Below are 57671 nucleotides of genomic sequence, written 5' to 3'. Positions count from 1 at the left end.
CTGAACACCGGGAAGATCTCGGTGACAATGCCGAAGAACGGCAGCGCGACGATATACACCTCGGGATGTCCGAAGAACCAGAACAGGTGCTGCCACAGCACGATGCCGCCGGTGCCGGAATCGTAGATATGCCCGCCGAGGTGGCGGTCGTAGGCCAGCGCCATCAGAGCCGCAGTCAGAATCGGGAAGGCAAGCAGGATCAGGATGCTGGTGACCAGGATATTCCAGGTGAAGATCGGCATCCGGAACATGGTCATACCGGGGGCGCGCAGGCAGACCACCGTGGTGATCATATTGACGCCGCCGAGAATGGTGCCGACACCGGAGACCGCCAGCCCCAGGATCCACAGATCCGCGCCCGCTCCCGGCGCGTGCTCGATGGTGCTCAGCGGGGTGTAGCCGGTCCACCCGAAGTCGGCGGCGCCGCCGGGCGTGACGAATCCCGCCGTGGCGATGGTCGCGCCGAACAGGTACAGCCAGTAACTGAGGGCATTGAGTCGGGGGAACGCCACATCCGGCGCACCGATCTGCAGCGGCAGCACGCAGTTGGCGAAGCCGAACAGGATCGGCGTCGCGTAGAACAGCAGCATGATCGTGCCGTGCATGGTGAACAGCTGGTTGAACTGCTCGGTCGACAGGAACTGCATACCGGGGCGGGCCAGCTCACCGCGCATCAGCAGCGCGATGAGACCACCGATGAAGAAGTAGGTCATCGCGCTGGTCAGATACATGACCCCGAGCACCTTCGGATCGGTGGTCGTGAGCATTTTCCAGAAATAGGAGCCCTTCGGCCCGACCCGCTGCGGATAGGGCCGAACAACTTCGAGTTCAGTCGTAACCACGGCCGTCGCCACCTTCCGATCGCCGATCAGCCTTGTCCGGATTATGCGCCTCTTCTATTTCCGACATGCGCGCTTTGCGCCATTGCCGCCGACATGTCTGCTTCCACGGTATGACTCCGGCTGCGACCACGGTGGGATGTGCTCCGGGTACGCGCGCCGCCCCGGAGGCTGCGGTTGCCGCGACCGATGCGCGCGCTGATGCGGGCCAGCGATCTGAAACCGGCCAGTCCAGCCGGACCGCCGCCGTCCGGCTGTGACGCCTGCGATGTGAGGTGCGTCGCACCCGTGGCGGGCCCGGGAACTAGCATCGGGCCGCGGCCGACCGGTGTGCGAGGGCCGGCACGTCCATTGCCCGTCACAGCTCTTGGCATCGAGGATTGGTGGAAAACGTGCAGGTGAAGCGCTCGGACCAGCTCGTGTGGCTGATCGCGGCGCTCGCCGCCGGCGCGCTCGTGCTGCTCTCTGTGCTCGCGGCCGGTGATATGCCGTACCGGTCGGCGGGCATTGCGTATCCCGGGTTCCTGGATGTCCTGCTCTATGTCGTGCTGCGGGTAGTCGCCGCGCTGGCGGGCGCGTTCACACTTGGCGCGTTGATCTACGCGCTGTGCTGCACCGTTGTCACCGCGCGTGGTCGGGTCGACGTGGACGGCTACGCCGGGGTCCGGGTGGCGGAGCGGGCGAGTCTGGTTTGGCTCGGCTCGGCGCTGGTCCTGATTCCGGTGAGCGCGGCGAATGTAGGCGGGTTGTCGATGAGTGCCGCGCTGGAGCGGGGTGCGGTCGGCGCGCTGTTCGATGCGAGCGAGAAGCCGAAGGCGTGGATCGTGGTCGTGGTGCTGGCCGGTGTCGTCGCGCTGGTTACGCGGCTGACGTTGGCGTGGACCGGATTGGTCGTGCCGACCGTGCTGGCGCTGATCGCGGTGCTGCCGCCGGCAATGGTCGGCAATGCGGGGGAGGGGCCGAATCACGACTTCGCCACCGGCGCGATGATCATCTTCCAACCGGCGGTCTCAGTGCTGCCGGGTCTGGCGTGGTGTGTGGCGGCACAGGTCCGGCGCAACCGTTCCCAGGCTGCGGTCCGGCGGTACGCGCTCATCGGGCAGTTGTGTCTTGCCGCGGCCACGCTCAGCGGGTTGGTGCTCGGTGCCATCCTGTTGCCGTGGTCGGCGCTGTTCAGCACCAGCTACGGTCGGCTCGCTCTAGTGGTCGTCGTGTCGGCCGTCGCGATCGGGACCATGCTGAGAAGGTTTGCCGCCGAGAATGTTTCGAGCGTCCTGATCTCCGGAACCGGCGCGCTTTCCGTAGTCGCGACGGCCGCCCTGGTGTCGATGGCCGTCCAACCGGCTCCGGCGTTCGCCGACCGCTCATTCACCGCGCAGGAGGTGTTCCTCGGCTTCGATCTGCCGGGGCAGGCCGATGTGTGGCGACTGATGACCATGTGGCGCTTCGATATCGTCCTCGGTACCGCCGGTATCGCCGGTATCGCGCTGTACGCCGCCGGGGTGCTGCGGCTGCGGCGGCGCGGAGATACCTGGTCGCCATGGCGCACGCTGTCATGGACGAGCGGCTGTGTGGCCCTGCTGATTTCGACGTCATCGGGCATCGGCACATACGGCTATGCCATGTTCAGCCTGCACATGATCACGCATATGGCGCTCAATATGTTCGTACCGGTGCTGCTGGTACTCGGCGCACCGGTGACCCTGCTGCTGCGTACCGTCCCCGCCGCACCCAAGGACGCGGTTCCCGGTGTGCGTGAATGGGTTCTGTGGATTCTGCATTCGCGCCCGACCGCGATACTGGCCCACCCCGGCACCGCGATCACGGCCTTCGTGCTCTCGCTCTACGGCCTGTACTTCACACCGCTGTTCCAGAACCTGATCCGTTATCACTGGGGGCACGTCTTGATGAACGTGCACTTCCTGATCATCGGCTATCTGTTCTACTGGGCCATTATCGGCATCGACCCGGGCCCGCGTCGCCTGCCACATCTGGGTCGGCTCGGTATGTTGTTCGCCATCATGCCTTTTCACGCCTTCTTCGGCGTCGCGGTGATGTCGATGAACACCATCATCGGCGAGCGTTTCTACGAACAACTCCAGTTGACCTGGCATATGGACCTGATGGCTGATCAGCGAGTCGGCGGCGGCATTGCCTGGGTCTCCGGCGAAATCCCGATCCTGCTGGTGGTCGGTGCGCTGCTGACGCAGTGGGTGGCCCAGGATCGCCGCACCGCGGTGCGCACCGACCGCAAGGACGACGAGTACGCAGACTCCGACCTCGTCGCCTACAACGCCATGCTGGAGCAGTTGGCGCAGTCACGCCGCTGATTCAGCGCGGGAACCGCACCCGCCGCAGCCGCAGACTGTTGGAGACCACGAAGAACGACGAGAATGCCATGGTCGCACCGGCGATCAATGGATTCAGCAGGCCGAGCACCGCCACCGGGATGGCGACCACGTTATAACCGAAGGCCCACACCAGATTTCCCCTGATGGTGCGCAAGGTGGCATGTGCGAGTTCGATGGCATCGGCAACGGCGGCGAGATCGTCGCGGACCAGGATGATATCGGCGGCCGCGATCGCGACATCGGTACCCGCCCCGATGGCCATGCCGAGGTCGGCGGTGGCCAGCGCGGCGCCGTCATTGATGCCGTCGCCGACCATGACGATGCGGCGGCCCTGTTCCTGCATGCGGGCGATCAGTTCGACCTTGCCCTCCGGAAGCAGTTCGGCGACCACCTCAGCGATGCCGATCTCATCCGCGACCGACTGTGCGGCATATGCGTTGTCACCGGTGAACATCATGACGCGCAGGCCGAGCGCATGCAGCCGGGCGATGGCATCGGCGGCGGTGTCCTTCACGGTATCGGCGACCGCGATCACCGCGCTGGCCGCACCGTCGACTACCACGAGCACCACGGTGCGTCCCGCGCGTTCCTGTTGGCGCACAGCACGACTCAGCGTCTGCGGGACATCGATACCGCGATCCTTCAGCAGGCGCAGGCGACCGACCATGATTTCACGACCCGCCACTACACCTCGTGCACCCAAACCCGGTAGTGCCGTGAAGGATTCGACCTCCGGTAGTTCGTCGAGTACCGTCCTGGCGTGCCGGGTGATGGCTGCGGCCACGGCGTGTTCAGAGGCTGCCTCCACCGCGCCCGCCAGTCGTAACACCTCGTCATCGGTCGCCGAATCCGTCACGGTCACCGCGACGACGCTCATCACACCGTTGGTGACTGTGCCGGTCTTGTCCAACACCACCGTGTCCACATCGTGGGTGGCCTCGAGCGCACGATGCCCCTTGATGAAAATGCCCAGCTGGGCTCCGCGCCCGGAGGCCACCATCAGCGCCGTCGGAATCGCCAGCCCCAACGCGCACGGACACGCGACCACCAGCACCGCGAGGGCGGCCGAGGCGGCCCGGTCCACACCGGAACCGAGCAGCCACCAGAGCGCGAAAGTACCTGCCGCCACGGCGAAGACGAAGGGCACGAAGACAGCGGAGACCCGGTCGGCCACGCGCTGCATGCGCGCCTTCCCGGTCTGCGCCTGCTCGACCAACCGGATCATGCCCGACAGCTTCGTATCCGCGCCCACCGCGGCCGCCTCCACGATCAGCCGACCGGTGAGCGCGGTGGTGCCGCCGATGACCGACATACCCTCGGTAACCTCGACCGGTATTGATTCGCCGGTCATGGCGCTGGCATCCACACTCGACTCGCCGGAAACCACCAGGCCGTCGGTGGCGATGGTCTCACCGGGGCGCACCACGAACCGCTGTCCCTCGACGAGTTCGCCGATGGGGACCCGCATTTCGCGATTGTCGCGGGTCAGCACCGTGACCTCGCGCGCGCCGAGCGCGGCCAGCGCACGCAGCGCGCTGCCCGCCGAACGCTTGGCCTTCGCCTCGAAATACCGTCCGGCGAGCACGAATGTGGTGATACCCGCCGCGGCTTCGAGGTAGATCGAATCACCGGACCAGAACGCGTCCCATACGCCGTTCGGGATTTCGGTCCGATTCGCGTGCAGGAACATGGTATCCAGCGACCACAGCGTCGCGGTCGTCACACCGACGGACACCAGCGTGTCCATGCTCGCCGTGAAATTCTTCGCACCCGCCAGTGCCTTTCGATGCAATGGCGCGGCCGCCCACAGCACGACGGGCAGCGCCAGCACGGTCAGGATGATCTGCCAGCCGGTGATCCGGGTGGCGGGGACCATCGCGAACATCACCGACAAATCAGCGAGGGGGAAGAACAGCAGTAGCGCGACGACCAAGCGGTGGAACAGATCCCGGACCGCCGCCTCCTCGGGGGCGCAGGAGATGGGTCCGGTGCTATCGCTCGGCTCCGCACCGTAACCGGCCGCCACTACTTCAGCGCAGAGCTGGTCGGCCGAAATGCCCTCGGCCGCATCGACAGTGGCGATGCCGGTCGCATAGTTCACCGAAGCGAGTACGCCGTCGACCTTATTGAGCTTGCGTTCCACTCGGTTCGCGCAAGCGGCACAGGTCATTCCGGATACCGCGAGCGAAATGCGGGTGGTTTCGCGTTCTGCAACGGTGGCGAGATCGAGCCCACCCGTCGTCCGACCGCTACCTCGCATGGAATCGCCGCGCAATGCTGTATTCATTCAATTCCGTTCGGTCAGGCGGCAGGATCGTGGGTCGAGCGCAGATGGCCGGTGCGGCGGCCGAATCGTGCACCGGGCGGCAGCACGGGTTCAGCGAGGGCGGGATTGCTCGTGCGGGTCGGCGGTGAGGTTTCCGTTCGGCGGGTGCGATGTACCACCACGACCAACACCAGCGCGGCGACCAGAATGCCGTGCGAGAGCACCCGAGAGATCGGCACGACCCCCGAATACAGATCACAGATGACGAAGGCCGTGAGCGTTGTCACCAGCACGCCGAGCACCGGCAGCACACCGGAGGTGGCGTACGGTCGCAGCGCGCAGTAGATGAATCCGATGCCGATTGCCAGGCTCCATGCCGTGGACTCGTTCATCAGGTGCTCGGCCATTTCAGCGCCGTGGTGATGGGTCATACCGAAGTCGAATCCGGCGAACTGGCCGATCGCCAGCGCGCACTGCACGACCCCGAGTAGTCCGAGCAGTAGCCTGGTCCACTTCACCTCGGAAAGTGATGTCCGCCACCTCGATCCGCGCGGCCGCTCCAGATCGGCGGCAGCGAATATGGCATCGGTGAGGTCGGGTGCGTACGCCGAGCCGCCGCGCAGCAGGCGCGAGGTTTCCACGGCGGCCGCGTACCAGGAACAGCACTGCGCGCACTGTTCGAGGTGTTCGTCGACGCGCGCCGCGGGCACGGTTTCGCGTTCGCCATCGATCCGGGCCGACAGCGCGGTCCGGCATACCTTGCACTCCACGTCCAGATTGTCGTCCGCCAGCACCACAAAGTTCCCGCGGCGCGCACAGGTTATTGTCGAGCTCATGCCGACGCCCGCCGAGGATGACGAGACGACTCAGCTGGCACTTGCTGCGGCGCATGGGGATCGACGAGCTCTGGAAGCTTTTATCCGGGCCACCCAGAAGGATGTCTGGCGGTTGCTGGCCCACCTCACCGAGCTGTCGCGTGCCGATGATCTGACCCAGGAGACCTATCTGCGCGCGTTGGGCAGCATCAAGCGCTTCGAGGGTCGTTCCAGCGCCCGGACCTGGTTGCTGTCGATCGCGCGCCGCGTCGTCGTCGACCAGGTGCGGATGGCCGTGGCCCGACCGCGCATCGCCCCGGGCGTCGACTGGGTGGCCGCGGCGGACCGTCAGGTGGCGCGGCGGGATGGGCTCGCCGACACCGTGGAGCTGAAGCTGTTACTCGAGGATCTGTCCGCGGAGCGCCGGGAGGCGCTGGTACTGACGCAGGTGCTCGGTTTGTCGTATGCCGAGGCAGCAGCGGTGTGCGGGTGTCCGGTGGGCACGGTGCGGTCCCGAGTCGCACGTGCCCGCGAAGACCTCATCGCCGCAACGCGTTTCGGAGGTAGGCGTCGCGCCAACGGTTGACTTCGGTCAACTCGTTGTTGATCCGTCCCGCGACTGCCAGAGCCGTCCAGCCGCGCCGCCGCCTCGTTGTGCCGCCGCAATTCCGGCGGGATGCATGAGCGCGGTGCAGCCGTCGCGGCTCCCCGAGTAACGAATCCCGAGCGTCGAGCCGCGCCGCCGCCTCGGTGTGGCGCCACTATTTCGGTGCGTGAGCGCGGTGCAGCCGTCGCGGCCGCATCGAGTAACGAGCCCCAGCGTCGACGCCACTGTTTATCGGGCGGCCAAAGGCTTTGCTGCGTAGTGCAATCGGACAACGCCGTCATCGTGTTGCTCGGCAGTGGCATTGACACCGAAGACTTTCCGTAGCAGCTCGGGCGTCATGACCTCGAGCACCGCACCCGCCGCGACGACCTTGCCATGATCGAGCACGACCAGCTGGTCACAGCAGCGCACCGCCAGATCCAATTCGTGCAGTACCGCCAGCGTGGTGATACCGGTCGAGCGGACCAGGTCGAGCAGTTCGAATCGGGCGCGCACGTCGAGATGGTTGGTCAGTTCGTCGAGGACCAGCAGGCGCGGCTGCTGTGCGAGCGCTCTGGCCAACAGCACCCGCTGACGCTCACCACCCGATAGCGAGCCGATCGGGCGTTCGGCGTAGTCGGTGACACCGGTGCGTGCCATGGCGTCCGCCACTGCCGCATGATCGGCGGCGGAGTCCCGGCTGAACAGTGCGTGATGCGGATTGCGGCCCAGGCCGATCAGCTCCGCGACTGTCAATTCCGGCGCGCCCGAACTATTTTGCAGCACCGCCGCCGTGGTGCGTGCCGCCGCACGCACCGACATCGCACTGATATCGGCGCCATCGATCAGCACCATGCCTCGCTCCGGTCGCAGCGAGCGATAGATGGCGCGCAACAGCGTCGTCTTACCGCTTCCATTCGGTCCCACCACCCCGACGAACGACCCCGGCGGAGCATGCAACGTCACCGCATCCAGCACCTGTGCGCTTGCGAGAGCGATAGTGACCTCAACCACCGACAACTCGGCGATCCGGCCGCCCTGTGCCGCAACCGGGCACCCAGTGTGGGCGGGTTGCCCGGTCATGCGGGACCTCCCTCGCGGCGGAGTAGCCAAAGGAAGAACGGCGCGCCGAAGGCGGCGGTGAAGATGCCGAGCGGGAGTTCGTGCGGGGCGTCGATGGTTCGCGACAGCAGGTCGACCAGGACCAGGTATGCCGCGCCGAGCAGTGCCGCCAGCGGTAGCACCCTACGGTGGTCCACACCGAAGGCCAGACGTGTCAGATGCGGAATCATCAAGCCCACGAAGCCGATTCCGCCCGCCACAGCGATGAGCACGCCGGTCAGCAGGGAGGCAAGCACCAGCAGGATGATCCGGGTGGTGCGGACGTCGACGCCGAGCGCGGTGGCCTGTTCGTCGCCGGTGCCGAGCACATTGAGGCGACGGCCGAAGGCCAGCACGACGGTCACGACCACGAGGACTACCAGCGTGACCGGTCCGAGTCGGGTCCAACTCGCCCCGGAGACGCTGCCCATGGTCCAGAACATCACCGCGCGAAGCTCATTCGGGGTGGCACGCAATTGGAGATAGTTCGTCGCCGCCAGCAGCAGATAGCCGACGGCGACACCGGCCAGCACCAGACGGGTCGGTGCCAGCGTGCCGCGTCGCTGTCCGACTGCGAAAACCACTGCGGCGGTGCCGATTGCGCCGACAAAGGCGGCGCCTGAGACGCCGATACCGCCGAGTGCCGCACCCGCGGTGACGATCACGGTCACCGCGCCGAGCGAGGCACCCGATGACAATCCGAGCACATACGGGTCGGCGAGCGGATTGTGCACCAGCGCTTGCAGAATCACGCCCGAGATCGCCAAGCCGCAGCCGCAGAGCGCGGCGAGGATTACCCGGGGGAGGCGATAGTTCCAGACGATCTGGTCGACCGTGAACCCGACATCCGGTGTGTTACCGGATAAGTGGGCGAGAATGACGCGGAACGTATCGGCAATCGAGACCGTCACCGATCCCACACCGATGGATACCAGCATGACCACGAACAGGATTGCCACCGAAACGGCAATCGCGATGGGCAGCGGTGTCGTCGCTGATAACCGCTGTCTTCGAAGCGTGTTGGTCATGAGAATTGTTCGGGGTGTACGAGTCTGGCGATCTTGTCTACCGCGACGTCATTGCTCGGCCCGAGGTAGATCGAATCCGAGAGCACCGTGTAGTTGGTGTTCTTACTCGCATTCCACTGCGGGAACTGCTCGAGGATCCGCTTGGCCGCGCCATCGATGTCGGGATTGCGGTAGTCGACCACGATGAGCCCGTCGATCGGGGCGACGGCGAGCTGTTCCTTGCTGATCGTCACGAAAGTGGTTCCGTCCGTGTGGTTGAACGGATTCATCGCACCGGCCTTGTCGATTACGTCGTTCCAGATACCGCCCGCCGCGATGGCCGAAAAGTCGCCCCCGTCGCCCATACCCATACCCGGGAAAATGAGCAGGACATTCTTCTTCGGCTGCCCGGCCACCCGCGCGGATGTCTCGGCGATCTTGCGCTCGGCGTCGTCGATGAGCTTCTGGGCGCGGCCGGGCACATCGAAGATCGTGCCGAAGTCGCGGAGCATCGCATAGCTGTCCTCGATGGTCGGAGTACCGGTGACTGCACCGGTCGAACCGCAATTGGCCCGGGGCACATAGGTATTGGCACCGGCACCCGACAGCTCCGCGCGAGTCGCGAAACCCTGATCGGCGGAGAAGCCGCCACCCCCGGTGGAGATGACGAGATCTGGATGCTGTGTGAGCATGGCCTCGCGGGGGATGTCCTGCAGGTTGTTCGGCGTTATCCCACCGGTCGGCAGAGCCGCGATGGCATCGCCGCGGCCGGGCACATCGGAGGAGCCGTAGGACTGCGCATTGGCGATGACGCGGTCCGCGACGCCCAGGGCGACCAGCGACGAAACCTCGCCGATGGAACCGCCGTTCATCACCACGACCCGGTTCGGTGCCTCGGTGAAGGTGTAGCTCTTGCCGCAGTTCTCCACGGTGACGGGATATTTCGTGATGCCCTCGGTCGCGGCAGCGGGTGCGGTGGTCGCCGATTCGGTGACCGTGGTCGAACATCCGGCGACGGCGAGGGTGCCGACGGCCAGGGCCAGCACCGCGCTACGTTTCATGGGCGGGATCTTTCGATGCGATCGCCGGTGTCGGTAGGGCGCATCCGCACCGCTGTGTGCTGCATGCACACTTAGTCGTACGGCCCCACGCCCTGGTTCCCGGAGATTTTTCGCATCCGTTACCGTGCGGCGCACAGGATCCCTGTACAGACCCGGCCGACCCTGCTTGACTGGTGAGACAGGTCCGACCGGACCGCAGGAGCCAGCGCATGTCGACCCATTTCGCTTATCCGGCAGGTAGACCCGCTGACCGTGACAAAACCGGACACGGTGAGCGCGTTGATATTTCGACCGTGTCCGGAGCTCGGATCATCCAATTCACCGTGAGCCGTCCGCGTGGTGATGTCACGCTGGTGGTCGTCGCAGGCGAGGTCGATTTGTCGACCGCGCCGCGACTACGGGACAAGCTATTGCGCGCCTTCGGTTCTCAGGGCTCGATCATGGTCGTCGACCTGTCCCCGGTCACCTTCTTCGCCGCCGCCGGACTGACGACCCTGGTCGAGGCCCAGTCGGCGGCGGAAAAGGCCGACCGCCGAATGGTTTTGATCACCACGGTGCGCTGTGTCGATCGGGCCATCGAGCTCACCGGACTCACCACGAACTTCTGCCGCGTCGGTTCCTTGGCCGCGGCACTCGCGGACCCTACACCGGGATGTGCTGCCCCGGTGTAGGGTCCGTGTGCTTTCAGCTGCGCCGCGCCTCCACGCGGGCACGTGCGTTGGCGATCCGTTCCTGCGCGAGAGCCGCACGCTCCTGAGCCTTATCGAGACGGCGCAGCGCCCTGTCGACCCGCGGCTGCGCCTTCTTGGCCTGCCGCTCCGCCTTCACGGTTAAACGCGCACCGCGCTTCTGTGCTTTCTCCGAAAGTTCGGCGCCACGTTTGCGTGCGGTCGAGGCGAGTTCGGGCCCGCGTTCCTTGGCGAGCTCGGCGAGCTCGATGCCGCGGTGCTGGGCCTTCTCCGCCAAGCGCGTACTACGCTTCTGGGTTTTCTCCGAGAGTTCGGCGCCGCGCTCGCGCGCGGTCGAAGCGAATTCCGGTCCGCGTTCCTTGGCGAGCTCGGCGAGCTCGGCCCCGCGGTGCTGAGCCATTTCGGCGAGATGCGCACCGCGCTCACGCGCCGTCGATGCGAGTTCGGGCCCGCGTTCCTTGGCGAGCTCGGCGAGTTCGGCCGCCTTTTCCGCCCACTTCGCACCGCGTTCTCTGGCCGACTCGGCCCATTCCGGACCGTGCTCCTTGACGGTATCCGCGATATCGGAGCCCCGCTCCTGCGCGACACCCGCGACCCGCGTCGCCGCGACATCGCCGAGTTCACGGGCCCGCACAGCGGCATCGACTGCATGCCGTCGCAGTGCCTCGCCGGTCGCCGAATCCGTTGCGGTGAACGGCAATGCGGCCGAAACCGCCGCCGTGGCATTGCTCGCGGCGCGTCGACCACGCCAGCCGAGCGACGGCCTGCCCTCGGTATCCGCGCTGGCGATCATCAGACCGCCGAGCAGACTCACATCCTTGAGGAAGGCGTTGCGCTTGGCCGCCTTGCGCTCCGGATCCTTTTCCGCCCAGAAATCCTGTTCGGTGACCGTCGCGGGAATCACCGTCGCGGCCAAGGTGAGCGAGGCCAGGCGCGGGAACTTACCGAGGGCAAGCAGCACACCGGCCGAGACCTGGGTGATCGCATTGATCCGCACGACCGTCCCCGGATCCGCTGGCAATTTCGCGGCGAACTTGTCGGGCAGCGATTGCTGACCCTGCTGGACCAGGGTCGATGCCGCTTGGGTGCGCGGCTCGGGGTGGACCAGTGCGTCGACCCCATCGGCGACGAACGCGGTCGCCAGCAGTGGTCGGGCAAATCGGCGTAGCAACATGACGTCCCTTTCCTCGATGGCTGAGGTTCGGGTAACCGCGTTCGGCGCTCTCAAACAACAAGATCAACACCTGAATCCGGGGTTGACCGGGTGTTCTGTAAGGCCGAACGGCCGTACCTCTGGACTGAACAGAAAGGTAGTGATGATGTTCGTTACGGTTCTCTGGATCCTCCACCATAGGCAGGTGGTCGCATTCCGTGAGCTTAATTCGAGTGTGTGGATGCAGTGTCTCGTCGAGTCGGGCTCCCGCGCGGGCGGACAGCATGCGGTTCTGCGCGTCCCCAGATGGTGCAGGTCGACAGAGTCCGGGGCCGGGGGTGAAAACATCGAGGTCAGCGTGGGTCGGGAAGTCCCGTACCAGGTCATTCAGCGTCTGCAACTACCCCAATGCGCCGTGAGCCGTGGTGAATGGTGCAGTTTGCTTCGCCGCCCGCTCTCGCCGAGCTGATCGGCGACGATCCGCGAGATGACGCCATCCGGAAGCGCCAACCGGCGGGCCTCCGGTGCCAGCGGGAGTCTGGTGTCGACCATGCCAGGGCGGACTGGCCGCCCGCGCGCATGGTGTTCCAGGTCAGGGGATGCACAACACCAGGGCGCACGTCCGGATGCGCCATCGCGTAGCGCAGCGAGGTGGCAGCACCCTGAGCGTGCATGCGGCGGCGAAGCGAGCTGTCTGGGGGCGGTCGGTATGGCGAGGTCAGGTACTCGCCCGGAGGAAGCGGCCCGTCCGGCGGGTGCCGAGCACCGGTGCCGACACGCCCGCCCCGAAGACATACTCCCCGCCGACGAGCACCGCGACTACCGTGGCGTCACTACGATTGACCATGCGCGACAGGTTGTCGAATACGGCGATCGGTGCTTCGGCGTAGGCCTCGATGGTCTCGTCCAGTTGTGCGGGATCGATGACGACCAGATCGGCGCGGTCCCCGAGACGCAGGTGGCCCGCGTCGATGCCGTACCAGTCGGCGAGTTCACCGGTGATCCGATGCACCGCGCGTTCGAGGGACAGGAACGGACGCCCCGCGCGCTCGGCGTCGTAGACCCGGCGCAGAAACCGCAGCCCGAAGTTGTAGAAGGCCATACTCCGCAGATGCGCGCCCGCATCCGAGAAGCCCAGCTGCACCCCGGGGTCGGCGGCGAATTTGTCGAGCACCTGTGGTCGGTGATTGGAAATCGTTGTGCGCCAACGCACTTTGTCCCCGTATTCGACGACCAGATCCAGAAACGCGTCCACCGGATGCAAGCCACCGCGATCCTGCCCGACCTGACCGAAGGTCTTGCCGATCACCGAAGCATCCGGACACTCGACGATTTCGGCGTCGAAGAAATCGCGATGCCATACCCGCGGCCCGAACTTCTTGTCGTAATCCTTACGGAATCGGCGTCGATAGCCTTCGTCCCGCAGTAGCTCCCGGCGCTGCTCCAACTGGTGGGACAGATGCAATGCCGCTGCGCCCGAACCGAATTCCTCGAATACCGGCAAATCGATACCGTCGGAGTAGACCTCGAACGGCACCGGCAGATGCTGCCAGCGGAAGTCACCGCCGAGCCGATTGAGCAGCCGTGCGATCAACGGAAAGATCTGGGCGACAGTGGGAATGGCCTTGATATCGGCCGCCGACAGCAGGCTGACCTTCAGTGGTTTGCGGAAGATGCCGAGGCTGCTCGCCGCCATCGCGACCAGACTTTGCGGCCGGGCCACATCCGGCCCGCCCTGCAACGCCCGGCCGCGACGCCGCAGGATCGCATTCAGCCTGCGGCGTTCGCCGGTGGTCGCATAGGTCGAGGGCAGGGTGCGCGATCGGCAGACCTCACCGTCGAGCTTGTCGAATAGCAGCTGTTGGGAGGACATGCCGACGAAGCCCGCGTCCAGTGCCTCCTCGAGTTTCACTGCCATGGAGTCCAATTCGGCATCCGTGGGCCGAATCTCCTTGCGGGTGGCGCGATCCAATCCCATCTCAGCGGCGCGGATATCGGAATGTCCGATGAAGGCGGCGAGGTTGGGCCCGAGCGGCAGCGCCTCCAGCGCCTCGACATATTCGTGCGCCGAAGTCCAAGACTTGGTTTCGGTCATTGCCGCGATCACATGTTTGCGCGGAATGGCCTCCACCCGGCCGAACAGATCACCGGCGTCCGATGCGTCGACATGCACCGTCGACAATGAGCACGACCCGAGCAGCACGGTGGTAATGCCGTGCCGGATGGATTCGGCCAGCGCCGGACTCTGCAGCACCTCGACGTCGTAGTGGGTATGGATATCGATCATGCCGGGAATCACCCATTTCCCGGTGGCATCGATGACGTGCGGGCAGTCGGTCTCATCGAGCGGTTCGGCCGAAACTGCGGCTATAGAACCTTCCCGGATTCCGAGGTGACGGATGGCCGAGGGCGAACCGGTGCCGTCGAACCAACGTCCGCCTTTGATGATCGTGTCGTACATAACTTCACTCCGCGGCGGAAAGGGCGTCGGCAATCCCGGCCCGCACGACCTTGCCGGTCGCATTGCGGGTCAGGGGAGTCGTGGTGATCCGCCACCGTGCGGGGACCTTGTAGTACGCGATGCGCTGCCTCGCGAATTCCGTCAGTTCCTGTTCGGTTGTGGCGGAGGCATTCTCGACGACAACCAGTGCCGCGACCAGCTGGCCGAGATCGTCATCGGGCATCCCGACGACGGCGGATTCGCGCACCGCGGGATGTTCGTCCAGACACTGCTCGACCTCGGTCGGGTACACATTCTCGCCACCGCGCAGGATGAGATCCGAACGCCTGCCGGACAATCGGAGTCGGCCTTGCTCGAGGACTCCGATATCGCCGGTGCGCAACCAGCGCTCTGGCGTGATGGCGGCGGCCGTGGCGGCCTCATCCGCCCAGTAGCCGAGCATGACGTAGGGGCTGCGCACCCAGATCTCACCCTCGACGCCCTCGCCGACGGGTTCGCCGAGCGCATCGCGGATCTGCAGGTCGACTCCGATCACGGGACGGCCCACGGTGTCCGGAAAGGCGGCGAGTTCGGCCGGTGCGGCAATGGTCGCCGCGGTACTGCATTCGGTCATACCGTAGCTGGTCACCAGCGCGGTCTTGGCGACTGGAAGTTGTTCGCGCAGTTGCTGTTGCAATGCGGCCGAGGACGGAGCCGAATTCAGCGAGAAGGCGGCCAGCGAGGTCAGATCGTACTTCGACAGGTCCACTTCGAGCAGGCGACTCGCCATGGTCGGCATCGCCCCCCAGTTGCTGATCCGCTCTTGTTCGATCAGCCGCAGTATCCGGTCGGCGTCGAACGCGCCCTGATAGATGACGGCGGTATCGCCGGTCGCCATGCGCGGCAGCACCAGATTGTGCAGGCTGGCGATGTGGAACAGCGGGGAGGTGAGCAGGAATCGGCGGCCCTTCGGACTGCCGTCGTCGATGCCGCCCTGGAAGGCGGCGGCGAGCGCGTCGTTGAACCGGTGATAGTCGATGACCGCCACCAGGTTTCGCTGCGAATGCACCGCGCCCTTGGGGCGGCCGCTGGTGCCGCTGGTGTAGAGGATTACCGCGGGATCGTCTTCGTCTACGGGGGTGTTCGGTAGCTCGCCGTCGCCGTACTCGGCGATCAGCGCGGGTAGGTCGTGCTCCATGGTGAGCACGGGAACCCGGATATCCAGCTGCGCCACCTGGCCTGCGCGTTTCGCATCGACGATCAGGACCTTCGGGCTGGTGTGCTCCAAGCCGTAGGCGATTTCGCGCGGCATCCACCAGGCGTTGTAGCCGACGGCGATCGCGCCCAGCGTCTGCGCGGCCCAGAAAGTCACCACCCACTCGGTAGTGTTGGCCGCGAGAATGCCGATTCGGTCACCCTTTCCGACGCCGTATCGCTCCCGCAGCGCACGAGCCAGCGCGCCGACAGTGGCCACGTGCTCGGCATAGGACATCCGTCGGTCCTCGGTGACCAGGTAGTCGCGATCACCCAGGGCGACCGATGCCGCGAGCACTTCGCGCAATGCGCGCACCCGGTCCTTGATCACCGGAATAGGCGCGCCGAGTACATTTTCGACCGTCATCTCGAACGGCCCACCGGGACCGGTCAGCCGCGCAACGGCCTGTGCGGCCATTGCCTGTGGGTCGAAAGGCTTTGTCATAGGAGGCACTTCCTCGTGGGTCAGGGCACCAGTACGGCGCGGCCGGTAATGAGTCCGCGCTCCAGTCGGTCGAGGGCGGCGCGGCCGTCCGCCAGCTCGAAGCGTTCGGTTTCGACGGTCAGCCGGCCCGACTGGGCCAGGGCTACGGAGTTGATCAGATCGGATTTGGTGCCGCCGTAGCACTTTCGAATCGAAGCGCCCCATGGCCAGCCCGGTCCGCCCGCTGGTCCGGCCGTGACTTCCGGTGCACCACCGCCGAGCCCGATCATGCGATACGCGCCATTGGGGGCGACCGATTCCACTGCCAACCTGGCGGTCGCATCGACACCGACGAAGTCGAAAACGGCATCGGCACCACGGCCATCGGTGCGGTCCAGGATTTCGCGCGCGGTATCGGCACCGGAGAGCAGGCCATCGGCCGCACCGCAGCGGGCGGCCAGGGCCAGTTTGTCCTCGCTCACGTCAACGGCGATCACGTGCGTCGCGCTGGTCGCGGTAAGGATCTGCACCGCGACATGGCCGAGTCCGCCGATGCCGATGACCACCGCGACCGAACCGGGGTACAACTGCTCTCGCGCGCCGTTGATGGCGTGGTAGCTGGACAGCGCCGCATCGGCCAGCGGCGCGGCCTGCAGGAAATCCATCTCGCCGATCGGCACGAAAGAGCTGGCGGGTATGCGGATGTACTCCGCCATCCCGCCGTCTGGACCGAGTCCCGGACACGGCGGCATGGCGGTACGTCCGGCGGCGAGGCACACATTTTCATTGCCGCTCACACACTCTCGGCAGACACCGCACGACCAGCACAGGTAGACGATGCCGCGTTCGCCGACCACCCGACTGTCGACCGCACTGCCGACCGCCTCGATGGTGCCCGCCACCTCGTGCCCGAGCGTCAGCGGATCCTCGCGCAATTTGAACGGAATATGCAGCACATGCAGATCGGAATGACAGATACCCGCCGCACCGACCCGCAGCAGCAGATCAGTCGGACCGATCACGGGCACCGCGACCTCACGCAGTTCGAGTACACCCGGTTCGGTGAGCTGTAATGCCCGCATCATGCGCGCACCACCGAAAACACCGCGCGCAGATAGGCATTCGCACGATCGGAGCCGATGAGTCCCGGCGCCATCTTGTTCATGGTGTAGGCGAAGGTGACTCGATGATCGAGATCGTTGACCACGATGGCGCCGCCGAATCCGGCCCACCAGCAGACCTTCCCGTCGGGCACCTCCGGCGCGGTCTGCGACTGGGGGAGTCCGTAACCGAGCCCGAAGCGCAGCGGCAGTAGCAGGGCCAGATCCGCACCGTCGGACTGCTGTTCGAAGATGAGATCGATTGTCTTCTCCGACAACAACCTTCGGCCGTGCAGCGCTCCACCGCAGGCGACCAGCGACTGCACCGCGGCCACTGAATGCGCATTGCCGTGCCCGTTCACCGCCCCGATTTCGGCCTCCCGCCATGCGGCGCTATTGGCCTCCGGAATATCGAGCAGCGGACTGGTGAGCGTCTTGACCAGGATGCTGTCCTGATCGAGCGCGGCCATATCGAATTGCAGCAGCGGCGGCGGGACGAGCGGTGCGATGCGGTGATGGTTTTCGGGTGCGGTGCCGATATGGAAATCGGCATTCAGCGGTCCGGCGAGTTCCTCGGCGAAGAACTGGCCGAGGGTGCGGCCCGTAATTCGACGGACCACCTCCCCGACCAGATGTCCATAGTTCAGTGCGTGATAGCCCGATGCCGTGCCCGGCTCCCACCACGGCGGCTGTGTCGCGAGCCGCGCGCTCGCCGCCTCGGTGTCGTAGATATCGGCCAGCTCGATCGGCCGCTCCCAACCCGAGACCCCGGAGGTGTGACCGAGTAGATGGCGAATCTCGATATCGCCCTTGCCATTCGCGGCGAATTCCGGCCAGTAGTGCGCGACCTTCTGTTGCACATCGAGCTCGCCCCGGTCCACCAGCAGCAGCGCGGACAGCGCGGTCATGGTTTTGCTGATGGAGAAGACATTGACCAGGGTGTCCTCGGTCCATGGCGCGGTCCGCTCGAGATCGCGGTGTCCACCCCAGATATCGACAACCGGTTCGCCGTCGACGGTCACGCAGATCGATGCACCGAGTTCCGCACCCGAGGCGATCTGTGCGGCTAATTCCGTTCGCACACCGGCGAATTCATCCGTACCGAATCCTGATGTCGTCATCGGCCGCCCTCACGCATTCTCGAGCGCTCTGGCGGGCACCGGCAACGCATTGCCGGCGGCGGCAGCCCGCTTCACGCCCCTTGCCATTTCCCGGTTCATATCGCGCACATAGGGCTCGAACTCGACTTGGATCGTGTGCCGAGGCGAGTTGTAATACCGTCCGGTGCGGCGCTGTTCGGCCGCCGTGATCTCGGCATTCATCTCCTTCTCCGACGGCGGCAGGTACTTGCCGGTCAAATAGGCCGCGACCAACTTGCTCTGCTGTTCGGCGAAATTCACCAGCGTCGGCAACGGTTGGGCCAGACCGAGATAGAACAGATTGTCCACACCCGGCTTCATCATCTGCTTGAACAGCGGGATGCGATTCTGTTCGTCCGGTACCAGCTTCGGATCGGAGAAGAACGGAAAGCTGATGTGATAGCCGGTGGCACAGACGATTACGTCCACCTCCTCGGCGCTGCCGTCGGCGAAGCGCACCTGCGGACCCTCCAGTGCGGTAATGGCCGGTTTGAAGGCGATATCGCCGCAGCCCGCGCGATGCAGGAACTCCTCGCTGGCCGACGGATGCGCCTCGAACGGCTTGTGATCCGGTTTCGGCAGACCGTAGAACTCCATATCGCCGCGGAACTTGCGTACGAAACGCTGCTTGAGCTTCAGGCTGACCTTGCGTGGAATCCATGGCGGCACACTCTGTTTATCGCCGACCTTGCCGTTGACATACTTCGGCAGCACCCAAACCCCGCGGCGTGCCGAAACGGTCAGCTTCTCGGCGACGAACCGCTGCGATAGTTCCGAGGCGATATCGAGCCCGGAGTTGCCCATGCCGACCACCACGATCTTCTTACCGCGCATATCCACCGGATCGAACGGGTCGTTGTAGGCGTGGCTGTGGATCAGCACACCGTCGAATTCGCCCGGATAGTCCGGAGTGCGCGGATCCCAGTGGTGGCCGTTGCAGACGATCAGCGCGTCGTAGGCCCGGGTGCGGCCATCGCTCGCGGTGACCAGCCAGCTGCCGTCCTGCTGGCGCTCGGCCGCGGTGACCTTGGTATTGAACAGGATCTTGTCGCGGAAGCCGAAATGGTCGACGTAGTCCTTGAAGTACTGGAAGAGCTGCGAGTGGTGCGGGAAGTCAGGCCATTCCTCGGGCGCCGGGTAATCCTCGAAGGCGAGCCGGAACTTGCTGGTGTCGATATGCAGCGACTGGTAGCAGGCCGACATCCCATTGGGATTCTTGAAATACCAATTGCCGCCCACTTCATCGCTCGCCTCGAAGACCTCGAAGGGAATGTCGAAGTCCTGCAGGCGTTTTGCGGCGGTGATTCCGGAGGGGCCCGCGCCGATGACGCATACCCGGGGCAGATTGCTGTGAGTCAATTCCGTAGTCCTCGTCCGAAGGATTGCCGTCACGTGGGCGGCACCGGATCCGATGCGGCGAACCATCCCGCGCCGCCTGCGGCACGTGGAGTGACGTAGGCAACAAATTAGCACTGGCTAGACGTACTGTCTAGTGAATGACATGATGTCTATCATGCCGACCAAGTCGAATCCGCCCGGACTGAGCCTGCGCGACGAACAGAAGCTGCAGACCCGCGCCAGACTGATGGACGGCGCCAAGGCGCTGTTCACCGAACGCGGTTATGCGGCGGTGCGGGTCGACGACATCGCCGCCGCCGTCGGCTGTAGCCGCGCCACCTTCTACCTGCACTTCAGTAGCAAGCTCGAGATCCTGCGTGCGATTGCCGAACAGAGCACCGCGCCGACCGCACTGCACTTCTATGAGGATCTGGACCGGGTGCTCGACACCGGCTCCCGCGCGGAATTCGTGGACTGGGTGACCCGCGCCATCGCCTGGTTCCACGAATACAAGGACCTGCTGCCCGCCTGGGACGAGGCCACCGCACTGGAGCCGGAATTCCGCGAAATCGCCCGCCGCGGCATCCTGGCCCTGCCCAACGCCATGACTTCCTACCTCGCCCGCTGGCCCGAAAGCCGCCGCGACGAGGCTCGCCTACGCGTGGAACTCCTTGTTGCCCAACTGGAACGTTTCTTCACCCGCTGGGCCATGCAGGGCACCATCGATGTCTCCACCGACCAGGCCGCCGAAGTCCTCACCGACATCTGGTTCCCGGCTTTGCAAGCCCCCGCCTAGCGGCGGCCGCGGAAGGTGCGGCGAAGGTCCTGAGTCCAGAGGTCAGGGATTTCCCAGGGGATGAAGTGGCCGCCCTGGTCGTGGGCGGTCAGGTTGACGTGGTTGTACCAGGGGCCGCGATCGCTGGCGCGGAAGTGCTCGACGCGGTCGGCGGTGGTGACGCCGGGCGGATTCTCGTAGCCGACGAAGGTGATGCCGGTGGGCGCCTCGATGACGGGGTGGCGCTCGTGCGACGGGGTCCAGGGATAGCGGTTGTTATTGGCGTAGGTGCGGATCGAGGTGCCGATGGAATTGGTGGCCCAGAAGATCATGGCGTGGGTGAGCAGATCGTCCTTGGTGAAGACGGTTTCGATATCGCCGTCGTCGTCACTCCATGCCATCCAGCGCTGGAGTATCCAGGCGAGCATGCCCGCGGGTGAATCGGACAGGCCGAAGGCCAAGGTGCTCGGTTCGAGGACGTGCGCCGTGAGGTGGACGCCGAAACGGTGCTCCAACTCGATGATTCGGGCATAGACCTCATCGGGCAGCCCGTCCGGAATGGGACGCCCGCCGCTGATATCCCAGGCTCGGTCGCCCTCGAACAGCGTCAGCTTCTGGCCCGAGCCGATATGGATCGCGTACAGCTCGTCGGCGTATTTGTGGCCGAGTTGACCGGTGACCAACGCGCCCACATCGCACCCCGCGGCGGCATATTTGGTGTAGCCGAGGGTTTCGGTCATGAGCGTGTGCCACAGGTCGGCGACCTTCCAGAAGTTCATATCCGGGTGCTTCGGCAGTGGGCTGGAGAATCCGAAACCGGGAAAAGACGGCACGATCACATCGAAGGCATCGGCGGGATCGCCACCGTACGCACCGGGGTCGGCGAGCGGATCGATGACCTTGGCCCAGTGCCAGAAGGTCCACGGCCAGCCGTGGGTGAGGATCAGCGGTATCGGATTCGGGCCGACTCCGGGTCTGCGCAGGAAATGCACCGGAACGCCATCGACGTCGACGAGGTAGTTGTCATAGGCGTTGATCGCGGCTTCGGCCTTGCGCCAGTCGTATTCGTGCTGCCAGTACTCGACGAGTTCCTGCAGGTAGCGGCGGTCTACGCCGTAGTAGCGGTCGTCATTGCCCGCATCGTCGGGCCAGCGTGTCAGTGCGAGTCGCCGCTGCAGATCCGCGAGCACCGCATCGGGTACGTGAATTGGTGTCGGCCGGAGCGGGAACGGGTCGGCGTGGCTCAAAGCTCTCTCCTGTAACCGCTTCGCGAATCTCGGATGCCTCGACCGTAACACCAGCGAATCGCGAGCCCTGAGTCATGCCTCCGGAGGCGAATCCTCCTCGCTGGCAGGCGCATCCTTGGTCGGCACCGGGACCGGCCGCAACAACACCCAGACCAGGAAGGCGATCGCCACCGCCCCCATCCCGAGCCCAGCCCAGATATTCACATTCACTCCACCGGTCTTGGCCTCCTCGGCCGCGGTGTTGTGCACCAGCCCCGTCACGACCAGAACGACGGCGTAACTGCCGAGCAGCGCGCCGACAATGGTGCGGATATCGAAAAGCATCGACTGGCCTCCTTATCCGACGATGATATTCAGCGCGATGACCAGGACCAGCGCGATCCCCGCCAGCAGCACCGGCCGTTGATACCAGGGCAGATCCGCCTCGTCCGGATCGTGCCGCAGTTCCTTCGGCGTCTGCGAATACACCAGCCCGACCAGTTCGGCATCCGGCTTCGACCGCGTCACCTGGGTAACCGCGACGCTGACCACGATATCCACAACGAACGCCACACCGGCCGCGACGAAACTCGAACCCTGACCGGATAATTCGAAGACATCGGTCTTGTGCAGGATGAAAACCACAATGGCCGAGGTGGTTCCGAAGACCAGCCCCATCCAACCCGCCGTTGGCGTCATCCGCTTCCAGAACATACCGAGAATGAAGGTCGCGAACAGCGGTGCGTTGAAGAAGCTGAACAGCGTCTGCAGATAATCCATCATATTGCTGAAATTGCCTGCGATGAACGCGGTTCCGATTGCCGCGACGGTCGCGCCGACCGTCGCGAGGCGACCGACGTTCAGGTAATACCCGTCCGGCCGATCCCGCCGCACGTACTGCTGCCACAGGTCATAGCTGAATACCGTATTGAAGGCGGAGATATTGGCCGCCATGCCCGCCATGAACGCCGCGAGCAATCCGGCGAGCCCGACACCGAGCAGCCCGTTGGGCAGTACATCCTTCATCAGATACAGCAGCGCCTGGTTATAGGTGGCATCGCCGGAGTAGTTCGAACCCGCCGTCTCCGCCGCCTTGTACTCGCTCATCTGCGGTACCAGCACTGCGCTGATCATGCCGGGAATCACCACGATCAACGGAATGAACATCTTCGGATACGCGCCGATGATCGGGGTGCGTCGCGCGGCCGAAATGGAATGCGTCGCCAGTGCGCGCTGCACCTCGACGAAGTTGGTGGTCCAGTAGCCGAAGGAGAGGACGAATCCGAGCCCGAAGACGATGCCGACCACCGAAAGGAAGTCATTGGAGAACCCGCTGAGCGCATTGCCCGGCCAGGAGTCCCACTGTGCGCCACCGCCGGGGGATGCGCTCACCTTCTCGCGCAGTCCATCCCAGCCTCCGGCCTTGTGCAGACCGACCAGCGTCAGCGGCAGCAGCGCGGCGACGATCACGAAGAACTGCAATACCTCGTTGTAGATCGCCGCGGACAATCCGCCGAGGGTGATGTAGGACAGCACGATCGCCGCGGCGACGATCACCGACACCCATAGCGGCCAACCCAGCAGCACATTCAGAATCGACCCGAGCAGATACAGATTCACCCCGGCAATAAGCACCTGCGCGATCGCGAAGCTCAACGCGTTCACCAGATGTGCGCCGGTACCGAAGCGCCGTCGCATGAATTCCGGCACACTGCGCACCTTGGAGCCGTAGTAGAACGGCATCATCACCACGCCGAGGAACAGCATGGCCGGCACCGCGCCGATCCAGAAGTAGTGGAAGGTGGGGAAGCCGTATTCGGCGCCATTGGCCGACATGCCCATGATCTCGACCGCGCCCAGATTGGCGGAGATGAACGCGAGACCTGTCACCCAGGCGGGCAGCGATCGTCCGGACAGGAAGAAGTCGATACTCGACGAGACCCGCTGCCTGGCCAGCAGACCGATGCCGATTACGAAGACGAAATACAGCGCTACCAGCGCATAGTCGACGGGCTGCGCGTCCAGGCGCAGTGTCGTCTCGGCTTGTACCGAGACGGCATCCAGCGCCGATGAGTAAAGGGTCGAATCGGCAAGCGGCACAGCGTCGTCCCTCCAGGCGATGAAACCGGGCGTCTCGCGTTCTACTGTGCGTGATTGTGCCGTACCCGCGCGGTACATTCACGCACAAAAGTTGGACAGTTGCTCAAACGATGCGGTGCGCACCCGCGCCGGCCACGACGACGAAGGTGCGCGGCGCCTGGAAACCCGATTGCGCGAATCGATCTCGCACCGCGTCCGTGACCGCCGCGGTGTCATCCCGATCGACGAGCGCGATAACGCTGCCGCCGAAGCCACCGCCGACCATGCGCGCGCCGTGCGCCCCGGCGTCGAGCGCGGCGGATACCGCGGCATCCAGTGCCGGTGTCGAAACCTCGAAATCATCACGCAGCGACTCGTGCGCCACGGTCAGGATCGGTCCGATCGCACGCGGATCCGCACCTCCTCGCAACTTTTCGGCAATCGTGAGTACTCGCGCATTCTCGGTCACCACATGCCGCGCTCGCCGCCGCAGTACCGCATCGCCGATGCGGTCCACAACCGCCGCCGATTCGATATCGCGCAGTGCGGGCACGTCCAGTGCCGCGGCGGCGGCCTCGCATTGAGCGCGCCGCCGTGCGTAACCACCATCGATCAGCGCGTGCGGCTGTCCGGTATCGATCACCAACAGCTCCAGCCCGAACCGATCGAGATCGAATGGAATTTGTTCGTGCGCGACACCGTCGTTCGCGACTAACCGGCGCACATCCAGGAACAACGCATGTCCGGCCGTACACAGAATCGATGCGGACTGATCGAGCAGTCCGGTCGGCACTCCGGCGTAGTCGTTCTCGGCGGCGCGGGCAAGATCGATCAACTCGCGATCGGTGACGGTGGGCGCGAACAGATCTCGCAGCGCGACCGCCACCGCACACGACAGCGCCGCCGAGGACGACAATCCGGCACCGATCGGCACCGCACCGTCCAACTCCAGATCGACGCCGTCACACACATAACCACGGCGCGCGAATTCGGACACAACGCCCAGCGGATACCGCGACCATCCGGGCACCCGATCCCGTTCGGCGGCAAGCTCGCTCACCGCGACCAGCACCGTCGCACCCGGCCGCTGCCGCGAGACCACCCGGACCCGGCCGTCGGTTCGCGCCTCCGCCTGACACTCGACCACCAGCGGCAATGCGATGGGCAGCACGAAACCGTCGTTGTAATCGGTGTGTTCACCGATGATGTTGACCCGACCCGGCGCCACCCACTTCGGCACGAATTCCTCACCTCATCGCATTGCCAGTGCTCACGCATGTCATCCCAGCAACCCTGGGCACCACACCCTACGAGACACGCCACCGGAACATGTCTTTCGGCCCGCGCGGATGCGTGATCGATCGCCTTGACGCACAGTCGAATTTGACGCAATACCGGCCTAAATAATCCGGCCGACGGTTTCGGGAGGGCATTATGATTCAGACATCCCCACGCGGCGGCCTACTCGGGCTGCAGTGGATCGATCGATTACTCCCGCCCATGGGCAGGCCGGACCGCGGCGATCAGCGTGACTCCGGAGCTCCACTGACGATCGAGATCGGCGCGGCGACGGGGACTGGCCCGACGGCTATGTCGGCCTTCGATGCGGCACTGCGTGACCTGGGAGTAGGTGATGCCAACTTGATCCGCCTGTCATCGGTCATTCCACCGCGCGCCGTGCTGGCCCGCACCGGCCGCGTCCGCAAGCCGATCCGCTGGGGTGATCGGCTCTACTGCGTCTACGCCGCGCAGCATGCGAATGCGGCGGGCGAGCGTGCGGGCGCGGGCATCGGCTGGGCACTGCGCGACGACGGTTCCGGCGCCGGACTTTTCGTCGAACACGAGGCCGAGACGGCCGCGCAGGTCGCGACGCTGATTCGCGCGAGTTTGACCGATATGACTCGCAACCGGCCGCAACGTTTCGGTCCGATCCAGCTGTGCACCACCGAGGCCCGTTCCGATGGCACGCCGACCTGCGCGCTTGTGCTGGCGGCGTACCACACGACACCGTGGGGACATCAATGACAGCGTTGCGCAGCGATTCCATGAGGGATGGTGTTCGGCTGACGGGCGGGCCGCCTGAGCTGAAAGTCACTATCGAATCGACCATTCCGGACGACCGGATCGATATGTTCCACCTGCTGTACGAGGAGGCCTTCGGCCCCTTGCGCACCAAGGCCATTGCCAGACAGGTGCTGCACCGATCGGAATTCCGCGAGGAGATGATAGATCCGCGGGTCGCCAAACACGTCGCGCGCACCGCGACCGGCGAACCCATCGGGGTGACGACGCTGACCAAACATCTCGAGACCGTCCCGTGGATCAGTCCGGAGTATTTCGCCGCCCGCTACCCCGAACATGCGGCGCGCGACGCGATCTACTACGCGGGTTTCACCCTTGTTGCGCCAAGTGCCCGACAAGGAGCCGCATTCCATGCCATGATCAAATCAGTTGTCCAGGTATTGGTGGCCGAGCGCGCGGCGGTCGGTTGGGACATCTGCTCGTATAACAACACTCGGTTTTCCTTCGCCGACAGCATTCGAGCGGTGCTCGATGAGCAGGCGGCGAACGTCGAAGTCGCGGTGGAGGATTCGCAGACCTACTACGCGGCGCGGTTCACTGGGGATGGAGCGACCAAGGGGGGCTGATGACCGTCAGCGAAGAGCAGCCGACCACCGTTCGGCACCACCTCGAAATGCGGTGGTGCACAATATTTCTCGCGCTGACCGCAGTCGGTCTGGCGGTACTGCTCTGCATTGATGTCCGGCCGTTGTCGCTGCTGACCATGGCCGCCGTGGTGCTCGGCGCGCTCACCATGATCTATATCGGCCTGCGGCGATATCGTCCCGAGCGGCCGCTGCCGTGGTACCTACTCTCGGCATCGGCCGTGCTGTTCGCCGTGGGTACGGCCACCCGCGAGATCGACAGCCACGGACTGCATCCACTCGACGACCTGTTCACTCTCGCCGGTTATTTCGGCACCGGGGTGGCCGCGGCGCTGTGGTTGCGCCCGCGCCAGGTCCGGCCGAACTACGATCTGCTGCTCGACTCGGCGCTCATCGGTCTCGGCGCACTGCTGGCCTCGTGGACCTTTCTGATCTCACCGATCCTGCAGTCGCACGACACCACCGCGCACACTGTAGTGGCGGCGACCTATCCGGTGCTCGATGCTCTGCTGCTGACCTTGGTAGCGCATTCGATGGCGACCGCGACCCGTTCGGAGACCTCGTTGCGCCTGCTGCACAGCGGGCTGATCGCTGTGCTCATCGGCGATTTCGGGTACAGCCTCGACGCCGTCGACCGCGCACCCGTCGCGCACGAATTGTTGCTGGTACCGCTACTGGTGGCCTATCCGATCGTCGGCGTCGCGGCGCTGCATCCGACCATGGCGAGTCTCGGTGCGCCACGGCACATCCACCCGCACCATTCGCGGCAGCGAGCCAGCTTCATCGCGGTCGCGTTGATCGTGGCCTCGCTGATTCCGGTGGTCGGTTCCAGTCTGGACACCCTCGATCGCGTGGTGGTCTCGTCACTGTGTGCGCTGCTGCTCATCGGCGTGCTGGTGCGCAGCGAACGCGCGATCGTCCGCAGTGCGCGCAGTGAACGGCGGGCGCAGTACCAGGCCGATCACGACATGCTCACCGGATTGCTGAACCGGGCCGCGCTGCTGCGCGGGCTGAATCGCAATCACGAGCACTGGATCGAGCAGCCGCTGTGTCTGCTGTTCATCGATCTCGACGGCTTCAAGATGGTCAATGACAGCTACGGCCACGCGGTCGGCGACGAGCTGATCGCGAATGCGGCATCCCGGATCCGGCACATCATCCGGCGCGACGATGTGGTGGCCCGCTACGGCGGCGACGAATTCGTGGTGCTCGCACCGCTGGACCGACAGGAGGCCGCCATGCTCGCGGAGCGACTACTCGGCGCCTTCGTTCGGCCGTTCGAGCTGAGCGCGGGCGAAATACCGATCACCGCGAGTGTCGGCCTGGCCTGCGGCAGCCCGCGCAGCTCCGACGACACCATTTACGACCTCATCAGGGAAGCGGATTCGGCGATGTACCACGCGAAGGAGTACTCGCTCGGCTACGCATTCCACGACGACCTGCGCCACGGTCCGGAACCGCGACACAACACCGCCGACCCGGGACGCCGGATCTGGCGCCCGAGCGGCCGGTCCCATAACACCAGCGGCAAATCCGCCGCCGTCTAGTCCGAGAGCTCTTCGAGCAGTCGCCGAGCTTCCTCTAACTCGGCCTGTAACTGCTGCACCTTGGACTCCTGGACCACTCGGGCGGCCTCCAGGATCCCGGCAACCACCTCGGCCACCTCCGGATGCAGCACCTTGGCCGCCTGCGCCACCGCGGAGCTGGTCACTGGCAGACCGCGCACGGACTTCTTCTTGCCGCTGACCACATCGACCGACCACTCGCCGTCCGCGGTACCGGTCAGCGTCACCGTGACCTCCGGCGTCTTCGCCTTGCTTCGCGCGGCGGGCGCCTTCGCCGCGGGCTTCGCGGCGCCTGCGGGTGTCGCGGGTTTGGCCGGTTCCGCCGCGGGGGCAGCGGGTTTCGCGGCCGAAGCGGGCGGGGTGGGGCTCGGGGCCGGCCTGGGGGCCGGTGTCGCGGTGCTCGTCAAGGTCGACGGCTGGGTCACAGTGGATTCCTTCCTGGTTGTCGACTTCGGCTGGGCAGAGCTTGTGGTTGCCGCCTTATCCCGTGGCGGCTTGGTCAACGTCACTTCGGTCGGAGAAAAGGACAGTACATCCTTCGATCCGGTCGGCTTGACCCGCAGGAAGTCGCTCTCGGATCGATCACCGATCTCGACCACCTTGCCGGACCGTCCCTCCGGCACGCCCACCGCGGCCGCGGTGAACCACACCATCGGCGGGCGACCGCCAGCGATGTCCGTGGCGATCTGCTGAATCTCAGTGTCCGACAACGGCTGTGGTTTCGTTCGTGGGGACGGCATGGTGGCACTCCGAGCGGTATTCGTGGATGGCTGCGTGCACAGATGATGCCGCACGCCACCGACAGATTCACAGCCACCACCGAATCCGCCCAGGATCAATCAAGATTCCGAATCCCAGCGAACATGTAGCTACGGCATCCCGTCCGACCGGCAGATCTGCGCATTTCGGAGGCATCCCGCTCGCCGGTTCCGCACTCATAAGTGACTTGCTCGGAAGCGAGTAGCGCCAGTTGAAGGCGCGTCCGCACAGCCAGGTGGCTGAACCTCGCGGTAGCCGTTGGGCATTTTTAAGGACCTATCCCAGATATGGCTGGCCGCGTTGCTCCATGTGGTGTTGTAGCCGGAGCCGGACGGTATCGTGCACCGGCACATCCGCAAGCTCGTCCGGGTGGAGAAAGCGAACCTCTGTGGATTCATCACTGATCGCGATACGGCCGCCGACAACGCGGCCGTAGAACGTGATGTTGAACTCTTGGCGCACCTCGCCATCGGCATACGCGATGATGTGCTCAGGATCGGTATAGATACCGAGCAGTCCCGTGATCTCGATATCCAAGCCGGACTCTTCCTTGGTCTCACGAATCACGCACTGCTCCAGCGTTTCCCCAATCTCCATGACGCCACCGGGCAATGACCAATTGCCGGAGTCACTCCGGCGCTGCATGAGAATCGCACCATCGTCATCGACAACCAGCGCCGAGCCGCCTGGGACCAGACTGTTGGCCTTCGGCGCGTTCGGGTCTCGGTAATAATCACGCCGTCTGCTCATTTGGGACTCCTAGCGAGTAATAGGCAACAGTGTCCCAAATCTGTTCGACCTGATCAGCGAACGACGAGAATATGCCGTATGGGGAAAGTTGTCTCAGGTAGAGCGCTGGGTGTTGATATCCTCGGGCGCGTACAAGATATGGGGTGACAATCATTCGATCGTCGAATCGGAATACCGAGTTGTACAGATGCGTCGTGTGCAATCCGATCTGACAACCCGGCGTGGCTGTCAGTTGGCCGAGCATGCTCAGTGCATTGCGGATGCGACCGGGCAGTGTTCCGTGCATCTGTTCCAGGTTGTCTCGCTCTGCGACGTGATCGCAATCAGGGTCCGCGAACCCCAGCCGGACTCGAACACCGCTTCGGCACTTGCCGGCAATGATGTCGGCAGCGTTGGGTAGCAGTTCGAGGACGAACGGATAGGCGTACCCGATGATGTCGATTCGTTCGGTAGCTCCGAGTAGCAACGATGTCCACAAGTCGTTCGGGATATCGGCTCGGTGGGCATACGCGCTGAGCACTTCGGCCGTCGCGGGTGCCCCTGCAGTCAGGTCCGGTCGTGTCTGCGGCCACAGCGTGGTCTCTGATTCGTTCAGTACCTCAGCTACCGCGAGTCTTGTTCGCCGGTGAGGTATTCGTCCGGCGAGCCACCGATTGACTGTCTTCACGTCCACTCCGACCCGTTGGGCAAGCATTGCCGAGTCGAGTTCGGCTCGCAGCATCGCCGATTCGAGGCGTTGGCTCATATCAGAACCATACGGGACAGACATGGGACGTTTCGGTGAGTTGGAAGTGTCCGCGCAAACGTCCTCTGCGCAGTTCAGGTGTCCGCGTGGTGGCCATAGCGTCGTAGCCCGCCGCCCGGAGTTGGTGAGGACTCCCAACTTCGGGCTGGCCTGCCAATCGCTGCGAAGGGGATGAAATGCGAAGGTGGTCAAGGCTGTACGGATTGGCGGGTCGTGACGTGGAGCAAGCGGACACCACTGATGCGCGACCCAATTACCTGCTTACGGTGGCCGAATCTCAGCGGATTATGCAGCAGCACAAGGATTGTCGTGCTGTCATGTGCCCGCACAAGGCGACCGCGCTACGCTGTCTGGTCCAGGCGGGCAAACTCGCGCCCGCAGCGATGAGTCCCCGCGAACGCGCCGCCGCCCGTGGCTTGGCGTTCCCACTGGCCGAACACGATCTCCCAGTGCGTGTCGGCCCGGATCTTCGGACTTTGCTGGATGTTCTAGACGGTCTACTCGATCCCGCCATCGATGACGGAGGGCACGATGGCACTGACTAAGCGCCAGACGAAAGTTGATGCCGCGCGGGCGATTCTGGTGCACTCGCTGTTGTGGGCGTCGAGGTGCCGCGAGTGCCGGTCACTGGTTTCGACGAACGGGAACGCGCGATGAGGCGGACACCCACCGCGATCGGCTACCTGCGCAAGGACATATCCGGGGTCTCGCAGGAATGGGATGAGATTCAGATCCGTAGCAGGGCAAAACGACTCGGCTATGACTTGGCCAAGACGGTCACGTTCGGTGCGGCGACCACCGACCCGGAGGGACGGCTGGTGAACGTGGTCCAGGCTCTCGATATCGATGCGGTGATCGCACCGAGCCTGGCACACTTCGGTGGTCTGGTGCCACAAAGGCTAGTACGGCAATACGAACTGAACACCGTGAACCGTCTCACCAGCCGCCGCGCCGGATAACGTCGACCCATCGACCGACGCCAGAAGGAGATCCTGTGCCTATCGAGCACGAAGCCAAAATACTCGGTATCGACCCCGATACCATCGAGCGGCGCATCCTGGACAAAGGTGGTCGGAAGGTCGGTGAGCAACTCATGCGTCGCTATGTGTAGGACGTCACGCCCGGCTTCGACGGTAAGTGGATCAGGTTGCGCGACAATGGGAATGGAACCACGCTGGCTGTGAAGGAGATCACCAGCGACGCTATCGACGGCACCCACGAAGTAGAGGTGACCGTCGACGACTTCGCCGCCACCAATGCCCTGCTCGAAATGCTGGGCTTCACCGCGAAGTCCTATCAGGAAAACAAGCGGGCCAGCTTCACACTCGACGGCGCGCAGCTTGAGATCGACAGCTGGCCGCGGATTCCGCCGTACCTGGAGATCGAGGCGGCTACGAACGAGGACGTGATCCGCACTGCCGAACTCCTCGGTTATACCGAATCCGACCTCACCGGTGAGAACACGATCAAGATCTATGCACGCCACGGCATCGACCTCACTCCATCCGTGATCTACGTTTCTGAGTGAGTCGTCGGTACCTTGCAGAACCCCTGCGCCGCAACGGGAGTGCAGGGGTTCCGTTACCCGAAGCGCAGCACACGGTAGATCGTCTCGGACTTCGGCGCGGGCCGAGGCACGTCGTTCCACCCGATTTCGGCACCACGCTGCGCAATCGCGGATTTGACCGCGGCGGGATCGACATCGTCCTCGAAGAACGTTACCGACAGTCCATTACCGGTTTCCGGGTCGATGAGGTGGTAGGTGTTCAGCACCCCGGGACAGCCTTCGCGGCATCGATGACCCATTGGCGATCGTCATCAGGCATCGGCTCCCAGCCGGCACTCGGGCCAACAATGCGAACCAGACCTTTCACCGGTGGAACGACAGTGCCAATAAACCCAGCGGGGATCCGGCCACGCAGCGGAAGTGCCGATTTCGACCAGCACGGGCGCTTGCACTGCTGCGTGACAATCGAGTCAACCTCTGCCTCAGCGGATTTGAACCACAGCACTTGTCAATGCGGAACAATCCAGGCGTGACAGATGCCAACAGCAGGTTCGTCGTGGTACCCCTCGCCGAGGTCGTGCTTGCTGGGCAGGGCGTCGATCGACTGAGCAGTACGGAGCGCGATGTAATCGAAGCGTATGCGCTTGGCGGATATGAACGGATTAATCAGGCCATGCGCGGACAGATCCCGATGACGGTCGAACTCGAGCGTCGGATCGAAACGATCCGGTCTGGTCTGCAGAAGTACCCATTGCCGGAAGCCGTGCGAGTGACTAGAGAGACCGACGCAGCGGTCTACGGACTTGTCGACGAGGAGTCGGCACGGGCGCTTATCGACGCAGAGTTTCGCGAGGATGGTTTTCTCTCAACGAGTGGTGTGGCGATCCCGCCTCACTCGACAAGGCATGTGGATCCGGTCATTCTCGACCTGGTCGTACCGGCGGGAACTCCAGTCCTCAGGCTCGGTGAACTCGCTGAGATCGCGGAGGAACGCGAGGTACTTATCATTGACGCGCGGAGCTACTTCGTTGTTGACGTTGCCTTCGATAGCGTGCGTAGTATGTGGCGTATATACGCCGTTGTGATGGAGGGCGAGCTGTGAGTGCACTTACGCGGGATGTGTTGCACCCGGTCAGGGTGAAGTTGTCGCCGAAGCAGGTCCAGGCCCGCCGCCGTCAGGCTGAGGAGATTCTCAACGCGAAGCGGGGGCAACGTGACACCAAGGGTGCCACTAGCAAACGGGACTGAAGCTCTTCTGGGTATCGACGCTACTTGCTAGCCCCTCGCCAGCCCATCCAAGCGCGAATATTCAAGGGGCGCAACGACATCCCGGCCCACAGCACTGACCGTCACAGACCGAACGGCGTACCGGTTCCTCACCAACCACGCTACCTGACTAGCTGGTGAGGCCATTATTCGGTCACGCGATCAGGGCTGTTTCATCCGTCCGTGGCAGCCGGTGGGGTCCGCCCCCCCAGGCTGCCGCGCGGGGGACGGACCGCCTGGTGCGGACTGTCGAAACCGCAATGGTGCCGACGGTCCGCGCTGATCGGTCGAGCGTTGGTCACTTCCCCTGGAAAGGCGAATTCACCGTGGTGAGGTACTGGATCGAGGCACCGATCGCGACCGGTGCGGTCACCAGGATCTGGCCGGCGAGCACACCGAGTGCACCGACCGCGACGATGCCGCCTAGGCAGCCGATGGCTGCGGCGGGGATGAACGGACCGAATAGGCCGACGATGGTGGCCGAGGCGACGGTTGCACCGGCGATACCACCGAGTACGCAGCCGACGGCGCCGCCGCCGATACCGCCGACCAGGGTGCCGATGGTGGCGCCCATGCCGATGGTGCTGGTCATGCGTGACCAGGCGGCCTGTTCGCGATCGTATTCGGTCTTCCAGGGCGCCTTGTCCTCGTACGGCAGTGCGACCGGCTTGTAGCTCGCGCGTGCGATGTCGAGCTGCGGCGTGAGAGTTGCTGTGTTATCGGCGATTTCGGCCGCGACCGGGAATTCGAAATCGTCGACCCGGAAGGTGAGCGGCGTGCCCGCGACGGTTGTTCCGTTGGCGGCCTTGATCTTCAGCACGCCGTCCTCGACGATCAGCGAACCGGAGTCGGTGGTGATGATCGACTGGGTGTCGGTGGCCTGGGCGGTGAAGTTGATCGGGTCGGCTGCCTCGATCGGTTCGGCGGAACTCGCACCGGCGGCAATCCCCACCGCGGTCGTCATGAACGCGGCGGCCAGGGCGAACTTATTGATCTTCATGGGCTTGGTGAATCCTGTCTGTTCGAGGCATGGCGATACAACGGCCGTACCTCTGACGTTCGGTAGGTCGAATTGGTAACTGCCGGAGCCCCTCACGCCCCGGCAGTTTCAATTGGTGCGTCCCGCGCACTTTTGTCCGCGCCGCGCATGACATGGCGGCGTGATGATGTGCGCGGCAAGTGAATCGGTGTGCGGGAACATCCCGCGGCACTAGGCGGTGGCGCGCTTGCCCATGACCAAGCCGACGATGATGTCGACGGCTAGGAAGGCCACCAGGCTCAGCCCGACCAGCGGTACGAACCAGCCGACAACCAGTGCGGCCGCCATGATGGGCACCGCGAGCCATGGCGAGGTCTGGCGCAATGCACCGCGACGTGGTGGGCGTCCGATGGCGAACCGCGAAGCACCGCGGGTCGGCCGCCGCTTCCACCACATCAGGTAGCCGAGCACCAGCACGACGATCAGCCCGATCATCACCGCGAGCAGCAGCAACTGGTTGAGCACCCCGAACATCAGGCCCATGTGGAATTGGATGCCCCAGTTGGTGAGCTTGGCCATGATCGGCCAGTCGGCGTAGGCGAGTTCGGCGGTGACCGTACCGGTCGCGCCGTCGACGGCGACCGCATCGACGGTATAGGTGCCGGGCATGCGCCGTTCCTTCACCGCGAATGCGCCGCCGGGCTCGGCCGGAATGGCGATCTCGCAACCCTGGGTGATGCCATTGGCGCGGGCCGCCGCATAAACCCCGTCGAGCTGCGCGATCCGGGTCGGTACATCGACCGGCGCGGGCGTATGGCCGCCGCCGTGGTGCTCGCCTCCGGCGTGTTCCTGCGTGGCCGCACCCGGCAGTGCGGTGCTCACGGCAGGTGTGGTCCAGCTGAGTTGCTCGCGCAGTTCGGTGATGTTCTCACCCGCATAGGTCGACCAGGTCATCCCGGTCACCGACAGCAGCAGGATCACCGGCATGATCCAAATGCCAACGGCCCCATGCCAATTCATCGAACGACCGCGACCCTTTTGGGAACCGTCCGGTGCCAGCAGCCAGGCGGCCGAGTTGCGGTTGCGGCGTCCGCGCACCCGACGGATCCACAGCACCAGACCGGCCAGCGCCACGACCCACAGCCAGGAGGCGGCGAGTTCGCTGTAGATGCGTCCCGGTTCGCCCAGGTGCAGATCCCGGTGCAGCCTATCGATCCAAGTGCGCATCGGAAGCGCACCCGAACTGCCGTAGACCACATCGCTGCCGACCGGCTGCGCGGTATACGGATTCACGAACACCGCACGCCGTTCGGACTCGCCGAGCGACGGGTCGTCGAACAGCACGCGGGTGGTGTCGTCGGCCTCGGGGGCCGGCGCCACCGCGACCAGCTTCAGATTCGGCTGGGTGGCGACGGCCGCGGTGACCTGTTCGGATAGCGGCCGCATCTCGCCGTTCGCCTCGACCTTCAACAGGTCGTGCGAGGTAATCGATTCCAGGGTCGGGGAGATGGCGTAGAGCGCTCCGGTGACCGCGGCGATCAGGATGAACGGTGCGACGAAGATGCCCGCATAGAAATGCAACCGCATCGCGAGGGGATAGAGGTCGTTGCGCGACCGTATTTCCTTTGCCGGAGCCGACGATTCGGCATCCGGCGGACTGGTGTCCGTAATGCTCATGACTATTCGTTTCTGGAGTTCGGAAGAACCCGGCAGATCGTCGGCCGTTCGTAATCGGAGAATGGTCGTCGGAATCCGCTGTACGCCCGGCAATGCGGCAAAACGCCGAAATTCATGACGGACAGCGGATCCCGGCGTTCGCCGGGCGAGCAAAGCGTCGCGCGAAAACTGGGCGAGTCCGGACTCGGCAGCAATGCTGACCGGCGAACCGTCATCCGAGGAATCGCTTTCACATGGTCATGTGAAATCTCGCCTCGCAAAGGTGTTGCGCGGTAACGACGACGCACAGGCCGGACCCGTGCACCGGGTAAGGAATATCAGTGACCGAACGCCAATGGCGGACCGCGCGTGCGCAGCGATTCCGCGGCGAATACGCGCAGAACAATACGATCGCGATGCGTCAGGCGCAGCGACACCGGCCCGGGTATCGCGGGCGGGTGATACCGCATCGGCAGCACCCGCGAGAGCACCGCGCAACCGATCCGATACGCGGCCTCCGCACCTCGGATAACCACCGCCGCGAGCACGGCCGCGACGAGGTGCGCGGCCACCATACCGGGCGTGAGCTGTGCATCGAGGTGATGCATATGCCCCGAACTCCAGCCCATGGTGACGTGCCCGAGTAGCTGACCTGCGACGAGCACCGAGATCAGTCCGATCGAGGTGTCGCGCAGCGGTGCGAGCCCGGCGACCAGTGCGCCGACAACGGCGCAAGCGGCGGCGAGGAGCACGAGCGTGGTACTGCCCGGTGGCATCCCATCGGACGCCCACCCGTGTGCCGCAACGGATATGGCACCGGAGATCGAGCCGGCACATGCGCCGCGCACCCGCGCGACGGCGCTGCGTTGCCCCGCAGCGGCCGGGCCGAACTCGATACTCACGCGCTGATGATAGCCGACGAATTACCCGTCGGTCCCCACCCGGGCGGCGGCCGAGATCCCTGGGATGTATCGAGTTTCCAGCTGGAGAAATGCAAATGCCGCACACCTCCGGATTTCCCATACCGATTCCGCGGCCGGGAATTCGAAGGTGTGCGGCCCCGAGTGTGACTCAGTTCGCGTCGATTTCCATCTCGATCAACGGCTTGCGCAGCAACTTACCGGTCGCATTGCGCGGCAGCTCATCGAGGAAGATCACCTCGCGCGGCACCTTGTACCGCGCCAGATTCGCCTTGACGTAATCCTTGATCTCCTGCGCATCGCGCTTGGATTCCGGCCCCGGAACGACGAAGGCGCGCAACCGCTTCCCGAATTCACGATCGTCCACGCCGACCACGGCGGCCTCGAAGATATCGTCGCGCCCGGCGATCAGGTTCTCCACCTCGAGCGGGAAGACGTTCTCGCCGCCGGAGACGATCATGTCGTCGTCGCGGCCGTCGATGTAGAGCAGGCCATCGGCGTCGAAATGCCCCACGTCACCGCTGGACATCATGCCGTCCACGATCTCCTTGGTGCGGCCGTCGGTGTAGCCGGTGAAGGCGAAACCGTTGTCCACGAAGATGGTGCCGGTCACATTCGGCTCGGTGATCGGCTTGCGGTTCTCGTCCAGCAACACGATCCGGATGCCGACCGGCGCCTTGCCCGCGGTGGTCGGGGCTTTGCGCAGGTCCTCCGGGGTCGCGACGGTCATGACCGCGCATTCGGTGGAGCCGTACAGGTTGTAGAGGCTGTCGCCGAAGTAGTCGAGGGTGCGGGTGACCACATCGGGTGCGATGGCCGAACCCGCCGCGAAGATCACCTTGATGCTGCGCGGGTCGTACTCGGCCAGCACCTCGTCACCGAGATCGAGTATGCGCTGCAGCATGGTCGGCACCACGACCAGCGAATCCGCTTGGTAGCGCTGGATATTCGCCAGCGTCTTCTCCGGATCGAACCTGCGCTGCTGGAAGATCACCCGGTTGCCGAGGGCAAGCCCCAGGGTGAACTGGGAAAGTCCGGTGCCGTGGAAGATCGGCGCGGCCATGATCATGGTGCCGTTATTGGGCAGCGGCACCCGGTCGACGAACTGGGCCGAGGCGAACGGGCTGACCCGGTCGCGCGGCGCACCTTTCGGCGTACCGGTGGTACCGCTGGTCAGGATGACCATGCCGCCGGGCTTGGCGGGCGCGGGCGGCGGCGCGGTGGAGCGGCCCTTGATCAGCGATTCGATGGTCGAGACCGCCGGGTCGACATTGTCCTTCTCGTCCACCCAGGTGAGCACCCGGGGGATCTCGGACGGGATCGCGCTCATCAGGTCGAGGAATTCGCTGTCGTGCAGTACGGCCTTGACGTTCTCGCGCGCGGCCACATCGGCGAATTGCGGTTTCGCGAAGCCGGTATTCATCAGCACCGTGCGTACGCCGAGCTTGCCGGTCGCGAGCAGGCTCAGCACCATGCCGCGATGGTCGCGCGCGAGCAGCGCGACGACGTCGCCAGGCTTGATTCCCTGGGCTTCGAGCCCGCGAGCCAGGGCGCTGGACTGCTCGTTGAGTTCGCCGAAGCTCACCTCACCGCGCTCGTCGACGATGGCCGCCGCATCCGGTCTGGTCTGCGCCGCGTGCATGACGACACCGGCGAACGGGCCGAATTTGAGCACATTGAATGCGGACCGCGCCGCGTGATCGGGTCGGAGCGGATTGAACAGGCGCCGCTTGACCATGACATTCACGCCCTGGGCGAGATCGCCCGCTTTCCGGACGGAGTCATTCAACGCAGGCAGGGATAGGGACATTCGTCAACGCCTTCCGCGGTCCACCCCACCAGGACCGGGGTGGTGTGGACCGCAACTTCGAGATCCAGTGCTGCCGCTAACAATAGCAAGCATCTGTGACCCGCTGTGTCACGTATCTCAGTTGTCCCGCTCGGTGCCGCTGCGGCCCAGGTCTAAGCCTTGACTTCGTACTCGACGAGCACCCGGCGCAGCAATTTCCCGGTGGTGTTGCGGGGCAGATCGTCGAGGAAGACGACCTCGCGCGGCACCTTGTAGCGGGCCAGATTCTCCTTGACGTAGGCCTTGATCTCCTCGCCGTCGGGGGCGTGACCGTTCTCGGGGACCACGAAGGCGCGCAGACGCTTGCCGAATTCCACATCGTCGACGCCGACGACGGCGGCGTCGAACACGTCCGGCCGCTCCAGCAGCAGGTTCTCCACCTCCTGCGGGAAGACGTTCTCGCCGCCGGAGACGATCATGTCGTCGTCGCGACCGTCCACCATCAGCAGTCCGTGCTCGTCGAAGTGGCCGACATCGCCACTGGACATATAGCCGTCGATGATCTGCTTATGCCTGCCGTCGGTGTAGCCCTCGAACGGCGCACCGCTGCGGACGAAGATGCGCGCGGTGGTGTTGATTGCGTTGACCTGCTTGTCGTTGTCGTCGTAGAGCCGGACTTCGCAGGTGATCGGCGCGCGACCGACGGTGCCCGGCGCGATGGCCAGATCGTCCGGGTTCGCGACGGTGGCCACGGCGCATTCGGTCGAGCCGTACAGGTTGTAGAGGACCGGACCGAAGATCTGCGTGGCCTTGACGCACAACTCCGGTGCGAGCGCCGAACCCGCGACCAGAATGCACTTCAGCGAGGTGGTGTCGTATTCGGCGCGGATCTCCGGTGCCAGCTCGGTCATCCGGTGCAGCATGGTCGGCACCGCGACCAGCATTTCGGCCTTGTGATCGGCCACCATCTTTAGCGTGGCCTCGGCGTCGAAGCGGCGGCGCACCACCACCTTATTGCCCATCGCCGAGGCGACCAGATAGGTACCGAGCCCGGTGCTGTGGAAGATCGGCGACACGATGACCTGAGTTCCCCTGACCGGGAATGGGATTCGGTCCACCATCTGCGCGGTGGCCAGCGGGGTCACCTTGCTGCGCGGTGCGCCCTTCGGCAGGCCGGTGGTGCCACTGGTGAGGATGACGAAACCGCCCGGCTTGGACGGTGCGGGCAGGTCCGCGGTCGAGTTGGCGGCGATGAGATCGTCGAGAGTCTGTGCGCCCTCGGGCAATTCGGTGCCCTGGTCGACCCAGGTGAGGTAGCGCGGCAGGTTCGGCGGCAGTGCGTCGAGCAGGCCCAGGAATTCGCTGTCGTGCAGCACTGCCTTGACCTTCTCGCGCTCGCAGACCTCGGCGAACTGCGGTTTGGCGAAGCCGGTATTCATCAGCGCGACCCGCACGCCGAGCTTGCCCGCTGCGGCCATGGCCAGGATGAGGCCGCGATGGTCGCGGGCCAGCACACCGATCACGGACCCTTCGGTCAGATTCGCCTGTCGCAGCCCGCGCGCGATGGCCGTGGACTGCTCGTCGAGTTGCCGGTAGGTCAGTTCGCCGCGCTCGTCCACCAGCGCTGGCGCATTTGGCACGACTCGGGCCGAATGCCGGATCAAGGTCGCCTGCGGTCCGTAGACCTTCGATTCTTTCACCGTCCGCAAGGTTTCCAGCGGCTTCTTGGGATCGCTGACCCCGCGGGCCCGCAGCACCCCGAATGCCTTCACAACCTCCAGCGCATGCGCCAACTTCATCGTCGACCACCTCTACCAGCAACTCGCGTCGGCACTCGCCCAAGCGATCTCGAACCACCGTTCTGTCTCACCAACCGTATCAGCGCTATGACCCACATCACACCCGAAGCCGGGCGGGCTGGACAAAAACCGAGCCGGCGAAAGGTGAGAGGCTCCCCACCACCAGTTCCGACCTGGTCTTGATCATCTGCGTGCGGTAGCCAGCGCGACGAGTAGCGCGACGACCCGATTCGGGGGGACTTCGAAGTGGCTGCTGCCCACGGTGTGGAGCCAGCCGGTAGCCGCCAGTTGACGGAGGTGGTGGTAGATCTCGCCGGAGGTGCCCACCTCACCGAGGTCTGTGAGTTCGGCGGCGGTTCTGCTGCCCCGAAGTATCTCCCGAAGAATGCGCAGGCGGACCGGACTACCAAGGGCGGCGAGGCATTCGGCGGCATCGTCCCAGTCGTAGCCGACGATGTCATCGGTGCTGAACTGGACTTGCCAGTCGAACTCTTCCGCGCTGGGTAATGAGCCCGAACCGGCGAACATCACCCCGCCATTGCGCTGATCCGCATTCGTGAACTCCTCATGAAGCCGCCGCAGTGCCCACCCTCCCTGCGGGGCGGATCCACTCGCTTGCCCGCCGCCATCCTTGATGAGGTCCTGGGCCGCAAGTCGGCGTTCGAGCTTCGCTAGTCGGTCCTCCACGCTCACGAGCGCAAATTTACGGAGTTACGTAATTGCTGGCAATGGTTAGCTGATGTGATGCAAAAGCCCGGCACGAAAATCCGTGCCGGGCTCGCGTGCCGGATGGTCAGTTGTAGATCGATCCGAAGGACGGGACCGAGATGGTTGCGAGTTTGTACTGGAAACCGTCCGGGTTGGCGTCGCTGACCGGGACGGGCCAGCGGTGCAACAGAGTGCCGTAGACCGCACCGACGATGAGGCCGCCACCGGTGTCGACCGGACGGGTGCGGATCGTGGTGTCGACCGTGGCGTCGTTGTGCTCGGAGAGCACCTCGGTGCCGCTGCGGCCGTTGGACAGATTGATCCACAGGACCTGCAGCTTGGCCCCCGTCTGATCCGGTGCGATCGTGCCCGGTCCGCCGAAGAATCCGAATCGCAACCCGTCGTAACCGAGGGCGACGCCGGACCCATAGACACCCGGCCCGTCACCGCGTCCGATATCGGATTGCGCCGGGATCTGGAACGGCTGTGCGGGCACTGCCACCTGGGTGGCGACCTGCCCGGATGCCAGCAGCCGGTCCACTGCCTGTTCGGCGGCGGGATTGCCGATGGCGGCCTTCCGCAATTGCTGCGTGGCCGTACTCCAGTCGATCGTCGCCGGCTCGGCCGCGGCATGACCCGCGAAGACGGCGACGAATGCGGTGGTTGCCGCGATTGCGGCGGTGAAGCGACGTATCAAACCCAGCCTGTGCATAACCAGTCTCCTGTTGGGGTTCTTGGTACTGCTCGATGGAATTCGTCCGCGGAATCTCAGCTCGCCAAGATACCTTCCGTTACTTCACCGTTTACGGCGGGTGCCTCGAACCCGCCGTGGCCGTGATCGCGGGGCCGAGGTGCGTCGGCGTCGTAGCACGCTGCACAGCCGAGAAAATAAAGAAAACCGGTGCGCATCGTTCGCACCGGTTTCCTATGCAGCACTTGCTATTTCGGCATCACTTCAGCTCGGCGCTGGTCTTGCCGAGGATGCGGCGGGCCACGATGAGCTGCTGGATCTGCTGGGTGCCTTCGAAGATGTCGAGGATCTTGGAGTCACGGCCCCACTTTTCGAGCAGGGTGCGCTGCGAGTAGCCGATGGTGCCCGCGAGTTCGACGGCCTTGAGGGTGATGTCGGTGCCCGTGCGGCCCGCCTTGGCCTTGGACATCGAGGCTTCCAAGGAGTTCGGCTTCTTGTTATCGGCCATCCACGCGGCACGCAGCGACAGCAGGTACGCGGCCTCGTAATCGGCCTCCATACGCAGGAATTCGGCGGCGGCCGCGGGCTGGTTGTTGGCCGGGATGTCGTAGGACGGCTCGATGCCCGCATCCTTCAGGATGGCGCGCAACTCCTCGAGCGCCGCCCGCGCGACACCGACCGCCATCGCGGCCACTAGGGGGCGGGTGTTGTCGAAGGTCTGCATGACCCCGGCAAAACCCTTCTCCACGTTGACTTCCGGACTGCCGAGGATGTTGTCCTTCGGAATCCGGCAGTCCTGCAACAGCAGTACGGCGGTATCGGATGCCTTGATGCCGAGCTTGTGCTCGAGGCGGGCCACCGAAAGTCCGGGAGCGTCGCGCGGCACGACGAACGACTTGATCGCCGCGCGGCCCAAGCTGCGGTCCACCGAGGCCCAGACCACGATGTGGGTGGAGCGCTGACCCGCGGTCACGAAGATCTTCTCGCCGTTGAGCACCCACTCGTCGCCGTCGAGTACGGCGGTGGTGGTGACGGCGGCCGAGTCGGAACCGAAGGACGGTTCGGTGATGGCCATCGAGGCCCACACCTTGCCGAAGCGCTTCAGCTGCTCATCGGTGGCGACGGCCGCGATGGCCGCATTGCCCAGACCCTGGTAGGGGATCGACAGCATCAGGCCGACGTCGCCCCAGGAGGTCTCGAGCGCGTTCAGCAGCGCGGACATATTGCCGCCGTTGGAGTTTCCGAGCAGCTCGGTGGCGTGCTCGTCCGAATCGGAACGGCCACCGGCCGCGCCGCCGATCTTCTGGGTGCCGGAGTCGGCGAGACCCTCGACCATGGCGGCCATGGTGTCCAGCTCGACCGGGTACTCGTGTTCGCCGAGGTCGTACTTGCGCGAGATCGGCCGGAAGATTTCCTGGGCGACCTGGTGGGCCTGGTTGGCGCTGGCCCGCAGCTTCTTGGGGAGTTCGAGATTGATCATGGTGATGTCTCCTGGAAGTAAGGAACCAGCCGGTCAGACGAGCACGACACCTTCGGCGATGCCGATCGCCCGCAGATCGCGGTACCAGCGCTCGACCGGGTGTTCCTTGGTGAAGCCGTGGCCGCCGAGCAACTGCACGCCATCGAGGCCGATCTGCATGCCCTTGTCGGTGGCGAGCTTGCGCGCCAGTGCCGCCTCGCGGGCGTAGGAAAGGCCCTGCTCCGCGCGTGCGGCACCCCGCAGGGTCACCAGGCGCAGGCCGTCCAGTTCGATTGCCATATTCGCGACCATGAACGCGACCGCCTGACGGTGCGAGATCGGCTCGCCGAATGCCTCGCGCTCGTTCACATACGGAATCACGTAGTCGAGCACGGCCTGTCCGGTACCGATGGCCAGCGAGGCCCAGCCGAGGCGGGCCAGGCGCACCGCATCGGCGTATTCCTCGGCGCGGGCCGTGGCATCGCCGTCGCCGAGGATGGCGTCGGTGCCGACCGCGACATCGTTGAGCAGTAGGCGACCGAGACCGGCGGCGCGCAGACCCATGCTCGGATCAGCCTCGATGACCAGCCCCTGGCTGTCCGACGGCACGATGAACAGGGCGGGGCGGCCGTCGAGTTCGGCGGCCACGATGAATAGTTCGGCATCACCGGCGGCCGGGACCAGGCTCTTCACACCGTTGAGGCGGTAACCGCTGGGGGAGCGGGTGGCCTTTGTCTGCAGGGCGAACGGGTCGAACAGCGCCCGCGGCTCGCTGATCACGACCGAGGCCTGTGGCACATTCTCGCCGGTGAAAGCGGGCAGGTAGGTCTGCTGCTGTGCGTCGGTACCCCACTGGGACAGGGCGACCGCGACACCGCTCGGCGCCAGAATCGGCAGGGCCAGACCCATGTCGCCGTGCGCGAGCGCCTCGGCGACCAGCGAGTTGGTGACCGCGCCGCGCTCGGCGGCCGCGCCTTCCAACTCCTCGGGCACATTGATCAGGGTGATGCCGAGTTCGGCGGCGCGCTCGAGCAGGTCGCGCGGGGCCTTGGCGGCGTTGTCGGCCTCGTAGGCGGCCGGGCGCAGGATCTCGGCGGCGAATTCCTTTACCGTCTCGACGATCATCTGCTGCTCGTCGCTCGGGGTCAGATCGAAGAAGTCCTTGTGCTTGGACTCGTTGTCCGCCAGGCGTTTCGGGGCACCGCCGCCGGCGACCTTGCCGAATGCGCGAGTGGCGGCACCGAGGGTGCGGAAACCGGTCTTGGTGCCTTCGTAGGTGACCCGCTCGATCGGCTTGCGCAGGTTGTACTTCTCGGCGAGCTCCGACCCGGTAATGGTCGTCATCACCCGCATGGCCGCGCCCATCCAGTCCCGCTTGGGGTGGGTCAGGCCGACCGCGGACGTGTCTGGACGTCGCGTCGTTGCGCTGTCTCGAGTGCTCATCATCACCTGTTTTTCTCGGGTGGGTGGGTGAGGTCTTTTCCCAGCTATCTTACTCCTGAGTAAGGCTATCTTACTCCAGAGTAAGAAGTGCGTCGAGGGGCAGCATACGCCGCCGAACTGTGTCAGGCTGGACAAGTGCCCAAAGTCGTGGGACGACCGCTGTGCGTCGTCGCTGTGCTGTTCGCCGCGCTACTCACCGCATTCGCCCCGCGCTACGGCTATCACCGAGACGAGCTGTACTTTTTGGCGGCGGGCAGACATCCGGATTGGGGCTACCCGGACCAGCCGCCATTGACTCCGCTACTGGCCCGCGCGATGTCGGCAATCGATGCCGATTCGTTACTGCTGCTACGGCTTCCGTCGGTCTTGGCCGCGACATTCGTCGTTGTCGCAGCGGGCTTGATGGCGCGCGAGCTCGGCGGCGGGCGCGGGGCGCAGGTGTTGGCGTCGGTTGCCGTCGCGAGTTCGGCGATGGTGATGGGGATCGGTCATCTGCTGAGTACCGCGTCGTTCGATATGGCGGCATGGGTGTTGGTTTGTCTGCTGGTGCTGGTGTTGTTGCGAGGCGCGGAGGGGGGTGCTGAGCGACTCGGGCAGAGAGCCCAGGCGGACGGGTGCGCGGGCGGGGGTGTTCCTGCGGCGCCGAATGGGTGCTCGGGTGTCGGTAGGTGGTGGCTCGGGGTGGGGCTGGTTGTGGGGATCGGGTTGCAGAACAAGGCGCTGTTGATCTTTCCGGTGGTGGCGCTGACGCTTGCGCTCGTTCTCGTCGGCCCGCGAAAGATATTCGGCACCAAGTACTTTCCGATGGCAGTCGGGTTGGCGTTCGTGATCTGGCTACCATATCTGTTGTGGCAGTGGTGCAATGGCTGGCCGCAGTGGGAGATGAGTCGGGCGATCGCGGGCGGGTCCTCCGGAACATCGGATTCGCCGGTGATGTTCATGCTGTCGCAATTCGGGCTGATGGGCCCATTGCTGCTGCCGCTGTGGGCATTCGGGCTCTGGCGACTGTGGCGAGATCCGCGTCGGCGCGCGTTTCCGGTCGCGTATGCGGTGCTTTTCGCGGTTTTCCTGGTCAGCGGCGGGAAGGCGTACTACCTGGGCGGGATGTATCCGATTCTGTTGGCCGCCGGTGCGGTGCCGGTCGCCGCTCGGCTGGGGGATCGGCGAGCCCGTTGGGCGGCAGTCGGTTCGGTGATCGCGGTGAATGCAATCGTCTCGGCGGTGCTGTTCCTACCGGTGTTACCCGTCGCGGCCTTGAGGGATTCGCCGGTCCTCGCGATCAACTACGACGCGGGCGAAACCATCGGCTGGCCGCAATTCGTGCACCGAATCGCCGAGGTGCGCGCCACGCTCGGACCCGATACCGCGATCCTTACCGACAACTATGGCGAGGCGGGGGCGATCGAACGGTTCGGTGGCGAATACGGATTGCCGACTCCGCACAGCGGTCACAACTCCTACTGGTGGTGGGGCCCGCCCAGCGACACAGCCTCCGCGGTGATCGTCGTCGGCCTCGATCGTGACCACCTGACTGGGTACTTCGCCGAAGTCCAACCCGCCGGTTACATCGACAACGGTCTCGGCATCGACAACGACGAACAGGGCCAACCGCTGTTCATCTGCCGCAAACCGCGAGCGCCAATGTCCGAAATGTGGCCTGCGGCGAAACATCTGACCTGAGCGGTCCCGTTGCGGCCATCCACGAGTCCGACCGCAACGAAGAACGATCGACGCCTATCTACAAAGGTGCCGCCCACAGTGCTCGGCCGTTTTTCCGTCGAGGCTGAATCCTGCTGTACGAGTAAGGAGATGTCATGGTTCTGCGCATTGTCGATCAGTTCGTCTCCGGGGTCCTCAATATGATCGCGACGCTGTTCATTCCGTGAGTCGAGTCGCCCGGGGCGGACTGTCCGTCCCGGGCAACATTCCAGCGCGGCTGTTAGGTTGTGCCGCATGGCAAGACGGCCGCGGAGTCGGCGATTGAGGGCAACGCTGCTGACCGCGGCGATTACGGCGGGCATCTTGTCTGGGGGGACGGCCGAGGCGCAGACGCCGTCCGGATCATGTGCGGATGGGTGGGACGTCTCGACGATCGTCAGCGGGGTCGGCAATCTGGAGAATCTCGATACCGACGGGTCCGGCGGTTTCTATGTCACCGGAATCCTCGACGGGTACCTGGCTCATATCGATGCCGCGGGCAAGTTCGAGAAGCTGGTGACCGGTCTGGATCACCCTGCGGGCGTGCGGGTTGTCGGACGGTCCGTGTACTTCGTCACCGGCGATGGTTTGGCGGAGTCGCCGGGCACCTTGCAGCGCTATGACATCGACACCCATGCGGTGACGATTCTGCTCACCGAGCTGAACGGTCCGAACGGACTGCTCGAATTGCCCGACGGCGACCTGGTATTCGCCACCATCGGCATCACCGGCCCGCCGACCGGCATCTCGCGGTATCGGCCGTCGACGGGGGAGTACACCGAGACCTGGTCCAACCTGCCATGGACCAACGGGCTGGCGCTCGCCCCCGACGGCAACTCGATCTACACCGACAATATGACCCTGCGCGTCTTCCGGGTTCAACTCGATGATCCCGATAACGCGACGGTCGTCGCCGGTGCTCCCGATCTGGTTGCGCTGCTCGACGATATGGAAGCGACCCGCGCGGGCCAACTCTTCGTCGCCGACCACATCCAAGGCGCGGTCTTTCAGATCGACCCGGCCACCGGCGCGGGCTGCACGATCATCACCGGCCTGATCAAACCCGGCCCGATACGCAATCCACCGGACGGCGCCACTTCCGTGCGGATCGCTCGCGACGGTAATGGGTGGGCGCTGTTCGTCACAAGCATGGACGGAACCCTGCGTCGACTACGTCCACCCGCAGGCATCGACCTGACCCCCGCCGATTCCAGGCGATAGGAAAGCGACTGCGCCCGAACGTGACTCGCTAGCACCCGCAGAGACGATCGCGGCCACCCCCGACCGATGCCGCCGACATCGCCAACCCGCGTGATCGCCTCGCGCACTGGATGATCGACAACCGCATCGGCCAGTAGCTGCCCGACGAATGATTCATCCGGCGCGCCAGCAGCCGCTGAGAATGCACTGGTGGTGGGGCCACTCGTTTGCCGCCCCCAATACATTCTCGAAGCTCAGTTCAAGCGGGTGAGGACAGCGTCGTGGAGTAGCGAGTTGGTGGCTATGGCGTCGCCGTTGTGGGGGCCGGGGGTGCCGGAGAGGGAGGTGAAGCGGCCGCCTGCTTCGCGGACGAGAATGTCGAGGGCGGCCAGGTCCCACAGGGAGACTTCGGGTTCGGTGGCGATATCGACCGCGCCCTCGGCGAGCAGGCAGTAGGTGAAGAAGTCGCCGTAGCCGCGGACCCGCCACACCGCGTCGGTGAGGTCGAGGAACTTCTCCCGCAGACCGCGTTCGCGCCAGCCCGACAGGCTGGAGAAGGCGAGGCTCGCCGAGCCGAGCTCACTGACCGCGGAGACCGAAATCGGTTTCGGCGCATCGGAATCGATGCTGGCCCAGGCGCCGGAACCGGCCGACGCCCACCACCGCCGCGCCAATGCGGGGGCGCTGACCACACCGACCACCGGAACGCCGTCTTCGAGCAGCGAGATCAACGTCGCCCAAATCGGCACCCGCCGCACGAAGTTCTTGGTGCCATCGATCGGATCGATCACCCACTGCCGCCCGCTGAACTCGACGTCACCGCCGAACTCCTCACCGAGCACCGAATCCCCGGGGCGCTCCTGCCCGAGGACCTGGCGTATCGCCTTCTCCACCGCCAGATCCGCATCCGACACCGGCGTCAGATCCGGCTTCGAATCGACCCGCAAATCCAACGCCCCGAACCGCGCACGGGTAATCCCATCGGCCTGATCGGCCAACCGCAGGGCGAGTTCGAGATCGGAGGAGTAATCAGTCACCCTCGAACCCTATCGCCCACACCCTGCCCCGCCAGACGCATCCCCGCTGCCGCAAAAGCAGTGCCCACGGCGCACTGTTCGAGATACCACAAGCTATGCGGCAGCGGAGACGGAGCGGGCGGCGGCGAGGGCATTTGCCCACCAGTGGAGTTGGTCGAGCATGGCCTGCGCGGCGGACGCGGGTTCCGTCGGCTCGCGGAGCTTGCCTTCGGCATCGAAGAGCAGGTAGTAGCGGGGGAAGCTGACGTAATTGCGAACGGTGTGAGCATTGAGTTCGTTGAAGACCTGACGCAGGTGCTCGATGGCGAGCAGGCCCCCGCTCCCACCGCTGTAGCCGACGAAACCGATTGCCTTGCTGTCCCATTGGGTGAAGTGCCAGTCGATGGCAGCCTTCAGCGCGGCCGGGTAGCTGCGGTTGTAGTCCGGAGTGAGGATGACGAAAGCGTCCGCTTCACCGAGCCGCCTAGTGAGGTCGGACATCCCGGCCGGGCGTTCCGGATCGGGGTTCATCGCCGGGGAAACGGCGGGCAGTGCCAATGGCAGGTCGGCCTCGGCAAGATCGATCAGGTCGATCTCGAATTGTCCGTGCCGGGCGGCCTCCTCGACGAACCAGTTGGCCACGGTCGGCGCGAAGCGTCCCTCCCGGACGCTGCCGATGATCACCGCGAGCTTCAAGGACATGGTGTTCTCCTTCGATCGGAAATTGTTCGAGTCCCAATTTGCTGCCCGTCGGCAACACCAGGAAGGCCGCACGAAGAGTGGTAGTGGCAGGGACACCCTCGGCGCCGGTCGCGCTTGTACCGTCGAGGAGTGAGCGACAACGAGTTGGGCCTTTTTCTGCGCACCCGCCGCGAGGCGGTGACACCGGCCGAGGTCGGCCTGCCCACCGGACCGCGTCGTCGAACCCCCGGCCTGCGTCGCGCTGAACTGGCAACCCTGGCGGGCGTGAGCGTGGAATACATCACACGCCTCGAGCAGGGTCGTGACCGCCGCCCCTCACCGCCGGTGCTGTCCGCACTCGCCGACGCCCTCGCCTTGACGCCGAGCGAACGCATCCACCTGCACCGTCTCACCAAGGGCGCTGATCCGGGATTCAGCTGCATGGGCGGTGCACAACCGCCGCGTGAGGTGCGTCCCGCGGTCCGCGCCATCCTCGATCGCCTGGAACCCGCGCCCGCGCTGGTCGTCAACCGACTGCGCGAGGTGCTCGCCTGGACCGAGGGATACCAACGCCTGATGGCGCCGATCGGACTGCTCCACAACGAACACCGCGCCAATCTCGCTCTGTTCGCCTTCACCGACCCGCGGGCCCGCACCGCCTATCCGGACTGGGACCACCTCGCCGACGAACTGGTCGCCGCATTGAAACAGGGTCCGTTCCGCAGCGACCCACACATCGCCGCTTTGGCCGACGAACTCACCGTAGCCGCAGGTGCCGAGTTCACCCGTCGGGTCGAATCCGTCCCCAGCCTCGCCGCCGCCACCGGCACCACCCGCCTCGCCCATCCCGAGGCGGGCAACCTCCGGCTCACCTACGAAACCCTCGAACTCTCCGCCGACGACGACCAGCAGCTCATCGTCTACCTTCCCGCCGATGACGCCACCGCGACCGCCCTCGACGCCCTCGCCGGTCGCCGCCCAGGCGGGCTGCGTGCCGTCTCCGGCTGAGGACGGCACCCGCGCAGCACCGCGTGTTTCACCGTCTGCACCCCGCCCAGTAGGCTTGAGCATCGTGCATCCTGACGTCTCCGCTGACCTCGCCGAACTCGACGCCACACTGAAGACCGTCGAGTCGGTCCTCGATGTCGAGGAGCTGCGTCGACGGATCGATGAACTCGAGCACCAGGCCGCCGATCCCGATCTGTGGAACAACCAGGAGCACGCGCAGCAGGTCACCAGTGAGCTGTCGCACGCTCAGAGCGAGTTGCGCAGGGTCGAGGAACTGCGCCAGCGCCTCGACGATCTGTCTGTTCTATACGAATTGGCCGAGGAAGAGGAGGGCGAGGCTCGGGTGGCCGCGCTCGCCGACGCCGATGCCGAGCGGGCCACGCTGCACAGCGATATGGAGGCCATGGAGGTCCGCACCCTGCTCTCCGGCGAGTACGACAAGCGTGAGGCGCTGGTCAATATCCGCTCCGGCGCGGGCGGTGTGGACGCCGCTGACTGGGCCGAAATGCTGATGCGCATGTATATCCGCTGGGCGGACCGGCACAAGTACTCGGTTGAGGTCTACGACACCTCCTACGCCGAAGAGGCGGGCATCAAGAGCGCCACCTTCGCGGTGAAATCACCGTATGCCTACGGCACCCTCTCGGTGGAAATGGGCACGCACCGCTTGGTCCGCATCAGCCCGTTCGACAATCAGGGCCGCCGCCAGACCTCCTTCGCCGAGGTCGAGGTGCTACCGGTGGTCGAAACCACCGACCACATCGAAATTCCCGAGGGCGAGATCCGCGTGGACGTCTACCGTTCCTCGGGTCCCGGCGGCCAGAGCGTCAACACCACCGACTCCGCGGTCCGGCTCACACATATCCCGACCGGCATCGTCGTGACCTGTCAGAACGAGAAATCCCAGCTGCAGAACAAGATTTCGGCCATGCGGGTGCTGCAAGCCAAACTGCTGGAACGCAAGCGGCAGGAGGAGCGCGCCGAAATGGATGCGCTCAAGACCAATGAGGGTGCGTCATGGGGCAACCAGATGCGCTCCTACGTGCTGCATCCGTACCAGATGGTCAAGGATCTGCGCACCAACTACGAAGTCAACAATCCGACTGCCGTGCTCGACGGCGATATCGATGGTTTCATCGAATCCGGAATTCGTTGGCGAATGCGAGAGCAGGCGAGCTAGTTGGACGTACCCCAGGCCTTCTCCACGTCCACCGACTTCACCACCTGGCTGCGGTCCGCCGGTCTAGAGATCGTCCTGCTGCTCCTCGGCGCGACGCTGTTCAGCCGTTTCGCCACCTTTATCCGGGATCGGATCACCCGCAGGATCGACGCCGGGTTCCGCAGCAGCGACGCACTGGTGCGTTCCGAGGCGGCCAAACATCGGCATGCGCTGGCCCAGGTGGTCACCTGGGTGGTGCTGACCGTCGTCTATGTCCTGGTCGGCATGGAAGTGCTGCGGCGGATGGGTTTCGCGGTCACCGGTCTGGTCGCGCCCGCGGCCGTGCTCGGCGCCGCACTCGGCTTCGGCGCACAGCGGATCGTGCAGGATATCCTTGCCGGATTTTTCCTGATTACCGAGCGGCAGTATGGATTTGGTGATGTGGTTCGCATCGCTGTTACTGGATCCGCGGAGCAGGCCGAGGGTACGGTCGAGGACGTCACGTTGCGGATCACCACACTGCGCAATGCCGATGGTGAGGTGATCACCGTGCCCAACGGGCAGATCGTCAAAGTGACGAATCTGTCGAAGGATTGGGCGCGCGCCGCGATCGACGTTCCGGTTGCGGCCAGCGTCGATATCACCAGGATCAACGAGATCCTGCACGAGGTCGGTACAAAGGCGTACGAGGACCGCAGATTGAAGCCGCTGCTGCTCGACGAGCCCAGCGTGATGGGCGTCGAAGATCTGACAGTGGACCAGATGAATATTCGAATGGTTGCCAGAACATTGCCAGGCAAGCAGTTCGAGGTCGGTCGCGAGTTGCGGGTGCGAGTCGCCGCGGCATTGCGCCGGGAGGGAATCAGTGAGACCACGTAGATCCACGGCGATCCTGATGGCATCATGGGTCGCCACGTTCGTGTTGTACCTGTTCGTCAAGCCCGATCAACCGATCGTGACATCGCCCGAAAAACTCAATACCGTTCCCGTGGTAATGAATACGGCTACGCCCGGTCATTGACCATGATGTAGCTGGTGGCTGCGCGGCGGTTGCTGGTTACACTGACCAACCGTGATCGCTATGCGGAACGTGACCAAGTCGTATCAGACCTCGACGCGACCCGCGCTGGACAACATCACCGTCGGTGTGGGCAAGGGCGAATTCGTCTTCATCATCGGCCCGTCCGGTTCGGGCAAGTCGACCTTCATGCGACTGCTGCTCAAGGAAGAGGCCCCGACCGCGGGCGAGATCCGGGTCGCCGACTTCCAGGTCGACCGGCTGCCCGGCCGGAAGGTGCCGAAGTTGCGTCAGCGCATGGGTTGCGTCTTCCAGGACTTCCGGCTGCTGCAGCAGAAGACCGTCGCCCAGAATGTGGCGTTCGCGCTGGAGGTGATCGGCAAGCGGCGCCAGTTCATCGACCGGACCGTCCCCGAGGTGCTCGATATGGTCGGGCTCGGCGGTAAGGCCGATCGGCTACCGCACGAATTGTCCGGTGGTGAGCAGCAGCGCGTTGCGATCGCGCGGGCCTTCGTGAACCGCCCGCTGGTGCTGCTCGCCGATGAGCCGACCGGCAACCTCGATCCCGACACCAGCGGCGACATCATGCTGCTGCTGGAGCGGATCAACCGCATCGGTACCACCGTGGTGATGGCCACCCACGACAATCACATCGTCGACGCGATGCGTAAGCGAGTGGTGGAGCTGGACCGGGGTCGTCTGATCCGCGACGACGCGATCGGCGTCTACGGGGTGGGCCGGTAATGCGCGCTGGATTCCTGTTCAACGAGGTCCTCACCGGCCTGCGTCGCAATGTCACCATGACCATCGCGATGATCCTGACCACCGCGGTATCGCTGACCATGCTCGGCGGCGGTCTGCTCGCGCTGCGAATCGCGGATAAGACCCAGAACTACTTCATGGACCGGGTCGAGATTCGGCTCTACCTCACCGACCTGGTTTCGGCGAGCGATCGGGACTGTTCGCTGAATCCGTGTCAGCAGCTGATGTCGGATCTGAAGAAGACCGACGGTGTGGTCTCGGTCCAGTTCGTCAACAGCGACGAGGCGATGAAGGAAGCCACCGAGGTGACCTTCAAGGACCAGCCCGAAATGCTGGACATGATCAAGGACACCCGCTTGCCCGCGTCGTTGCGCGTGAAAATGACCGATGCCGATCAATACCCGCGGATCTACCAGACGTTCAACGGTAAGGACGGGATCCAGAGCGTACTCAACGACAAGGACACTGTGGACCGGCTGGTCGGAGTGTTCGACGGACTGCGGAACGCGGCCTTCGCGTTGGCGGCGTTGCAGGCGTTGGCGGCGTTGCTGTTGATCGCGAATATGGTGCAGATCGCGGCTTTCAGTCGACGCGAGGAGGTCGCCATCATGCGAATGGTCGGTGCGACGCGTTGGTACACGCAGTTGCCGTTCCTTTTGGAAGCGGTGGTCGCGGCCTTGGCCGGGTCGATTCTGGCGGTCGTCGGGTTGTTCCTCGCGCAACCGTTGGTGGTGAATCGTGGGCTCGGTGCGCTGTTCAACAGCAATGTCTTCCCGCATCTCGCGGGTGAGGACATCGCGCTGGTCTCACTGACCATCGCGCCGCTCGGCATCGTGTTTGCCGCGATCACCGCCTATGGCACGTTGCGTTACTACGTCCGGGACTGACAACTCGCGCTGACGGCCGCGATGTAGCTTGTGCGGGGCTGTCAGGGAACCCCCGCGCGGTGATCGAAATTGGTTGTCCACATGTGGGCAACTCGGCCGATCACCTGGGATCCGCGTTGACGTAGGAGTTCCGTTGTCCGACCGCGCTCGTAGGATGGGCCGCGTGGAATCCCCCGATGCTTTCGCGGCTGTATCGAACGACGGCGCGGTCGCCGAATCCGGTGCGGCACAAGAGGTGCTACGCCGGGTTTTCGGCTACGACAGCTTCCGCGGTGATCAGCGGGAGATCGTCGAGCATGTGGTCGGCGGCGGAGACGCGCTGGTGCTCATGCCGACCGGCGGCGGTAAGTCGCTGTGCTATCAGGTGCCCGCGTTGGTGCGGCCCGGCGTCGGGGTGGTGGTGTCACCACTGATCGCATTGATGCAGGATCAGGTGGACGCACTCAGCGCACTCGGCGTGCGCGCCGGATTCCTGAACTCGACGCAGTTCCCGGATGAGCGGCGGATGGTCGAGGCGCAGTTCGTCGCGGGGGAGTTGGATCTGCTGTATCTCGCGCCCGAGCGCTTGCGCCTGGAGTCGACCGCCGCGCTGCTGGATCGCGGCAAGGTGGCGCTGTTCGCCATCGACGAGGCGCACTGCGTCTCCCAGTGGGGCCACGACTTCCGACCCGACTATCTGTCCCTGTCGATGCTGCACGAGCGCTGGCCGGATGTGCCGCGCATCGCGCTCACCGCGACCGCGACGGCGAAGACCCGCGATGAAATCATCCAGCGGCTCGACCTCGGCTCGGCCCGCCGTTTCGTCGCCAGTTTCGACCGGCCCAATATCCAGTACCGGATCGAACCCAAGAACCGGCCGGATCGGCAGCTGCTCGACTTCATCAAAACCGAGCACGCCGGAGACGCCGGCATCGTCTACTGCTTGTCGCGCAATTCGGTGGAGAAGACCGCAGCTTTCCTCACCGAGAACGGCGTCGAGGCGGTTCCGTATCACGCGGGCCTCGACACGCGCACTCGCACGGTCAACCAAGCGCGGTTCCTGCGCGAGGACGGCCTCGTCGTGGTCGCGACAATCGCCTTCGGCATGGGCATCGATAAGCCCGATGTGCGTTTCGTTGCCCATCTCGATCTGCCCAAGTCGGTGGAGGGCTATTACCAGGAGACCGGGCGAGCGGGCCGTGATGGCCTGCCGTCGACCGCGTGGATGGTCTACGGACTCGCCGACGTAGTGCAGCAGCGCAAGATGATCGACTCGTCCGACGGCGACGCCACTCACCGCAGGCAATTGCAGTTGCATCTGGATGCCATGCTCGCGCTGTGTGAAACGGTGTCCTGCAGGCGAACTCAGCTACTGGCCTACTTTGGACAGTCGGGACAGTCGTGCGGCAATTGCGATACCTGCCTGATCGCGCCGGAAACTTGGAACGGCACCGTGCCCGCACAGAAGGTGCTCTCGACGGTGCTGCGGCTGAAACGCGAACGCGGACAGAGCTTCGGCGCGGGCCATATCGTCGATATCCTGCTCGGCAAATCGAATCCCAAAGTGCTGCAGCATGATCACCACGAGCTGAAGGTCTTCGGCATCGGCACTGATCTGCGCGATGTCGAATGGCGCGGTGTCATAAGGCAATTGCTCGCACAGGGACTACTCGCCGTGCACGGCGACTACGGTGTGCTCATCCTCACCGAGGCCAGCAACGAGGTGTTGTTCGACGGCCGCGAAGTGCTACTGCGCCGCGAACCGGAGCGTGCGGTCAAACCGGCCAGGACACCCAAGGCAGCCAAGGGCAAGTCTCCAGCTGCCGACCTGGCTTCCGTGGACGTGCCGGTCTTCGAGAAGCTGCGTGAATGGCGGGCCGCGACGTCCAAGGAGCAGGGCGTACCCGCCTACGTCGTCTTCCACGACGCGACGCTCCGGGAGATCGCCGCACGCAAGCCCGAGAGCCTGTCCGAACTCGCGACGGTCGGCGGTGTCGGCGAGAACAAACTGGCCAAGTACGGCGAAGGAGTACTCGCGGTATTGGCCGGAGAAGTGAGCAACGCGTGATCGGGCAATGCGTGCGCACCATCGACCCGGGGTAGTAGCCGTCGATCTCGTGATCGGTGGTGCCAGTGAGGCATTTGCGCGCCGAATTGCCTGAATCGCAATGAAATTGCGCGGCGTCGAACCGGTTTCACGGCTAGCGTGCAAGATATGCATTCCGGTGATGGCCCCACCGACGACGGGCCCGACCTGGGCGGCTCGCCGTCCACGGACCCTGGTGATCCGCCGCCGCATCGGCGCGGCACCCATGACCCCGCGGTGGAATCGGTGTGGCTGCGCCGCACCCCGCCGTTACCGCTGCGCCCGCGCGGCATACCCCGCATGACCACGGTATTGCTGGTCGCGGCCTTCATCGCGGTCCTGCTGCTGTATCTCGCGGTCCGGCCGGGTGGCTAGCGCGACAGGCACGGAATAATCCGGTTGCCGAGTCACCTAGAGTTGACCGTTATGAAGGAACAAGGGCGCAAGGTCATCGCGACCAACCGCCGGGCGCGGCACAACTACACGATCCTGGACATCTACGAGGCCGGGATCGCGCTGGTCGGTACCGAGGTCAAGAGTCTGCGCGAGGGTAAGGCCTCGCTGGTGGACGCCTTCGCGACCGTCGACAACGGCGAGGTCTGGCTGCGGGGTCTGCACATTCCCGAGTTCAGCCACGGCACCTGGACCAACCATTCGCCGCGCCGGGTGCGCAAGCTACTGCTGCACAAGCGTGAGATCGAGCGGCTGGTCGGCAAGTCGCGTGAGGGCAACCAGACATTGGTGCCGCTATCGATGTACTTCTCCGACGGCAAGGTCAAGGTCGAGCTCGCGCTCGCCAAGGGTAAGCAGGACTACGACAAGCGACAGGATCTGGCCAAGCGCACCGCTGAGCGCGAGGTCACCCGGGAATTGGGGCGGCGGATCAAAGGCATGCGTTGACCGCTGTTCTACTGGCGCTGGTGGCGGCGGTCGGCTATGGCGTGAGTGATTTCTTCGGTGGTGTTGCGTCACGGCGGGTGACCGCCCTGCGCGTCGTTGTCGTCTCTTATCCGATGTCGACGCTATTCGTCCTCGCGCTGTTACCACTGGTCGGTGGAACCCCGGACACCGCATCGATGCTGTGGGGACTGGCCGCCGGTGTCGCGAGCGGCTTAGCGGTGTGGTGGTTCTATGCCGCGCTGGCCAGCGGCCCGATGGCGGTGGTGTCGCCGTTGACCGCTTTGTTGGTCGCGGGAATTCCGGTGCTGGTCGGTCTGTTGATCGGCGAACGTCCGGGTCCACTCGCCATCGCCGGCATCGTGTTCGCGCTCGGCGCGGTTTACCTGGTGAGCCGGGAGTCGCCCGATGACGTCACCGAAGAGATCACCGGCGGGCGAAAGCTGCGCTTCACCAGGAAAGTCGCGCTGCTCACCGTCGGCTCGGGCGCGGCCTTCGGACTCGCCTTCGTGTGCCTGCACGAAACTCACGCGAGCGCCGGGGTCTGGCCGCTGCTGGCCCAACGCGGCGCCGCAAGTCCGATGGTCTGGCTCATCGCGTTATCAGCGGGGGAGTTGCGACCGCTGCGCGGTGAACCATTGCGGTTGGCGGCCTATATCGCGGTGCTGGACACCATCGCGAATGCCGCGCTGCTGTATGCATTCCACGGTTCGCTGCTCTCGCTGGTCAGCGTGATCGGCTCGCTGTACCCGGCCGCGACCGTCCTGCTGGCGATGGTCCTACTCGGGGAGCGGGTCGGGCGACAGCAGCAGTTCGGGATGGTTTTGGCGCTCGCGTCGGTCGGATTGATCGCGGCGGCCTGATCGCCGTCCACGCATCCAGCAAATCAGAGCTCGCCACCTGCCGAGATCAAGGCGCACTCATGGCGGAACGTT

General features: G+C 64.8%; 52 protein-coding genes (1 of these 52 running past the window's edge). 22 read left to right on the top strand and 30 right to left on the bottom strand.

Annotated features, from left to right (window positions below):
* Positions 1-842, bottom strand: the 5' end (the start) of a protein-coding gene (ctaD, locus tag ACIBI6_RS31335; RefSeq protein WP_396958709.1) for a cytochrome c oxidase subunit I. The gene continues 898 nt to the left of window position 1, outside the view; the window shows 842 of its 1740 coding nt (coding positions 1-842); the start codon lies at positions 840-842; the stop codon falls past the left edge of the window.
* A gap of 380 nt (positions 843-1222) precedes the next feature.
* On the opposite strand from ctaD, the gene ACIBI6_RS31330 reads away from it, so the two are divergent.
* Complete coding sequence (locus ACIBI6_RS31330; protein WP_396958708.1) at positions 1223-3169, top strand: cytochrome c oxidase assembly protein; 1947 nt, start codon at positions 1223-1225, stop codon at positions 3167-3169.
* Position 3170: 1 nt separating this feature from the next.
* On the opposite strand, the gene ACIBI6_RS31325 is transcribed toward ACIBI6_RS31330, so the two are convergent.
* Both ACIBI6_RS31325 and ACIBI6_RS31320 read right to left on the bottom strand, forming a co-directional pair.
* Positions 3171-5477 carry a heavy metal translocating P-type ATPase gene (locus ACIBI6_RS31325; RefSeq protein WP_396958707.1) on the bottom strand — a complete coding sequence of 769 codons (2307 nt, stop codon included), beginning with the start codon at positions 5475-5477 and terminating at the stop codon, positions 3171-3173.
* Positions 5478-5491: 14 nt separating this feature from the next.
* Positions 5492-6292, bottom strand: a complete 801-nt coding sequence (locus ACIBI6_RS31320; RefSeq protein ID WP_396958706.1) for a zf-HC2 domain-containing protein — start codon at positions 6290-6292, stop codon at positions 5492-5494.
* Here ACIBI6_RS31320 and sigC point away from each other — a divergent pair.
* The gene (gene sigC / locus ACIBI6_RS31315) at positions 6291-6857 is read left to right on the top strand and encodes an RNA polymerase sigma factor SigC (RefSeq protein ID WP_364345190.1); all 567 of its coding nucleotides are present in this window, start codon (positions 6291-6293) and stop codon (positions 6855-6857) included. The genes ACIBI6_RS31320 and sigC overlap by 2 nt on opposite strands.
* 249 nt (positions 6858-7106) lie before the next feature.
* Here sigC and ACIBI6_RS31310 read toward each other — a convergent pair whose 3' ends face one another.
* Genes ACIBI6_RS31310 through ACIBI6_RS31300 form a run of 3 tightly spaced genes read right to left on the bottom strand, consistent with a single transcriptional unit; the run spans position 7107 to position 10026 of the window.
* Complete coding sequence (locus ACIBI6_RS31310; RefSeq protein ID WP_396958705.1) at positions 7107-7940, bottom strand: ABC transporter ATP-binding protein; 834 nt, start codon at positions 7938-7940, stop codon at positions 7107-7109.
* Entirely contained in the window at positions 7937-8986 is a 1050-nt protein-coding gene (locus ACIBI6_RS31305; RefSeq protein ID WP_364345186.1) for an iron ABC transporter permease, read from the bottom strand. The genes ACIBI6_RS31310 and ACIBI6_RS31305 overlap by 4 nt, the downstream gene beginning before the upstream one ends.
* The gene (locus ACIBI6_RS31300) at positions 8983-10026 is read right to left on the bottom strand and encodes an ABC transporter substrate-binding protein (protein ID WP_396958704.1); all 1044 of its coding nucleotides are present in this window, start codon (positions 10024-10026) and stop codon (positions 8983-8985) included. Before ACIBI6_RS31300 ends, ACIBI6_RS31305 begins: the two co-directional genes overlap by 4 nt.
* Positions 10027-10235: 209 nt before the next feature.
* Here ACIBI6_RS31300 and ACIBI6_RS31295 point away from each other — a divergent pair, with 209 nt between their 5' ends.
* Positions 10236-10697, top strand: coding sequence for an STAS domain-containing protein (locus ACIBI6_RS31295; RefSeq protein ID WP_396958703.1), 462 nt, complete (start codon positions 10236-10238; stop codon positions 10695-10697).
* A gap of 13 nt (positions 10698-10710) precedes the next feature.
* Here the strand turns inward: ACIBI6_RS31295 and ACIBI6_RS31290 are convergent, their stop codons facing one another.
* From ACIBI6_RS31290 to ACIBI6_RS31265, 6 genes are all read right to left on the bottom strand, one after another.
* A complete protein-coding gene (locus ACIBI6_RS31290; RefSeq protein ID WP_396958702.1) occupies positions 10711-11889 on the bottom strand; it encodes a DoxX family membrane protein in 1179 nt (392 codons plus the stop codon).
* A 697-nt stretch (positions 11890-12586) separates the two neighbouring features.
* On the bottom strand, positions 12587-14329 hold the full coding sequence (locus ACIBI6_RS31285; RefSeq protein WP_396958701.1) for an amidohydrolase family protein: 1743 nt from the start codon (positions 14327-14329) through the stop codon (positions 12587-12589).
* Positions 14330-14333: 4 nt separating this feature from the next.
* Positions 14334-16007 (bottom strand): class I adenylate-forming enzyme family protein, encoded by a 1674-nt coding sequence (locus ACIBI6_RS31280; RefSeq protein ID WP_396958700.1) that lies wholly within the window; start codon positions 16005-16007, stop codon positions 14334-14336.
* Between the two features lie 20 nt (positions 16008-16027).
* Complete coding sequence (locus ACIBI6_RS31275; RefSeq protein ID WP_396958753.1) at positions 16028-17068, bottom strand: NAD(P)-dependent alcohol dehydrogenase; 1041 nt, start codon at positions 17066-17068, stop codon at positions 16028-16030.
* Positions 17068-18207 (bottom strand): serine hydrolase domain-containing protein, encoded by a 1140-nt coding sequence (locus tag ACIBI6_RS31270; RefSeq protein WP_396958699.1) that lies wholly within the window; start codon positions 18205-18207, stop codon positions 17068-17070. Before ACIBI6_RS31270 ends, ACIBI6_RS31275 begins: the two co-directional genes overlap by 1 nt.
* Positions 18208-18216: 9 nt before the next feature.
* Complete coding sequence (locus ACIBI6_RS31265; RefSeq protein WP_396958698.1) at positions 18217-19584, bottom strand: flavin-containing monooxygenase; 1368 nt, start codon at positions 19582-19584, stop codon at positions 18217-18219.
* 154 nt (positions 19585-19738) lie between these two features.
* On the opposite strand from ACIBI6_RS31265, the gene ACIBI6_RS31260 reads away from it, so the two are divergent.
* Positions 19739-20359 (top strand): TetR/AcrR family transcriptional regulator, encoded by a 621-nt coding sequence (locus ACIBI6_RS31260; RefSeq protein WP_364345170.1) that lies wholly within the window; start codon positions 19739-19741, stop codon positions 20357-20359.
* On the opposite strand, the gene ACIBI6_RS31255 is transcribed toward ACIBI6_RS31260, so the two are convergent.
* The 4 genes from ACIBI6_RS31255 to galK all read right to left on the bottom strand — a co-directional run bounded on the left by ACIBI6_RS31255 (position 20356) and on the right by galK (position 24883).
* Positions 20356-21585 carry an epoxide hydrolase family protein gene (locus ACIBI6_RS31255; RefSeq protein WP_396958697.1) on the bottom strand — a complete coding sequence of 410 codons (1230 nt, stop codon included), beginning with the start codon at positions 21583-21585 and terminating at the stop codon, positions 20356-20358. The two genes, ACIBI6_RS31260 and ACIBI6_RS31255, sit on opposite strands and share 4 nt — an antisense overlap.
* Positions 21586-21657: 72 nt before the next feature.
* Positions 21658-21909, bottom strand: coding sequence for a hypothetical protein (locus ACIBI6_RS31250; protein WP_364345166.1), 252 nt, complete (start codon positions 21907-21909; stop codon positions 21658-21660).
* Positions 21910-21921: 12 nt separating this feature from the next.
* Positions 21922-23628, bottom strand: coding sequence for a sodium:solute symporter family protein (locus tag ACIBI6_RS31245; protein WP_364345222.1), 1707 nt, complete (start codon positions 23626-23628; stop codon positions 21922-21924).
* A 139-nt stretch (positions 23629-23767) separates the two neighbouring features.
* Complete coding sequence (galK, locus tag ACIBI6_RS31240; RefSeq protein ID WP_396958696.1) at positions 23768-24883, bottom strand: galactokinase; 1116 nt, start codon at positions 24881-24883, stop codon at positions 23768-23770.
* Between the two features lie 194 nt (positions 24884-25077).
* On the opposite strand from galK, the gene ACIBI6_RS31235 reads away from it, so the two are divergent.
* Genes ACIBI6_RS31235 through ACIBI6_RS31225 form a run of 3 tightly spaced genes read left to right on the top strand, consistent with a single transcriptional unit; the run spans position 25078 to position 27856 of the window.
* Positions 25078-25668, top strand: coding sequence for a pyruvoyl-dependent arginine decarboxylase (locus tag ACIBI6_RS31235; protein WP_396958695.1), 591 nt, complete (start codon positions 25078-25080; stop codon positions 25666-25668).
* Between the two features lie 20 nt (positions 25669-25688).
* The gene (locus ACIBI6_RS31230; RefSeq protein ID WP_364345160.1) at positions 25689-26291 is read left to right on the top strand and encodes a hypothetical protein; all 603 of its coding nucleotides are present in this window, start codon (positions 25689-25691) and stop codon (positions 26289-26291) included.
* Entirely contained in the window at positions 26291-27856 is a 1566-nt protein-coding gene (locus tag ACIBI6_RS31225) for a GGDEF domain-containing protein (RefSeq protein WP_364345159.1), read from the top strand. Before ACIBI6_RS31230 ends, ACIBI6_RS31225 begins: the two co-directional genes overlap by 1 nt.
* On the opposite strand, the gene ACIBI6_RS31220 is transcribed toward ACIBI6_RS31225, so the two are convergent.
* Positions 27853-28527 (bottom strand): DUF6319 family protein, encoded by a 675-nt coding sequence (locus tag ACIBI6_RS31220; RefSeq protein WP_364345220.1) that lies wholly within the window; start codon positions 28525-28527, stop codon positions 27853-27855. The genes ACIBI6_RS31225 and ACIBI6_RS31220 overlap by 4 nt on opposite strands.
* A 382-nt stretch (positions 28528-28909) precedes the next feature.
* On the bottom strand, positions 28910-29383 hold the full coding sequence (locus tag ACIBI6_RS31215; protein ID WP_327101501.1) for an NUDIX domain-containing protein: 474 nt from the start codon (positions 29381-29383) through the stop codon (positions 28910-28912).
* A 921-nt stretch (positions 29384-30304) separates the two neighbouring features.
* Between ACIBI6_RS31215 and ACIBI6_RS31210 the strand changes: the two genes are divergently transcribed.
* The 3 genes from ACIBI6_RS31210 (at position 30305) to ACIBI6_RS31200 (ending at position 31656) form a co-directional block, all read left to right on the top strand.
* Positions 30305-30673 (top strand): hypothetical protein, encoded by a 369-nt coding sequence (locus ACIBI6_RS31210; protein ID WP_327101499.1) that lies wholly within the window; start codon positions 30305-30307, stop codon positions 30671-30673.
* A gap of 72 nt (positions 30674-30745) precedes the next feature.
* Positions 30746-31087 (top strand): hypothetical protein, encoded by a 342-nt coding sequence (locus ACIBI6_RS31205; protein WP_396958694.1) that lies wholly within the window; start codon positions 30746-30748, stop codon positions 31085-31087.
* A 269-nt stretch (positions 31088-31356) separates the two neighbouring features.
* Positions 31357-31656, top strand: coding sequence for a hypothetical protein (locus ACIBI6_RS31200; RefSeq protein WP_396958693.1), 300 nt, complete (start codon positions 31357-31359; stop codon positions 31654-31656).
* A 53-nt stretch (positions 31657-31709) separates the two neighbouring features.
* Here the strand turns inward: ACIBI6_RS31200 and ACIBI6_RS31195 are convergent, their stop codons facing one another.
* Positions 31710-31901, bottom strand: a complete 192-nt coding sequence (locus ACIBI6_RS31195) for a hypothetical protein (protein ID WP_364345152.1) — start codon at positions 31899-31901, stop codon at positions 31710-31712.
* A gap of 263 nt (positions 31902-32164) precedes the next feature.
* On the opposite strand from ACIBI6_RS31195, the gene ACIBI6_RS31190 reads away from it, so the two are divergent.
* Complete coding sequence (locus ACIBI6_RS31190) at positions 32165-32737, top strand: ADP-ribosyltransferase (protein ID WP_364345150.1); 573 nt, start codon at positions 32165-32167, stop codon at positions 32735-32737.
* A gap of 462 nt (positions 32738-33199) precedes the next feature.
* Here ACIBI6_RS31190 and ACIBI6_RS31185 read toward each other — a convergent pair whose 3' ends face one another.
* The 9 genes from ACIBI6_RS31185 to ACIBI6_RS31145 all read right to left on the bottom strand — a co-directional run bounded on the left by ACIBI6_RS31185 (position 33200) and on the right by ACIBI6_RS31145 (position 44351).
* The gene (locus ACIBI6_RS31185; protein ID WP_364345148.1) at positions 33200-33901 is read right to left on the bottom strand and encodes a hypothetical protein; all 702 of its coding nucleotides are present in this window, start codon (positions 33899-33901) and stop codon (positions 33200-33202) included.
* A 210-nt stretch (positions 33902-34111) separates the two neighbouring features.
* Positions 34112-35557 (bottom strand): PepSY-associated TM helix domain-containing protein, encoded by a 1446-nt coding sequence (locus ACIBI6_RS31180; RefSeq protein WP_396958692.1) that lies wholly within the window; start codon positions 35555-35557, stop codon positions 34112-34114.
* Positions 35558-35874: 317 nt separating this feature from the next.
* Positions 35875-36438, bottom strand: coding sequence for a hypothetical protein (locus ACIBI6_RS31175; protein ID WP_396958691.1), 564 nt, complete (start codon positions 36436-36438; stop codon positions 35875-35877).
* A 169-nt stretch (positions 36439-36607) separates the two neighbouring features.
* Entirely contained in the window at positions 36608-38266 is a 1659-nt protein-coding gene (locus ACIBI6_RS31170) for an acyl-CoA synthetase (protein ID WP_396958690.1), read from the bottom strand.
* 152 nt (positions 38267-38418) lie between these two features.
* Positions 38419-40044 carry an acyl-CoA synthetase gene (locus tag ACIBI6_RS31165; protein WP_364345140.1) on the bottom strand — a complete coding sequence of 542 codons (1626 nt, stop codon included), beginning with the start codon at positions 40042-40044 and terminating at the stop codon, positions 38419-38421.
* A 183-nt stretch (positions 40045-40227) separates the two neighbouring features.
* A complete protein-coding gene (locus ACIBI6_RS31160) occupies positions 40228-40737 on the bottom strand; it encodes a winged helix-turn-helix domain-containing protein (RefSeq protein WP_364345138.1) in 510 nt (169 codons plus the stop codon).
* Between the two features lie 100 nt (positions 40738-40837).
* On the bottom strand, positions 40838-41464 hold the full coding sequence (locus ACIBI6_RS31155) for a hypothetical protein (protein WP_396958689.1): 627 nt from the start codon (positions 41462-41464) through the stop codon (positions 40838-40840).
* A 238-nt stretch (positions 41465-41702) separates the two neighbouring features.
* Complete coding sequence (locus ACIBI6_RS31150) at positions 41703-42923, bottom strand: acyl-CoA dehydrogenase family protein (RefSeq protein WP_364345134.1); 1221 nt, start codon at positions 42921-42923, stop codon at positions 41703-41705.
* A gap of 33 nt (positions 42924-42956) precedes the next feature.
* Entirely contained in the window at positions 42957-44351 is a 1395-nt protein-coding gene (locus ACIBI6_RS31145; protein WP_396958688.1) for an acyl-CoA dehydrogenase family protein, read from the bottom strand.
* Between the two features lie 129 nt (positions 44352-44480).
* Here ACIBI6_RS31145 and ACIBI6_RS31140 point away from each other — a divergent pair, with 129 nt between their 5' ends.
* Both ACIBI6_RS31140 and ACIBI6_RS31135 read left to right on the top strand, forming a co-directional pair.
* The gene (locus ACIBI6_RS31140; protein WP_396958687.1) at positions 44481-46025 is read left to right on the top strand and encodes an ArnT family glycosyltransferase; all 1545 of its coding nucleotides are present in this window, start codon (positions 44481-44483) and stop codon (positions 46023-46025) included.
* A 300-nt stretch (positions 46026-46325) separates the two neighbouring features.
* On the top strand, positions 46326-47264 hold the full coding sequence (locus tag ACIBI6_RS31135; RefSeq protein ID WP_364345128.1) for an SMP-30/gluconolactonase/LRE family protein: 939 nt from the start codon (positions 46326-46328) through the stop codon (positions 47262-47264).
* Positions 47265-47497: 233 nt separating this feature from the next.
* Here the strand turns inward: ACIBI6_RS31135 and hisN are convergent, their stop codons facing one another.
* Positions 47498-48280 carry a histidinol-phosphatase gene (gene hisN, locus ACIBI6_RS31130; RefSeq protein ID WP_396958686.1) on the bottom strand — a complete coding sequence of 261 codons (783 nt, stop codon included), beginning with the start codon at positions 48278-48280 and terminating at the stop codon, positions 47498-47500.
* 93 nt (positions 48281-48373) lie between these two features.
* Positions 48374-48961: an NAD(P)H-dependent oxidoreductase gene (locus ACIBI6_RS31125; protein WP_364345124.1), complete on the bottom strand. Its 588-nt coding sequence runs from the start codon at positions 48959-48961 to the stop codon at positions 48374-48376.
* Between the two features lie 129 nt (positions 48962-49090).
* On the opposite strand from ACIBI6_RS31125, the gene ACIBI6_RS31120 reads away from it, so the two are divergent.
* The 9 genes from ACIBI6_RS31120 (at position 49091) to ACIBI6_RS31080 (ending at position 57599) form a co-directional block, all read left to right on the top strand.
* Entirely contained in the window at positions 49091-49948 is an 858-nt protein-coding gene (locus ACIBI6_RS31120; protein ID WP_364345122.1) for a helix-turn-helix transcriptional regulator, read from the top strand.
* Between the two features lie 64 nt (positions 49949-50012).
* Positions 50013-51128, top strand: coding sequence for a peptide chain release factor 2 (gene prfB, locus ACIBI6_RS31115; protein ID WP_364345120.1), 1116 nt, complete (start codon positions 50013-50015; stop codon positions 51126-51128).
* Positions 51129-51986, top strand: coding sequence for a mechanosensitive ion channel family protein (locus ACIBI6_RS31110; protein ID WP_364345118.1), 858 nt, complete (start codon positions 51129-51131; stop codon positions 51984-51986). It abuts the gene before it with no gap.
* 202 nt (positions 51987-52188) lie between these two features.
* On the top strand, positions 52189-52869 hold the full coding sequence (gene ftsE / locus ACIBI6_RS31105; protein ID WP_373864755.1) for a cell division ATP-binding protein FtsE: 681 nt from the start codon (positions 52189-52191) through the stop codon (positions 52867-52869).
* Complete coding sequence (ftsX, locus tag ACIBI6_RS31100) at positions 52869-53774, top strand: permease-like cell division protein FtsX (RefSeq protein ID WP_364345115.1); 906 nt, start codon at positions 52869-52871, stop codon at positions 53772-53774. Before ftsE ends, ftsX begins: the two co-directional genes overlap by 1 nt.
* 163 nt (positions 53775-53937) lie before the next feature.
* On the top strand, positions 53938-55821 hold the full coding sequence (gene recQ / locus ACIBI6_RS31095; protein ID WP_396958685.1) for a DNA helicase RecQ: 1884 nt from the start codon (positions 53938-53940) through the stop codon (positions 55819-55821).
* A gap of 147 nt (positions 55822-55968) precedes the next feature.
* Positions 55969-56214 carry a hypothetical protein gene (locus ACIBI6_RS31090; RefSeq protein WP_364345111.1) on the top strand — a complete coding sequence of 82 codons (246 nt, stop codon included), beginning with the start codon at positions 55969-55971 and terminating at the stop codon, positions 56212-56214.
* A 51-nt stretch (positions 56215-56265) separates the two neighbouring features.
* Positions 56266-56739 (top strand): SsrA-binding protein SmpB, encoded by a 474-nt coding sequence (gene smpB / locus ACIBI6_RS31085; RefSeq protein ID WP_227996102.1) that lies wholly within the window; start codon positions 56266-56268, stop codon positions 56737-56739.
* On the top strand, positions 56736-57599 hold the full coding sequence (locus ACIBI6_RS31080) for a DMT family transporter (protein ID WP_364345108.1): 864 nt from the start codon (positions 56736-56738) through the stop codon (positions 57597-57599). Before smpB ends, ACIBI6_RS31080 begins: the two co-directional genes overlap by 4 nt.
* Positions 57600-57671 lie beyond the last annotated feature (72 nt).

The sequence above is a fragment of the Nocardia sp. NPDC050412 genome (genome assembly GCF_044458825.1).
Classification (GTDB): Bacteria; Actinomycetota; Actinomycetes; order Mycobacteriales; family Mycobacteriaceae; genus Nocardia.
The sequence above is the reverse complement of the archived record's forward strand: the minus strand, read 5'-3'. Positions and strand labels throughout refer to the sequence as shown.

Coding starts and splice junctions, on each gene's coding strand:
- ACIBI6_RS31150 (WP_364345134.1), bottom strand. CDS start 42,923: ATGATCAATCTCGAACTCCCCAAGAAGCTGCGGGCCAGCGCCAACCAG.
- ACIBI6_RS31170 (WP_396958690.1), bottom strand. CDS start 38,266: ATGTCCCTATCCCTGCCTGCGTTGAATGACTCCGTCCGGAAAGCGGGC.
- ACIBI6_RS31165 (WP_364345140.1), bottom strand. CDS start 40,044: ATGAAGTTGGCGCATGCGCTGGAGGTTGTGAAGGCATTCGGGGTGCTG.
- ACIBI6_RS31230 (WP_364345160.1), top strand. CDS start 25,689: ATGAGGGATGGTGTTCGGCTGACGGGCGGGCCGCCTGAGCTGAAAGTC.
- sigC (WP_364345190.1), top strand. CDS start 6,291: ATGCCGACGCCCGCCGAGGATGACGAGACGACTCAGCTGGCACTTGCT.
- ACIBI6_RS31280 (WP_396958700.1), bottom strand. CDS start 16,007: ATGACAAAGCCTTTCGACCCACAGGCAATGGCCGCACAGGCCGTTGCG.
- ACIBI6_RS31235 (WP_396958695.1), top strand. CDS start 25,078: ATGATTCAGACATCCCCACGCGGCGGCCTACTCGGGCTGCAGTGGATC.
- ACIBI6_RS31320 (WP_396958706.1), bottom strand. CDS start 6,292: ATGAGCTCGACAATAACCTGTGCGCGCCGCGGGAACTTTGTGGTGCTG.
- ACIBI6_RS31210 (WP_327101499.1), top strand. CDS start 30,305: ATGCGAAGGTGGTCAAGGCTGTACGGATTGGCGGGTCGTGACGTGGAG.
- ACIBI6_RS31260 (WP_364345170.1), top strand. CDS start 19,739: ATGCCGACCAAGTCGAATCCGCCCGGACTGAGCCTGCGCGACGAACAG.
- ACIBI6_RS31275 (WP_396958753.1), bottom strand. CDS start 17,068: ATGCGGGCATTACAGCTCACCGAACCGGGTGTACTCGAACTGCGTGAG.
- ACIBI6_RS31295 (WP_396958703.1), top strand. CDS start 10,236: ATGTCGACCCATTTCGCTTATCCGGCAGGTAGACCCGCTGACCGTGAC.
- ACIBI6_RS31220 (WP_364345220.1), bottom strand. CDS start 28,527: ATGGTGTGGTTCACCGCGGCCGCGGTGGGCGTGCCGGAGGGACGGTCC.
- ACIBI6_RS31185 (WP_364345148.1), bottom strand. CDS start 33,901: ATGAAGATCAATAAGTTCGCCCTGGCCGCCGCGTTCATGACGACCGCG.
- ACIBI6_RS31305 (WP_364345186.1), bottom strand. CDS start 8,986: ATGACCAACACGCTTCGAAGACAGCGGTTATCAGCGACGACACCGCTG.
- ACIBI6_RS31285 (WP_396958701.1), bottom strand. CDS start 14,329: ATGTACGACACGATCATCAAAGGCGGACGTTGGTTCGACGGCACCGGT.
- ftsX (WP_364345115.1), top strand. CDS start 52,869: ATGCGCGCTGGATTCCTGTTCAACGAGGTCCTCACCGGCCTGCGTCGC.
- ftsE (WP_373864755.1), top strand. CDS start 52,189: ATGCGGAACGTGACCAAGTCGTATCAGACCTCGACGCGACCCGCGCTG.
- ACIBI6_RS31090 (WP_364345111.1), top strand. CDS start 55,969: ATGCATTCCGGTGATGGCCCCACCGACGACGGGCCCGACCTGGGCGGC.
- ACIBI6_RS31225 (WP_364345159.1), top strand. CDS start 26,291: ATGACCGTCAGCGAAGAGCAGCCGACCACCGTTCGGCACCACCTCGAA.
- ACIBI6_RS31270 (WP_396958699.1), bottom strand. CDS start 18,207: ATGACGACATCAGGATTCGGTACGGATGAATTCGCCGGTGTGCGAACG.
- ACIBI6_RS31325 (WP_396958707.1), bottom strand. CDS start 5,477: ATGAATACAGCATTGCGCGGCGATTCCATGCGAGGTAGCGGTCGGACG.
- ACIBI6_RS31250 (WP_364345166.1), bottom strand. CDS start 21,909: ATGCTTTTCGATATCCGCACCATTGTCGGCGCGCTGCTCGGCAGTTAC.
- ACIBI6_RS31125 (WP_364345124.1), bottom strand. CDS start 48,961: ATGTCCTTGAAGCTCGCGGTGATCATCGGCAGCGTCCGGGAGGGACGC.
- ACIBI6_RS31310 (WP_396958705.1), bottom strand. CDS start 7,940: ATGACCGGGCAACCCGCCCACACTGGGTGCCCGGTTGCGGCACAGGGC.
- ACIBI6_RS31180 (WP_396958692.1), bottom strand. CDS start 35,557: ATGAGCATTACGGACACCAGTCCGCCGGATGCCGAATCGTCGGCTCCG.
- ACIBI6_RS31300 (WP_396958704.1), bottom strand. CDS start 10,026: ATGAAACGTAGCGCGGTGCTGGCCCTGGCCGTCGGCACCCTCGCCGTC.
- ACIBI6_RS31155 (WP_396958689.1), bottom strand. CDS start 41,464: ATGCACAGGCTGGGTTTGATACGTCGCTTCACCGCCGCAATCGCGGCA.
- ACIBI6_RS31215 (WP_327101501.1), bottom strand. CDS start 29,383: ATGAGCAGACGGCGTGATTATTACCGAGACCCGAACGCGCCGAAGGCC.
- ACIBI6_RS31290 (WP_396958702.1), bottom strand. CDS start 11,889: ATGTTGCTACGCCGATTTGCCCGACCACTGCTGGCGACCGCGTTCGTC.
- smpB (WP_227996102.1), top strand. CDS start 56,266: ATGAAGGAACAAGGGCGCAAGGTCATCGCGACCAACCGCCGGGCGCGG.